The 57671-nt window shown below is 51.5% G+C and carries 51 protein-coding genes and 1 riboswitch (1 of these 52 running past the window's edge); of the genes, 17 read left to right on the top strand and 34 right to left on the bottom strand.

Features of this window, described 5'->3' with window-relative positions:
- Positions 1-584, bottom strand: partial view of a carboxypeptidase M32 gene (locus PAECUDRAFT_RS03650; protein WP_006036751.1) — the beginning only. Its footprint begins 934 nt before the window's first position; only the first 584 of its 1518 coding nucleotides appear in the window; its start codon is at positions 582-584; the stop codon falls past the left edge of the window.
- Positions 585-697: 113 nt separating this feature from the next.
- On the opposite strand from PAECUDRAFT_RS03650, the gene PAECUDRAFT_RS03645 reads away from it, so the two are divergent.
- Both PAECUDRAFT_RS03645 and PAECUDRAFT_RS03640 read left to right on the top strand, forming a co-directional pair.
- Positions 698-1018 carry an iron-sulfur cluster biosynthesis family protein gene (locus tag PAECUDRAFT_RS03645; RefSeq protein ID WP_006036750.1) on the top strand — a complete coding sequence of 107 codons (321 nt, stop codon included), beginning with the start codon at positions 698-700 and terminating at the stop codon, positions 1016-1018.
- Positions 1019-1084: 66 nt separating this feature from the next.
- The gene (locus tag PAECUDRAFT_RS03640; protein ID WP_006036749.1) at positions 1085-1660 is read left to right on the top strand and encodes a beta-class carbonic anhydrase; all 576 of its coding nucleotides are present in this window, start codon (positions 1085-1087) and stop codon (positions 1658-1660) included.
- An 83-nt stretch (positions 1661-1743) separates the two neighbouring features.
- Here PAECUDRAFT_RS03640 and PAECUDRAFT_RS03635 read toward each other — a convergent pair whose 3' ends face one another.
- Positions 1744-2283: a DUF309 domain-containing protein gene (locus PAECUDRAFT_RS03635; protein WP_006036748.1), complete on the bottom strand. Its 540-nt coding sequence runs from the start codon at positions 2281-2283 to the stop codon at positions 1744-1746.
- A 111-nt stretch (positions 2284-2394) separates the two neighbouring features.
- Between PAECUDRAFT_RS03635 and PAECUDRAFT_RS03630 the strand changes: the two genes are divergently transcribed.
- A complete protein-coding gene (locus PAECUDRAFT_RS03630) occupies positions 2395-2817 on the top strand; it encodes a hypothetical protein (RefSeq protein ID WP_006036747.1) in 423 nt (140 codons plus the stop codon).
- Positions 2818-2819: 2 nt separating this feature from the next.
- Positions 2820-3098, top strand: a complete 279-nt coding sequence (locus tag PAECUDRAFT_RS03625; RefSeq protein ID WP_006036746.1) for a YxcD family protein — start codon at positions 2820-2822, stop codon at positions 3096-3098.
- A gap of 274 nt (positions 3099-3372) precedes the next feature.
- Here the strand turns inward: PAECUDRAFT_RS03625 and PAECUDRAFT_RS03620 are convergent, their stop codons facing one another.
- From PAECUDRAFT_RS03620 to pdxR, 3 genes are all read right to left on the bottom strand, one after another.
- The gene (locus PAECUDRAFT_RS03620) at positions 3373-3885 is read right to left on the bottom strand and encodes a DUF11 domain-containing protein (RefSeq protein WP_006036745.1); all 513 of its coding nucleotides are present in this window, start codon (positions 3883-3885) and stop codon (positions 3373-3375) included.
- Between the two features lie 115 nt (positions 3886-4000).
- On the bottom strand, positions 4001-4603 hold the full coding sequence (locus PAECUDRAFT_RS03615) for an ankyrin repeat domain-containing protein (protein ID WP_233516720.1): 603 nt from the start codon (positions 4601-4603) through the stop codon (positions 4001-4003).
- Between the two features lie 91 nt (positions 4604-4694).
- Positions 4695-6203, bottom strand: coding sequence for a MocR-like pyridoxine biosynthesis transcription factor PdxR (gene pdxR / locus PAECUDRAFT_RS03610; RefSeq protein ID WP_006036743.1), 1509 nt, complete (start codon positions 6201-6203; stop codon positions 4695-4697).
- Between the two features lie 148 nt (positions 6204-6351).
- Between pdxR and hisC the strand changes: the two genes are divergently transcribed.
- The 3 genes from hisC (at position 6352) to PAECUDRAFT_RS25860 (ending at position 9775) form a co-directional block, all read left to right on the top strand.
- On the top strand, positions 6352-7428 hold the full coding sequence (hisC, locus tag PAECUDRAFT_RS03605; RefSeq protein WP_006036742.1) for a histidinol-phosphate transaminase: 1077 nt from the start codon (positions 6352-6354) through the stop codon (positions 7426-7428).
- A gap of 98 nt (positions 7429-7526) precedes the next feature.
- On the top strand, positions 7527-9461 hold the full coding sequence (locus PAECUDRAFT_RS03600; RefSeq protein ID WP_040711578.1) for a glycosyl hydrolase family 18 protein: 1935 nt from the start codon (positions 7527-7529) through the stop codon (positions 9459-9461).
- 155 nt (positions 9462-9616) lie between these two features.
- Positions 9617-9775: a hypothetical protein gene (locus PAECUDRAFT_RS25860; RefSeq protein ID WP_006036740.1), complete on the top strand. Its 159-nt coding sequence runs from the start codon at positions 9617-9619 to the stop codon at positions 9773-9775.
- 112 nt (positions 9776-9887) lie between these two features.
- Here PAECUDRAFT_RS25860 and PAECUDRAFT_RS03595 read toward each other — a convergent pair whose 3' ends face one another.
- The 3 genes from PAECUDRAFT_RS03595 to PAECUDRAFT_RS03585 all read right to left on the bottom strand — a co-directional run bounded on the left by PAECUDRAFT_RS03595 (position 9888) and on the right by PAECUDRAFT_RS03585 (position 12381).
- A complete protein-coding gene (locus PAECUDRAFT_RS03595) occupies positions 9888-10304 on the bottom strand; it encodes a pyridoxamine 5'-phosphate oxidase family protein (protein ID WP_006036739.1) in 417 nt (138 codons plus the stop codon).
- Between the two features lie 171 nt (positions 10305-10475).
- Entirely contained in the window at positions 10476-11600 is a 1125-nt protein-coding gene (locus PAECUDRAFT_RS03590) for a hypothetical protein (RefSeq protein WP_006036738.1), read from the bottom strand.
- A 334-nt stretch (positions 11601-11934) separates the two neighbouring features.
- Positions 11935-12381, bottom strand: a complete 447-nt coding sequence (locus PAECUDRAFT_RS03585; RefSeq protein WP_006036736.1) for a hypothetical protein — start codon at positions 12379-12381, stop codon at positions 11935-11937.
- Between the two features lie 135 nt (positions 12382-12516).
- Between PAECUDRAFT_RS03585 and PAECUDRAFT_RS03580 the strand changes: the two genes are divergently transcribed.
- The 3 genes from PAECUDRAFT_RS03580 to PAECUDRAFT_RS03570 are packed head-to-tail and all read left to right on the top strand — an operon-like array spanning position 12517 to position 14564.
- The gene (locus PAECUDRAFT_RS03580; RefSeq protein ID WP_006036735.1) at positions 12517-12855 is read left to right on the top strand and encodes a hypothetical protein; all 339 of its coding nucleotides are present in this window, start codon (positions 12517-12519) and stop codon (positions 12853-12855) included.
- 7 nt (positions 12856-12862) lie between these two features.
- Positions 12863-14113 (top strand): glutathionylspermidine synthase family protein, encoded by a 1251-nt coding sequence (locus PAECUDRAFT_RS03575; protein WP_006036734.1) that lies wholly within the window; start codon positions 12863-12865, stop codon positions 14111-14113.
- Between the two features lie 19 nt (positions 14114-14132).
- Positions 14133-14564, top strand: coding sequence for a DUF350 domain-containing protein (locus PAECUDRAFT_RS03570; RefSeq protein WP_006036733.1), 432 nt, complete (start codon positions 14133-14135; stop codon positions 14562-14564).
- Between the two features lie 96 nt (positions 14565-14660).
- Here PAECUDRAFT_RS03570 and PAECUDRAFT_RS03565 read toward each other — a convergent pair whose 3' ends face one another.
- The 11 genes from PAECUDRAFT_RS03565 to PAECUDRAFT_RS03515 form a co-directional block, all read right to left on the bottom strand.
- A complete protein-coding gene (locus tag PAECUDRAFT_RS03565) occupies positions 14661-15827 on the bottom strand; it encodes a phosphoribosylaminoimidazolecarboxamide formyltransferase (RefSeq protein ID WP_006036732.1) in 1167 nt (388 codons plus the stop codon).
- Between the two features lie 51 nt (positions 15828-15878).
- Positions 15879-15958: riboswitch (ZMP/ZTP riboswitch) on the bottom strand.
- 76 nt (positions 15959-16034) lie between these two features.
- Entirely contained in the window at positions 16035-17837 is a 1803-nt protein-coding gene (locus PAECUDRAFT_RS03560) for a 4-alpha-glucanotransferase (RefSeq protein ID WP_006036731.1), read from the bottom strand.
- Positions 17834-19654, bottom strand: coding sequence for a 4-alpha-glucanotransferase (locus tag PAECUDRAFT_RS03555; protein WP_006036730.1), 1821 nt, complete (start codon positions 19652-19654; stop codon positions 17834-17836). Before PAECUDRAFT_RS03555 ends, PAECUDRAFT_RS03560 begins: the two co-directional genes overlap by 4 nt.
- Positions 19638-20972 (bottom strand): HAD-IIIA family hydrolase, encoded by a 1335-nt coding sequence (locus PAECUDRAFT_RS03550; RefSeq protein WP_006036729.1) that lies wholly within the window; start codon positions 20970-20972, stop codon positions 19638-19640. The genes PAECUDRAFT_RS03555 and PAECUDRAFT_RS03550 overlap by 17 nt, the downstream gene beginning before the upstream one ends.
- Positions 20969-22399, bottom strand: a complete 1431-nt coding sequence (locus tag PAECUDRAFT_RS03545) for a glycogen synthase (protein ID WP_006036728.1) — start codon at positions 22397-22399, stop codon at positions 20969-20971. The genes PAECUDRAFT_RS03550 and PAECUDRAFT_RS03545 overlap by 4 nt, the downstream gene beginning before the upstream one ends.
- Positions 22396-23892, bottom strand: coding sequence for a glycogen synthase (locus PAECUDRAFT_RS03540; protein ID WP_199558715.1), 1497 nt, complete (start codon positions 23890-23892; stop codon positions 22396-22398). Before PAECUDRAFT_RS03540 ends, PAECUDRAFT_RS03545 begins: the two co-directional genes overlap by 4 nt.
- 8 nt (positions 23893-23900) lie before the next feature.
- On the bottom strand, positions 23901-25667 hold the full coding sequence (locus PAECUDRAFT_RS03535; protein WP_006036726.1) for an ABC transporter ATP-binding protein: 1767 nt from the start codon (positions 25665-25667) through the stop codon (positions 23901-23903).
- Entirely contained in the window at positions 25664-27421 is a 1758-nt protein-coding gene (locus tag PAECUDRAFT_RS03530) for an ABC transporter ATP-binding protein (protein WP_158306228.1), read from the bottom strand. Before PAECUDRAFT_RS03530 ends, PAECUDRAFT_RS03535 begins: the two co-directional genes overlap by 4 nt.
- Positions 27422-27535: 114 nt before the next feature.
- Positions 27536-28564 carry a GHMP family kinase ATP-binding protein gene (locus PAECUDRAFT_RS03525; RefSeq protein ID WP_006036724.1) on the bottom strand — a complete coding sequence of 343 codons (1029 nt, stop codon included), beginning with the start codon at positions 28562-28564 and terminating at the stop codon, positions 27536-27538.
- Positions 28561-29166, bottom strand: a complete 606-nt coding sequence (locus tag PAECUDRAFT_RS03520; RefSeq protein WP_006036723.1) for an SIS domain-containing protein — start codon at positions 29164-29166, stop codon at positions 28561-28563. Before PAECUDRAFT_RS03520 ends, PAECUDRAFT_RS03525 begins: the two co-directional genes overlap by 4 nt.
- 346 nt (positions 29167-29512) lie before the next feature.
- A complete protein-coding gene (locus PAECUDRAFT_RS03515; protein ID WP_006036722.1) occupies positions 29513-30424 on the bottom strand; it encodes an alpha/beta hydrolase in 912 nt (303 codons plus the stop codon).
- Between the two features lie 221 nt (positions 30425-30645).
- On the opposite strand from PAECUDRAFT_RS03515, the gene PAECUDRAFT_RS03510 reads away from it, so the two are divergent.
- On the top strand, positions 30646-31890 hold the full coding sequence (locus PAECUDRAFT_RS03510) for an alkaline phosphatase (protein WP_040711563.1): 1245 nt from the start codon (positions 30646-30648) through the stop codon (positions 31888-31890).
- Between the two features lie 70 nt (positions 31891-31960).
- On the opposite strand, the gene PAECUDRAFT_RS03505 is transcribed toward PAECUDRAFT_RS03510, so the two are convergent.
- Positions 31961-32848: an AraC family transcriptional regulator gene (locus PAECUDRAFT_RS03505; RefSeq protein ID WP_006036720.1), complete on the bottom strand. Its 888-nt coding sequence runs from the start codon at positions 32846-32848 to the stop codon at positions 31961-31963.
- 162 nt (positions 32849-33010) lie between these two features.
- Positions 33011-33589, bottom strand: coding sequence for a hypothetical protein (locus PAECUDRAFT_RS03500; protein WP_040711474.1), 579 nt, complete (start codon positions 33587-33589; stop codon positions 33011-33013).
- A gap of 304 nt (positions 33590-33893) precedes the next feature.
- Between PAECUDRAFT_RS03500 and PAECUDRAFT_RS03495 the strand changes: the two genes are divergently transcribed.
- Complete coding sequence (locus PAECUDRAFT_RS03495; RefSeq protein WP_006036718.1) at positions 33894-34310, top strand: VOC family protein; 417 nt, start codon at positions 33894-33896, stop codon at positions 34308-34310.
- Between the two features lie 75 nt (positions 34311-34385).
- Here PAECUDRAFT_RS03495 and map read toward each other — a convergent pair whose 3' ends face one another.
- Positions 34386-35147 carry a type I methionyl aminopeptidase gene (gene map / locus PAECUDRAFT_RS03490; RefSeq protein WP_006036717.1) on the bottom strand — a complete coding sequence of 254 codons (762 nt, stop codon included), beginning with the start codon at positions 35145-35147 and terminating at the stop codon, positions 34386-34388.
- A gap of 230 nt (positions 35148-35377) precedes the next feature.
- Between map and PAECUDRAFT_RS03485 the strand changes: the two genes are divergently transcribed.
- Complete coding sequence (locus PAECUDRAFT_RS03485) at positions 35378-35707, top strand: helix-turn-helix transcriptional regulator (RefSeq protein WP_006036716.1); 330 nt, start codon at positions 35378-35380, stop codon at positions 35705-35707.
- 51 nt (positions 35708-35758) lie between these two features.
- Here the strand turns inward: PAECUDRAFT_RS03485 and PAECUDRAFT_RS03480 are convergent, their stop codons facing one another.
- Entirely contained in the window at positions 35759-36397 is a 639-nt protein-coding gene (locus PAECUDRAFT_RS03480; RefSeq protein WP_006036715.1) for a phosphatase PAP2 family protein, read from the bottom strand.
- A 38-nt stretch (positions 36398-36435) separates the two neighbouring features.
- Complete coding sequence (locus PAECUDRAFT_RS03475) at positions 36436-38535, bottom strand: ATP-binding protein (RefSeq protein WP_006036714.1); 2100 nt, start codon at positions 38533-38535, stop codon at positions 36436-36438.
- 139 nt (positions 38536-38674) lie between these two features.
- Here PAECUDRAFT_RS03475 and PAECUDRAFT_RS03470 point away from each other — a divergent pair, with 139 nt between their 5' ends.
- Genes PAECUDRAFT_RS03470 through PAECUDRAFT_RS03460 form a run of 3 tightly spaced genes read left to right on the top strand, consistent with a single transcriptional unit; the run spans position 38675 to position 41035 of the window.
- Positions 38675-39406 (top strand): response regulator transcription factor, encoded by a 732-nt coding sequence (locus PAECUDRAFT_RS03470; RefSeq protein ID WP_006036713.1) that lies wholly within the window; start codon positions 38675-38677, stop codon positions 39404-39406.
- Positions 39393-40262 (top strand): class I SAM-dependent methyltransferase, encoded by an 870-nt coding sequence (locus tag PAECUDRAFT_RS03465; RefSeq protein ID WP_040711463.1) that lies wholly within the window; start codon positions 39393-39395, stop codon positions 40260-40262. Before PAECUDRAFT_RS03470 ends, PAECUDRAFT_RS03465 begins: the two co-directional genes overlap by 14 nt.
- Positions 40259-41035, top strand: a complete 777-nt coding sequence (locus PAECUDRAFT_RS03460; RefSeq protein WP_006036711.1) for an RluA family pseudouridine synthase — start codon at positions 40259-40261, stop codon at positions 41033-41035. Before PAECUDRAFT_RS03465 ends, PAECUDRAFT_RS03460 begins: the two co-directional genes overlap by 4 nt.
- Before the next feature lie 405 nt (positions 41036-41440).
- On the opposite strand, the gene PAECUDRAFT_RS03455 is transcribed toward PAECUDRAFT_RS03460, so the two are convergent.
- Positions 41441-41872 (bottom strand): MarR family winged helix-turn-helix transcriptional regulator, encoded by a 432-nt coding sequence (locus PAECUDRAFT_RS03455; RefSeq protein ID WP_006036710.1) that lies wholly within the window; start codon positions 41870-41872, stop codon positions 41441-41443.
- Positions 41873-42137: 265 nt separating this feature from the next.
- Here PAECUDRAFT_RS03455 and PAECUDRAFT_RS26070 point away from each other — a divergent pair, with 265 nt between their 5' ends.
- Positions 42138-42305, top strand: a complete 168-nt coding sequence (locus PAECUDRAFT_RS26070) for a hypothetical protein (RefSeq protein WP_006036709.1) — start codon at positions 42138-42140, stop codon at positions 42303-42305.
- 1 nt (position 42306) lies between these two features.
- Here the strand turns inward: PAECUDRAFT_RS26070 and gyrA are convergent, their stop codons facing one another.
- The 9 genes from gyrA to PAECUDRAFT_RS03410 all read right to left on the bottom strand — a co-directional run.
- A complete protein-coding gene (gene gyrA, locus PAECUDRAFT_RS03450; RefSeq protein WP_006036708.1) occupies positions 42307-44751 on the bottom strand; it encodes a DNA gyrase subunit A in 2445 nt (814 codons plus the stop codon).
- A 12-nt stretch (positions 44752-44763) separates the two neighbouring features.
- Positions 44764-46737, bottom strand: a complete 1974-nt coding sequence (gene parE / locus PAECUDRAFT_RS03445; RefSeq protein WP_006036707.1) for a DNA topoisomerase IV subunit B — start codon at positions 46735-46737, stop codon at positions 44764-44766.
- 122 nt (positions 46738-46859) lie between these two features.
- On the bottom strand, positions 46860-47846 hold the full coding sequence (locus tag PAECUDRAFT_RS03440) for an ABC transporter permease (protein ID WP_006036706.1): 987 nt from the start codon (positions 47844-47846) through the stop codon (positions 46860-46862).
- Complete coding sequence (locus tag PAECUDRAFT_RS03435; protein WP_006036705.1) at positions 47839-48870, bottom strand: ABC transporter ATP-binding protein; 1032 nt, start codon at positions 48868-48870, stop codon at positions 47839-47841. The genes PAECUDRAFT_RS03440 and PAECUDRAFT_RS03435 overlap by 8 nt, the downstream gene beginning before the upstream one ends.
- 35 nt (positions 48871-48905) lie before the next feature.
- Entirely contained in the window at positions 48906-49724 is an 819-nt protein-coding gene (locus PAECUDRAFT_RS03430) for a GDSL-type esterase/lipase family protein (protein ID WP_144266432.1), read from the bottom strand.
- 156 nt (positions 49725-49880) lie between these two features.
- Complete coding sequence (gene purT, locus PAECUDRAFT_RS03425; RefSeq protein ID WP_006036703.1) at positions 49881-51068, bottom strand: formate-dependent phosphoribosylglycinamide formyltransferase; 1188 nt, start codon at positions 51066-51068, stop codon at positions 49881-49883.
- 125 nt (positions 51069-51193) lie between these two features.
- Positions 51194-53035, bottom strand: coding sequence for an ABC transporter ATP-binding protein (locus PAECUDRAFT_RS03420; RefSeq protein WP_006036702.1), 1842 nt, complete (start codon positions 53033-53035; stop codon positions 51194-51196).
- The gene (locus tag PAECUDRAFT_RS03415; protein WP_006036701.1) at positions 53032-54870 is read right to left on the bottom strand and encodes an ABC transporter ATP-binding protein; all 1839 of its coding nucleotides are present in this window, start codon (positions 54868-54870) and stop codon (positions 53032-53034) included. The genes PAECUDRAFT_RS03420 and PAECUDRAFT_RS03415 overlap by 4 nt, the downstream gene beginning before the upstream one ends.
- Positions 54871-55672: 802 nt before the next feature.
- On the bottom strand, positions 55673-57671 hold a 1999-nt coding region (locus PAECUDRAFT_RS03410), incomplete at its 5' end, for a dynamin family protein (RefSeq protein ID WP_006036699.1).

Genomic DNA, 57671 nt, shown 5'->3' with positions numbered 1-57671 from the left:
GATGCGGCAATGGCCGACGCCAGCGGAACCAGCTTGTCGCGCAGCCCGCTGAATACTCGGTCCAGCTCGGCAACGGTCATGCCCGGTTCGTACTGGTCGAGCAGCGTGTCATAACGCGTCGCTTTGGTACCCCACAGATCGATGAATTGATTCGTATAGTTAATGATTTTATCCAAATAAGGACGGAACTCTTCGTAATCGCCCTTCTCCTTCGCCTCTTCCCACGCCGACTCCGATTGCGAAGTCAGCACCACATATTCCTGATATAGCTGCGGTGGAATTAGAACGCTTCGGTCGTAATCCTTGCGCGTCTCCGCCACAAGGCGACGGTCGATATCGCTGAGCTGCTCGCTTGCTGCCGAGTCCTCCAGCTGGGAAAGCAGCTCGCCCATCTCCTTCGACGTTGACAGCTTGAACATTTCCGTCGATAACACGCCGATTGCCTCCGAACGGGTGTTGACGCCTTTGCGCGGCGCTCCCGTGCGCAGATCCCAATACAGCACGCCTAGCGCCTCATCATAGCTCTTGATTTGCTTGATTTTTTCTTTGAACGTATGTAATGCCTGCTCGTAGGTTGTCGTCATTCGTTCTCTCCACCTTTCATTTCTGATTGCATTCTACTTGATCATACTTTTTGAACCACTTATAATCAACTTTAATGCACATACTAGAGATAGATAGAGTGGAGGAGATCCTAATGCATATTACGTTTACCCCTTCGGCACAAGCCGCGCTTAAGCCGTATCTTGCAGACGGAAGTCGCCAGATCAAGCTTTTGTACGATACCGAAGGGTGCGGTTGTGTCGTTAGCGGCGTTCCCGCGCTGCAAATGATCGAGACTGGCGGGCCAGACGAAGCGCTCGGCAACGGCGATCCGTTTTCATTCTGGTACGAACCCCGCTTCGAAGTTTTTTTCGAGCCGAAGCTTCGCGTCGACTTCGACGAATCGCGCCATGCCTTCAGCCTGAAAAGCGACGGGCAAATTTATACGAACAACCTGCGGCTGCTGAAGTCGTGATCTCATACTCTCCATTTATCCGTCATTTTAAAAATATATGAACCCAAAACCAAGGAGGACTTTCCCATGACTCAATTAGATCAAATTATCGCGTACAACGAGCAATTCGTGCAAGACAAGCAGTATGAGCCTTACAAAACGGATAAATTCCCAAATCGCAAAATGGTCATTGTTACGTGTATGGACACGCGCCTGACTGAGCTTCTGCCTAAAGCTATGAACATCCATAACGGCGATGTCAAAATCATCAAAAATGCCGGCGCAATCGTCACGCAGCCGTTCGGCAACATTATGCGGAGCGTACTCGTAGCCATCTATGAGCTCGGCGCAGACGAAGTCGTCGTTATCGGCCACCATGACTGCGGCATGACCGGCATCAACCCCGAGAAAAGCGTTAGCAAAATGGTCGACCGCGGCGTATCCGGCGACACGATCAAGACGCTGAAAAACTCCGGCCTCGACCTGATGCGCTGGCTGCGCGGCTTCGAGAACGTTCATCAGAGCGTTGAGAACTCCGTTAATATCATTCGCAATCACCCGCTGCTGCCGCCAGGCACGCCGGTACACGGCCTGATCGTTCACCCAGAGACGGGCAAGCTGGAAGTCGTGACCGAAGGCTATCAAGCGCTTCTAGCCGAGTAAACCTTAAATCTACCGTAACAAATCAGGACACCTCCCATGCATCGCATGGTCAGGTGTCCTTGTTCTATCCATATGTAATTGGTTCATTCCGAATGACGCGCTTGCCGCTTCTGCTCCGCCGACAACGCCCTTGCCGCAACAACCTCGCTGCGATCCCTTGTCAGATGGCGATGAATGACCGACTCATCCGCCTCCGAGCTCGGCATTCCCCAGACCCATCCGTTTTCCTCACATTGCTGCAAGCATGCCGCCTTCAGCTGCGCATCTTGGATTGATAGCGTCATATCGGTGTAGCCGTACGTTGCATCCAGCTCCAGCAGCTTCCTGCGTTCAGCTAGCTCGCTCAACAATGCTCTTCCGTCCAACCCAAGCTGCTCCAGCTTGTCTGCATGAAGGCGTATAAGCGCCTGCGCCCACATTTTGAGCGCGCCTGCCCGATTGCCCCTGCGATGATGGTACAATCCGACTGCCAACTGAATGAGGCCGTGCCACGTATCGGTTAACGGCTCGTTCGGATGCTCTTTCCAATACTCTTCCAGCAATTCATGGCATTCAAAAAAATCGCGTGTTGCATGAAATTCGGACAAATAGGATATATATGATAGCGGATAACGTTGTTCCATCTCGGCCGCATCCCCCAGATCGTCTTATTTTTGAAACCAACGTTCATTGTAGCCGTAATAGGACTAGAGTGCAACGACAGCCTAACATCGAAATAACTGGAGGAGATTCACTTGTTCAAAAAAGCACTAGCCTTATTTATGGTCTTCACCCTGCTATTCGTCGTAGTGACGGAATCAGCTGACGCTAAGCCGCGCAGGTCCGTTAAATCGCCTAAGCAAAGCTACACGCAAACGCCTAAAAAGGATACCAACAACGTAAGCCAATCGAATCCGGGCTCCAAATCAGGATCGACAGCGAATACGACTGCCAAACGAGGATTTTTCAGCGGCGGCAGCTTCATGAAAGGCCTTATGATCGGCGGACTCGCAGGACTGCTGTTCGGCGGTATTTTCTCCAACATGGGATTTTTCGGAAACCTGATCGGTTTGCTGCTTAACGTATTCGCGATCTTCGCCTTGTTCGCGCTTATCCGGGCGGCCATTCAGTACTTCCGCCGAAACCGAACGAATCATGACAATCGGAGACGCTACTAAAGATGCGAATCCTAACCGATGAAATCATTAATGCCGTCTGTCTGCACATCGGAAGCCGAAGGGGCATCTCGCCTACCGAGGTTGAAGTGCAGCTGTCGTGGGATGAGGAATACGGCTTTACCGCCGAGGTTTGGGTGGAAGGCCGAAGCCAATATCTCGTGGAAGCGAACCTGCTTGAGGCAATCGAACGTTACATGCTGGAGCAGTACAACACACGCGTGTATCGCTCCCAGATTACGCTGGATGCCGACGAAGAGTTTTGGGCCGACATCACGATTTGAACATGATGGCTTAATGATGAATAGAGGGTGTCCCATAAGCGTAGCTTGGGGGCACCCTTTTTCAATATGGGAAACAAACCATCCGAAACGACCCGACCATTGATGAAAAGCCTGTAGTTCGGCGTCAATGGTTGGCGAGGCGCTCTAACGGACTCATGAGCCCTTATTGGGGCAGAATACGTCGCTTATTTTCTGTAACGGACCGAGCGGCCGCTATTTGACCCAATTCGTCCCCAAAGGCGATAAAACAGCTAAATAAAGGCTGTGGAGTCCGTTACATTTGTAACTGACGCGATTGGAGAAATATAGTGGCTCTGGAGTCCGTTAAAAAAGGAGCGCCCAATACCATTCTCCCCTTCACAAACCGGGTACCGGCAGGCAACGCATCGCTCAGCGTGACGTCGGTCAGATCCGTTCCCCCGCCATTTTCCATAGCAATGAGATAATCAATCGCAGAGCCTATGAACGAGAGCGAGACACCGGCTTTTTTGACAATACGCACCTGATTATCGAGAATCGGAACAGAGACGATGTTGGACGGAATTTCGATTGGTATAGGCAGGCTGCCAGGAGGCGCCAAATCGCCCTCGATAAACGCTTGGTTCAGCACAACAGCATTCGTCGGGAGGCTATCGACCAACGCGGAATACGTGATCAGAATACGCTGGGCGGACGCTATGCTGCCAATCGGAATTCCCTCTAACAAGCCGAATGGAATCGCGATAGACTGACCGTCTATACGTACGCTTGCCCGATCAATCCATATACCGAATTCATAAAAAGCCACCGAGTAGATTCATGTATTTACATACATCAATCTACTCGGTGGCTTAAGATTTAGAGACGTCTATTGGCTAAGTAGACAACACTCAAGGATAAATCGACTTTTAGATGAGATTAATTTACTTAGCCCCGGCTTTTACTAGAATGCGTTCAATCTCCGCAAAACCATTCCGTCTGGCATGCTGCAAAGAAGTCACGCCGTCTCGATCGGCAATATTTAAATCCGCGCCATGATCGACGAGCAGCTGCGCAATTTGCTGGTGACGCTGCCCGCCATTGCCCAGAATCGCAACCTCAAGCAGCGCAGTCCAACCCAAGTTGTTGATATGGTCGATGTTGACATCCGTGCTCGTCAGCAGCACTCTCACATTTTCTACATGACCTTTCTCAGCCGCGGGAATGAGGGCAGATCCCCCAAACCGGTTTGTTAGCTTTGTATCCGCTCCAGCCTCAATAAGGAGCTTCAAAATTTCCAAGCGGCCCTGTGCTCCGGCATATAGAAACGGATTATCCTTTATGTTGTCTTGCAGGTTCATATCCGCCCCGGCATCGATAAGAATGCGGACAATCTCCGGCTTATTCGCATGGGTTGCAGCTAACATTGCAGTCCGTCCCTTATGATCTCTTCCGTTCTTGTCGGCTCCTTGTTCCAACAGCTGTACAAGTTTCTGTACGTCCCCACGCTGAGCAGCTGCAATTAGCTCGTTTCCCAATTTCCCCACGTCCTATTCTGTCGATTTTCATCAGCCACGGGATTATTATACCAAATGGCCCCGCGATAGCTTTTACGCCACCGATATCCTCGGTATCCGATTACTCCGCTCGCCAAGCAATCGCTAACCGTGCAATTCCCTCCCGAATCGCCTCCTCTGTCAACCCGCCGAAGCCAATTAACACGGTAGACGAGTAATCCTGCGCATCGCTCGCTTGGAGCCAGTACCCGGAAATCGGGTACACGCTAACTCCGGCTGCTGCTGCTCTGGCAATCATCTCTTGCTCCGATAACCCATTGTGGAGCCGTATCAGCATATGGAGACCGGACTGTTCGCCGATGACTTGAACTTTACCTCCGCTTCCTTCTTCGGGTTCCACTTGAAAAATGCTGCGAATCGTATGAAGCGCCGTGTCTCGCTTGCGCTGATACAAAGCACGCATCGTGCGCATATGGCGTCCGAAACCGCCTGACGACATGAATAAACGCATCGCATGCTGAAAAACCGTAGAAGCGAACTGGTCATAGCTGTGTCTCCGCTCCTGAAACCGCGCAAGCAGCGCCGGCGGAAGTACGGCATAGCTTAATCGAAACGAAGGCGTCACTGCTTGCGAGAAGGTTCCGATATAAACGACGGAGCCCTGCTCGTCCAGCCCCTGAAGCGCTGGAATCGGACGTCCCGCGTACCGAAACTCGCCGTCATAATCATTTTCGATGATGTAAGCGCCTGTGTCCGCTGCCCATTGCAAGAGCTTTAATCGCTTGGCGACCGCTAACGTCATACCTAGCGGATATTGATGCGAGGGCGTGACATAAGCGGCCCGTGCTGACGATGGACAACTATTCCGCAGTTCATCTACGTTTATCCCATCCGCTTCGAGCACGAATGGTTGAACCTGCAGCCGATGGCGCTCAAACAATCGCTGAACCCCCTCATTCACTGCTGCCTCTGAAGCGATAAGCTTCTCCGAATCCTCGTCATAGATAAGCATTAGCGCCAGGTCTAAGGAATGATACGTACCTGCTCCGACTACAATCGACTCCGGCGTACAACGCACGCCTCGCGTTCGATGCAAATAGGCTGCGATTTCTTCCCGCAGCTCCCGCTCCCCTTGCAGCTCGCCATGCTGATACAACCGACCATTGTCCAGATGCAAGCATTCATTCATCCATTTGCGCCACGCCGCTGCAGGAAACCTCGACCAATCGATAGCGCCAACGCCGAAATCGATCACTGGATCGATAAGACGGTTCCCGCCAGACGACACCTCGCTGGAAGCCGTGATCGGCTGATCATGGTCTCGACCCTCTCGCCGCTTCTGTCCTGCGCCTCTCATTCCGCTAGCTGATTCCGCCGCTTCTGGCAGCGCTTCTGCGAAAATCCCGCTGCGCGGCCTTGTCCGCACATACCCTTCCGCTTGCAGCTGATCATACGCCAGCGCGACTGGCGTCCGGCTAATGCGCAGCCGCTGTGCCAGCTCTCTAACGGAAGGCAGCTTCGTGCCGGCTACGATCCGCCCCTCCACCATCTCCTTGCGAACATACCGGTACAGCTGGATATAGATCGGCTCTCCCGAATGCTCATCGATAAAAGGCGTCAGCTCCGCCATAAACAATCCCCTTCTTTTCCTATCTGTCACTTTCAATTCTCTGAATCTGCACCTTTATCATATGACAGATGCATCGTAAGATCATCCTATCATCGACACAGCCAAAAGAAAAGAAGTCGTCATCACCCAATCAAGAGGAGGAACTAACATGACCTACGCACTCCCCCACGTTAGCCAATTGAAGCCTTACAGCAGCGTGCCCTCGGCACAGGAAAGACCAGAAGCAGCAGCGACGATCAAGCTGGATCAAAATGAGAGTCCCTACCCGCCTTCCCCGTTCGTTCGCGAGCAAATGAAGGCGCTGTTGGAGCAAGCCGTCAGCCGTTATCCTTCTGCCGATTACGGAAAGCTCAAGTCCGCTATCGCTGAGCATCACGCCGTAAGTCCTGCGCAGATCATCTGCGGCAACGGCTCAAGCGAGCTGATCACGATGCTTTTCCATACGTTCATCGGCCTTGGCGGCACGATCGCAATGCCTTATCCCTCGTTCAACTTTTATGAAACGGCGGCTAACGCTGCACAGGCTAAGCTCATTCGCGTTGAAACGCGCGCAGATTTCACGATTGACGTCGATGCGCTCCTTGCTGCTCAAGCAGCGGCAATTGCGCTCGTCAATCCGAATGCGCCGACTGGTCGGCTGCTCGCCCTTGGCGAGGTGGAGCGACTTGTCCGCTTGTCAAAAGGGCTGGTCGTGATCGACGAAGCGTATATCGATTTTGCCGGGCTGCCGCATACCGCGATCCCGCTCGTTGAGAAGTATCCGAATCTCCTCGTGCTGCGGACGTTTTCCAAAGCGCATGGACTCGCCGGAACGCGAGTCGGTTATGGCCTCGGACATCCGTCCATCATCGATGCGCTCCATTTGACCAAAACAATCTACAACATCAGCGCCACGAGCGAATCGCTGGCGATTGCCGCACTTGCGGATCAAGCGTACACTAAGCAAATCGCGGCCAACATTCGCACAACGCGTATTCAGACAGAAGCAGCGCTTCGAAAGCTCGGGTTCGACGTCGTCCCTTCCGATACGAACTTCCTCCTCTGCACGCCGCCGGATCGTGACGCCACACCTGATGCTCCTGCGCTCAAGCGCAGGTTGGCCGAGCATGGCGTGGCTGTAAGATATTTTGACGCGCCTCGCTTGCAGGACAAGATTCGGATCTCGATCGGAACCGAGGAGGAAATGAAAGGCGTAATGGCACTCATCCAACAATGGTACCAGTGAAAACGCTCTATTAATTAATGATAGTAATTACCAAGAAACCTCTCTCGGAAACTTGCGTCTAATAGAGTAGACCAATCAGAGGGAGTGTGAACAGCAGCTTGCAACTTAAACATTGGATTGCGGCGGGCGCGCTTGTAATGGCCCTTCAGGCTGGAGCAACATCATGGGCATCCGCCGCTGAATCTACGAAAATGACACAGTACAGAGTCTATCAGAACGACAGCGCATTAAAGGAATTCGCCGACTATAATCGAGCGGTAGCTTATGCAAAGTCATTTGCCTACAGCCACGTCGAGAAAATTTCGGGACGCTACTGGAAATGGGACAACATCCCCCGCTACGCGGTTTACCAGAGCGGCGTGACCAAATCAAGCTGGCAATTTAAATCGTATAACGACGCCTTGAGACTCGCCAAGACGATGCGTAATGTGTACATACGCGATTTGCAGCAACCGGGATGGGCTTACAGCCAGATCGGCTCCTTCCAGCTTTATCAAGGAGACAGCACAAAGCCGAATTGGACGTTCCCTACGCTCGCAGCGGCCAAGCAGGAAGCGGCCAAATGGTCCAATGCGCATGTGATCGATTTGGCGACCAACCTATGGGTGTGGAGCAATCTAACCGCCGCTCAGAAGCAGCAGCAGCAGGCTGGCCCGACCAATTATACCGTGACATCGGAGGTTGGTTCGGAGGATGGCGCTGCTTATGCGTTCCTTTACGATGCGATCCAAGCGGCGTCCAAAATCCCGAATAGCCAAGTCATCAATTCGGCGACCAACACGGTCGTCCATTCCAATATTCCCGCATTCGAGGTTCGTCAGAATGGTCGGAAAATTGGCGTTTACACCGGGCTGTTGGCAGCTGTGAATGCAGCGAAGCCCTTTGCGAATGCGCAAGTTATGCAAGGAGACAAAGAGCTATGGACGAACATCCCTTATCTCGGCGTCTACCAAGGCGAAACTAAAATCGGCGCGTTCCATACAGTGAGCGGTGCAGTGGCGTATGCAGCCAAATTCGCCCGTTCAACGGTGACGACCTCGGATGGACATTCCATTTGGTCCAATGTGCAGTCGTTGGCCTACTTAGGCTGGAACGGAACCGCTGCCGTCGGCACGATTCAGAGCCAGCTGGCGAATACGCAAGGGCTCGACATTACGTCGCCGACCTGGTTCTCGCTTAAGGACGGTTCCGGCACATTAACTGACCTGTCCAACAATGAATTGGCCGCGTCCCTGCACGCGCGCGGGTTGCGAATTTGGCCGCTTGTCCATAATGATTTTGATGCGAAAAGGACGAACCAATTCCTCTCGAATCCGCAGGCTAGACAGCAGTTCGTCCAGAAGCTGGTCAGCAGACTGAAGGCGCTTGGCGCCGAGGGCGTCAATCTTGATTTTGAAGGCGTTTCGTACGCGAATCGCGCTGCACTTACGTCCTTCGTCTCGCAACTAACGTCTGCTGCGCATGCGCAAGGTCTCAAAGTGTCGATCGACCTGCTTCGCGGCGACATCGCATGGAACAACAGAACCGCTTATGATATCGAAGCTATCGGCAAAATCGTCGATACCGTCATCATTATGGCTTATGATCAATATTGGCAAGGCAGCGACACGCCCGGCTCCGTCGCTGGACTCGACTGGGTGAAGGAAGGCGTGCAGCAGTACCTCGATTACGGTATTCCACGCTCGAAGCTCATGCTCGGCGTCCCGTTCTATGTACGGGAATGGAAGCTGGATGCGAATGGGCAAATCGTGAAGGATAGCAACGGCGAATATGTTTCTCGCGCAGTTATCATGAGCCAAGTGCCGAAATTGATTGCGGACAAAGGCGCTGTTGGCACCTATGATCCAGAGTTTGGCCAGACCAAATACAAATATTACGAGAACGGCTACACCTACGTGTTCTGGTCCGAAACCGCGAATACGATTCTGGAGCGAATTTCGATTGCGCAGCAATATGATCTCGCAGGCGTTGCATTCTGGCGGCTGGGGTATGAGAGCACGGATTTGTGGACGTCGATGCTGCGGGAGAAGTGACGGAGTGAACTGATTTGTTCCTTGTTTCAGGATGCGATTGAAAATTGCAAGATTCAGGCATCGTAATTAGGGGTTAGCCTGCCGTATATTTCCTCACTTTGCAGACAGAATTGGGATGCATGCTTGTATCTGTTTGTGGAAGAGGAGGTCATTCGATGGATAGTGCAGCAAGAGAACAATCGGGGGAGCTCGGCATTTACGAGTCCTTCCCCTTCCCTGTCGCTCAAATCAATGATGACGACGTGCTGAGAATTCAGCAGCTGGAGCAGGATTTGGGCGTGGTGTTGGTGGCTTATGAGGGTGGCGAGGGTTAATGTTAATCCGCGCTAGTCAGTTTATGTAGACCGGGAATGATGCAAAAAGAAGGCTTTCACACGAGTCCTTTCCTTCATGAGGGGCGTGTTGATAGCCTTCTTTTTCGTTCCTTTAATACAATTGGCTCTTATAGCCTTCATTCAAGTCTATAGCCAATTGCTCTTCCATCACATTCAAAAACCTCGCATGGTCAATCAGCATGCGGGGAAAGGTAGGAAGTTGTTCTTTGGGGAACCACGATTCCGGAGTCCATAGCCCCGATCGGATGAACGCCCTCGCACAATGCGTGTAACACTCCTCCACCTCTACGCCGATTCCGAATAAAGGACTACGTCCGTTTGCAACGCATTGTTCGAGAAGCTCCGGATCCCGACTTACGAACGCTTTCCCATTCACCCGCAGCGTCTCTCCAAAGCCCGGAATAAAAAACTGAATACCGATATGCGGGTTTGTCAAAATATTTTGAACCGAGTCCATCCTCCGATTGCCTGGACGTTCGGGAATAAATAGATCCTGTTCGTCGAGCACAAGTTTCCTCATGCATCATCGTATGATGGGGAAATACCCGAAAGGTTATAGGTGCAGACATGAACGCTAGATTTCGTGAACTACTGCAAAAACCTTTTCGCCCGCCACTAGCTCAGACGTTATCGCCTAGATGCGCATGTTCGCATGGTCAGTAGACAATTTGAGTATAAACTATACTTTACATATTAAACGATTTTCGAGATTTCTTATTTCATTTTGTATGACAATAATTTCAGAACGGCTTATGGAAATTATTTCTGGTTTAGAGTAAGGTGTAAGGTCACAATCCTTGAAATACCTTTTAAGGTTTTCTTGAATCTTTTTAGCATAATTTCTTTCAGCAAAAATCGAGGCGTTTGAATTAAACTCACTAGATTCATATAAATTACTTATTGCTTTTTGTACATAAAAGAAATCATTTAAATAAAATTGTATCCATTCTATATACCATAAAGGATAGTTAAAAATCCCGGTATGTATATACGAATTAACCCACTTATTGATTAATTCTAAAATATTTATATCTACCGATAACGCAATCCTCTTATTACTTATTTCTTTTTTTATATATTTAATTAATTGAGTTATTGGAACATCTGCTAAAGAACCATTTGATTTATTACGTTTTAAATATAAAATTCCCAATCCTCTTTTAATTTGAACTTCAATGGCCTGTCTTATAAGAAATACAGCTGATTCTACAACTGGATATTGATATGTGAAATTATATTCGATCATTTGTCTTGAAAGAGGAAAAATCTCCATGCTTACAAGTCGCGATTGCCTCCTACTTGAGAAACCTCCTAAACATTCTGCATCGAACAGCATATTACCATATGTATTTATTAATCCTTCGAAAGTATCAGAATAAAACAAACTAGTAGATGTATAATCTATTATCTTTTTATGTAGTCGGTTTAGCGAACAAATAGCAGCAATACTTTGTACCTCTAGGTCATTACAAGTCTCATCATTTAATAAAACTCTCAAAATCCCTGAAATAGTATACTTATTTTTGGTTACTTTACTTTTTAAATTCTGTATTTCTTCATTATGTATTAATTCAAATGTCTTTAAAAATTCTTCTCTATTTAAATGGTATGAATGTAAAAGAGCAAGTGTTTTGGGTGGGTAATTATTAGCGTATTGAGGGTACGTTTCATTCGCTTTCATCTCGAAGTACTCTTCAAACATCTTCGTTACTTCGTCTAACTGGAGATTCTGTTTATTATTTTTCTCAAGGAAACTACTTATTAGTTCCGAAATATCGTTTGGATCAAGATTATAATACCCCATACGATCAAGACTCCTTTAGATAAAATTAAAATATTTCAAATATGTCTATAAATATGATTAACAATCTTACTAGCCAAATCACTACTGCATCCGTCTAATTTGTAGAGTGCCAAGGCATAAAAACGGATCGGCGATAGGTATTACTCGGGTCGATGAGATTAGAATTACCCTCTCTTATTCACTTTAGATTCATTCAAAATAAAATTATAAATATTCACTAGATACATTTTATAATTTCCTGTTGAACTCTCATGTTGATCGCATAAATATTTAAGTTTTTTATCTCTTTGATCTTCGTTCATCCTTAATTCCTCTCTTTAAACTTTCCCCCCACCTACTCCTCCAACCCCTTCACATAAACCACATAACACCCACGATCCTCGTCTACTTCCGTCGACGTCGTATACATCTGCCCAAACCCCGGCACGTCCACAACATCCTTCAATAAGTATCGCATCACGGAGTAATGGTCCGAGCAATGCCGCTCCGCCAGTCTTCTTCCACCCTCGCTTGGCTTTCTGAATTCAACAAATATGCCTTGACCGCGATAATTCACTTCATCCATGTATCTTTCATTAGGCCCGAGTTCTTTTATAATTAACGCTTCTTCTTCATACTGCATTTCGTTCGAAAGAAGCTCATATTGTCTGCCGTTGGCGACCAGATAAGTGCAAAGCTGGCGCGCATACATTTCGTCGATGCCGACATTACCCGAATAATAGGACATAAACGTCTGGTATTGGTCGTATCCTGTTTTGATATAATAAGTGAGTTTATTCATGGTCGATCACTCCAAGTTCCATTTTTTAAAATGATACCATTTTTTTGAGAAATATTTCGTTTTTTGCTCTATTCTTTTTCTATGTGTTTTATAATGAAAGACGATTTGAATTTTTAATTGGAGGGTCTTTTGTTCATGAAGAGCAGTTTAACCAAAAAAGTGATGCTGGGCATTTCAACGGTAGCCGTGGCGTCGGCGATGTCGGGATGCGGCCAGACGACCTATCCGGAGCCATCTCCGCCAAGGCCGCCGAACGATATCAGTTGCAACGATTGGGAATGGAACAGCACGCAAGGCGTCTATGAGTGTGACGATTCAAGCTCATCCCACTATCGGTCTTATTATCATAATAATCGTTATTATTCTTCCAGTTCCTCCTTGCACAAAGATAGTTCTTACAAATCGTACAAGTCGACGTTAACGCCGAAGAAGAGCTCCGGATTTGGCAAAGGCAGCTTCAGCAGCGGAGGCTAAGTCGCCAATGGATACGGAACACGCTGAACGACGCAAACGATTTTACGACGCTATTCCCGACTATTGGGCTGATCTGTATGGGCAAGAATACTCGCTATTCGACGTCTACGAAGTAGCGAAGGAAGATGTATTAAGGATTCGAGAAGCGACGCAGCGCATCGGGCATATTTTTTTCAAAACCGCCCAACTGCTTCGTGCCGTCGACGACAAGACGCTGCTCGATCTCGGCTTCCCGCCCGAAACGCTCCCCTACATTCGACTGAATCACCTATCCGTCGAGAGCGTAATTGCAAGGCTGGACCTCGTGCAGCAGAACGATACGTTCAAATGCTTGGAAATCAACGCGGACACGCCGACATTCATTAAGGAGCTTCATGCGATTAATAGCCTCGTGTGTGAAGCGTTTGACTTGCCCAATCCGAATGCTGGCTATGAGCGCCAGCTCGCTTTAGCGGTCGAAAGGGCGATCGTCGAAAGCCTCGACCGGCTGCAAGTGGACTTCGATCTTTCGAGTCCGAATGTCGTGTTTACTGCGCATCAGGATAATGTCGAGGATGCCAATACAGCTGCTTACTTAATGGGCTTGTCGAATATTCCAGCACGGTTTGTCCCGCTGGATCAGCTGCAAATCGTGCAGCATGACGGACTTTATGATGACAACGGTGACCGGGTTGACATACTCTATCGGCAAACGTTCCCCATCGAAAATCTGATCGAGGATCACGATGAGGAAGGCAATCCGATCGGCTTGTGGCTGCTGGAGCTGATCCAGCAAGACAAGGTTGCGGTCGTGAATCCTCCCTCCGCCTTCTTATTGCAGTCCAAGGCGGTGCAGGCCGTCATCTGGGGATTGTATGAGGAACGAAATCCGTTTTTCGACGAGACCGAGCTTGGATGGATTGAAGCTTATTTTTTGCCGACCTATTTAGAGCCGGATTCGTTCTTGAGCAGCAATACGCCCTACGTTAGCAAGCCTTCCTTCGGCAGAGAAGGCGATACGGTGACGATTTTCAACGGGCAAGGCGAGCTGGAATTGAAGGATGCGAATGATTCGTATACGCACTTCCTGCCTGTCTATCAGCAGTACATTGAACTGCCGACGACGAATTTCCATACGGAATCAGGCATCAAGCATGGCTCTGTCATGTTCGGCAGCTTCCTCATTGGCGGTCAGGCTGGAGCGATCGGCATCCGAGTCGGCAATCGCATCACGGACAATTTATCCTATTTTTTACCGATAGGCATTACTAAAACATAAACAAAGGGAGTTATAAGCAATGAGCGATAATTTGTATGTGGATTTCATTTCTTATGCATTGGTAGGGTTCGCGATTCTGATCGTAGGTCTGTTCCTATTCGAAATTACGACGAAAAATAAAGAGTTTGCATTAATTTTCAAAGGAAATGTATCGGCGGCGCTTTCGTTGGGCGGAAGGCTGATTGGGCTTGCCATCGTCGTACGCGCAGCGGCGGAAAACTCGGTGTCCCTGTCGGATATGCTGATCTGGGGCTTAATCGGAATCGTGGCGCTCATCGTCCTCTTCTATATTGCGGAGGGCATTTCGATTCTGGTTGGTAAAATGACGCACGTCAAGGTGACGATCGTGTCTGCCGTTGATAACAACAATATCGCGGTTGGTCTGCTGATTCTCGTCATTTCTGTCGCGGTCGGCATGGTTATCGCGGGCTGTCTGTCGTATGAAGGTTAGGTTGCTAATCAGAACATAATAACATAGTATTCCATTGAAAAAAGGCAGTCAGATCATCTGGCTGCCCTTTCTGATTATCCGGTGAATCAACATGTTTTAATGATGAAATAACCGAATATTCGAATAAGCCATTACCATTCCATATTCGTTAGCGGCCTCTATCACCTGCTCATCTCGGAGCGAATTTCCGGCTTGCACGACATACCGAACGCCGCTCTGCGCAGCTCGATCAATATTATCGCGGAAAGGCAGAAAAGCGTCGGAAGCATACGAAACCTCTCTCAGCCCTGCCAGCCAATGTTGTTTCTCCTCTTTCGTCAGCCTCTCTGGCACCACCTCAAAATATCGTCTCCATTGCTTTTCTTCAGCAAGCGTAAAATCCTCATTCGTCCAGCCATCAATCGCATTGTTTATTTCCGCACGAGATAATCCAGAACGGAACATCATTCGCTGAACAATGGGATGCTGGCGCAACCGCCAATTGTCCGCTTTGCCGGCGGCAAGGCGAGTGCAGTGAATCCGTGATTGCTGCCCTGCGCCAATCCCAATCGTTTGACCGTCCAGCGCAAAACAAACGGAGTTGGATTGCGTGTATTTGAGCGTAATCATCGCAACCAGCAGATCCCTCTTCGCGTTATCAGGCAATGCTCGTTGTTCCGTTACAAGAGTAGCAAAAATATCGTCCGTGATTTCCGCTGCATTTCGTTCTTGCTCCATCGTAATGCCGAACACGGATCTTTGTTCAATTGGGTTTGGCCGATAGGCAGGGTCGATTTCTATAATCAGATAATTGCCGTTCTTTTTCTGCTTTAGAAGGAGCAGTGCATCCTCGTCGTAGCCTGGCGCAACAATGAGGTCGGACACTTCTTTTTTCAGCAAATTCGCTACCGATACATCCACCTTGTCGCTAAAAGCCGCGCAGTCGCCGAAGGAGGACATTCGGTCCGCGCCTCTCGCCCTCGCGTAAGCGGTAGCCAGTGGAGATAACGATAAGCCTTCCACAAAATAAGCTTTCGTAAGCGAGTCGCACAACGGAGAATATACCGCTGCTCCAGCTGGGCTTACATGCTTGAAAGAGGCCGCTGCCGGTTGACCCGTGCTTGTCCTCAGCTCTCGCACAAGCTGGAACGCATTTAATGCATCCAGCAGGTTAATGTAACTGGCGTCGCCATTTAGAATCTTAATGGGCAGACTTTCTCCGGCGTACATCTTCGCGTTTTTTTGATGTGGATTCATGCCATAGCGCAATTTCACTTCTTCCATCTCAAAAACCCCTCTCCGAAAATAAAAAAAGTATTCAGACTGAAAGTCCGAATACTTTGCCCAGGCGTACGGCTGTTATCCTGTGCGCTCCCTCATGGTTCACCATGTTCGCGCCAGTAACACACAGGTTCATTCTGATGAAGATTTTACACAATGGTTTGATTATTTACAAGTTATTTCTAAATAATGTAATAGCCTAGATAGCGACTAGCTCACGCTCTCCACTTGGCTTACTCGCCCCGCCTCTACAATCCGCCTCGCTTCCGCGACTACCGCATCCTCCAGCAGCTTCTCAATCGGAATCGGGATCGTCAGCGACCAATCCTTCACATCCGCGATGCCCGGGCGGCTAATGCGCATCTCGGCTGCCGCCTCCTTCTCGACTAAGCCGAGCACAGCCAACCAGTCGATGATCGAATGGGCACAAAATACAGCGTTCGACCGCATCGCGCCGATCATCGCCGCTTGCAGCATTCGCCGGCTATCCGTTTCCGCTGGATCGGCGATTCCCGCCAGCACTTGGCTGGCTAGCTGCTCTCGTTCTTGAAATGTGCAGTGATAACGATGGATCAGCCCCGCCACTTGGAAGGCATGCCGCTGAATACGTTCAAGCATAATGTCCACCGTATCGACATCATCCCGCCATCGCAGCTTGCCGCTTGCGGACTGCTCCAGATTAAATAGCTTGTCCCGAACGGTCTCATAGTGCAGCTCAAGATAACCGCAATATTCCCGGAACCAGCTGTCCTCGACCGTCCCCGCCTCGTTTTCCCACCAATCGGTCCAGCAGGAGGTGTCATGATTGGACAAGGTAATCATCGTCAATTCGTCGTAGTCTTGCAGCGCTTTAAATTTGCAGGTCCCGTCATAATCCTTCTCCCAGCGCTGGAAGTTAATGATCGGAATGCCTAGGTCGCGAACGACTGGCGTGAAGAACGTCGTGAATGGACCGAGATTTTCCGCACAAAACATCATGGATGTCCCCTGCCGCATCGCTTCGAGCATCGCTCTCCCTTGCTCTTCCCATTCCGAATAGGTGGAAGGCTCATATCGCCCGTTCAGGCCAAGCGTTTCCCACGGCTCGTTCGCTGGAATGCTCCACACGCGGAAGAAGGACGATATATGATCAATTCGCAGAATGTGGAAGAAATTTTCCTGATACGTGACCCGCCGGGTTAGAAACCGGTAGCCATCCTCCTGCATCCGCTTCCAGTTATACACCGGCTGGTCATCCCATCGCTGCCCTCGCGGACTGCCCGGCTCCGGCGGCAAGCCCGGACAGCGATCCAATTGGAACATCTCGCGGCTTGCCCACGTATCGACGCTATCGCTCATGACGATGTAGAAAAAATCGCCCATTAAGCTGACGCCGCGTGACTCGGCGTACGCTCTCGCTTCACGGAACTGCTCAAACAACTGCCATTGCAGCCACTTGAAAAATTGAAGACGCTTCTCATGCTTCCGCTCGAACGCCGCGAGCGCTTCGGGATGCCGATCTCTGAGCGGCTCATCCCAATACTCCCAGCGATCCTCGGAATGCTCGCGCTTGATCGTCTTGTACAGCGCGTAATCATGAAGCCATTCCCTTTGCTCATGGATGAATGCAAAATACGCCTCGGGCAGCGGCTCTTCAATCGCAGCGAACAGCTCGTAAAGCCACTTGAGCTTCTCGCCTTTTACCGCATAATCTACGTAGCCTTGACCCGCCGGATATTGCCGCCTAACTGCCGCTGCCGCGAATTCAGCGACATGCTGATCAACGCCGATAAGTCGCTCCATCGCCATATATTGCGGCTCCAACGCGAATAAGCTGGATGGCGCATAAACCGATGTCAAACGATCGTTCATCGGCAGCAGCTGAATAATCGACTGGCCGGTTAAGGCGCACCAGTCGACAACGCGCTTCAGATCCTCGAAGTCGCCTACGCCGGCGCTTCGTGAGGAATGAACGGAAAACAAAGGCGCGAACACGCCTGTTTTTCTCTCTAACTGCTTAATTGCTCTGTTCATGACACAGCCACCGCCCCGATCATTTGCCTTATCGAACTGCAATGCTTTTCTTCTAATAAAGCTTCAAGCGGAACAGGAAGCGCCAGCGTCCAGTTACGGCCTCGCTCCGTCCCAGGCCGATTCAGCCGATACTGATCGTAATCGCCGTCGATGATCGCAAGCATGCAGAGGTAATCCAGCATAGAGACGATCGACCAAACCGCGTTGGAGGAGAAGATGAGTTCAATTGCGCTCTGTATGATTTCGCGATCCGCCTTCTCGCGCATCGGCCCTTGGAGTTTCATCTGTGCCCAAAGCTTTTCTTTCTCGCCGTAGCTATTGCGGTAATCGTGAATGAACGCGCCGATATGCTCCATCGGCAAACCGACTAACTCAGCAAGCTTTTTCGGGGTGGACACGGTATCTCGCCAACGCAATTTGCCTGCCGAGGAACGCGTCGCGTCGAACAATCGACGCTGAATACGAGCGGCGTCCAGCTGATGCTGCTCGCAAAAGCTCTCGAGCTTCGAAGCGTCAATCGTACCGGCTTCCCGCTCCCACCAATCGGCCCATAACGATGTATCATGATTGGATAACGTGAAGATCGTGACCGGATGCAGCTCATTCGGCGGAATGAAATCATGTCTGACATCCCAATCCTTGTCCCAGCGCTGGAAATTAATCGGCGGCACGCCGAGCTCTCGAATGACTGGCGTATAGACCAGGCATGCGGGAGACAGGTTTTCTGCACAAAGCAGCATGCTGGTGAAGCTCTGCAGTTTAGTAAGCGCATCCCGTCCACGCTGCGAGAAGTCGCCGCACGAATCCGGATAATAGAAGCCCGGAACGCCCTGCAGTTCATCCGGCGCCGATCGCGGGATGTACCACATTTTGAATAAGGCGGATACCGTGTCTAACCGGGCAATGTTATAAAAATGCTCGCAATATTGCAGGCGCCGTTCCATCAGCCCGCCCGCTTCCGTCACCGTATCCCAGTGATAAACCGGCTGGTCGCCCCACCTTTGGCCTTGCATATGCGCAGGCTCCGGAGGCAGGCCTGGCACGAGATCGAGCCAGAAGCATTCTCTTCGTTTCCATACGTCTGCGCTATCGCGGGAAACGATATAGAACAGATCGCCCATGAGCTGTACATCGATCGCATTCGCATGCTGCTTGGCAGCTTTCAACTGCTCATATAACTGCCATTGCAGCCATTTCACGAAACGGATTCTCACATCATTCGCCGCTGTAAACGCCAGCATCGTCGATGGCTCCGCATCGCGATATTCCGGTTCCCACTGCTCCCAGCTGAAAGGGGAATAATCGTATTTCAACGCCGTATACAGGGCATAATCGTCGAGCCAATCACGGTTTTCCGCTGCGAAGTCCTGGTAAGCCATGTGATCTTCAGCATTGTCCAGCCTCGTGAAAACGGCATACAGCGCATCGAGCTTCGCCTGCTTGACGTCATAATCGATGCAGCCTAGCCCGGTTGGAAATCGTTCGCGAATCGCTTCGATCTCAGGCGCTATCTCGCTTGGCGGCACGCCAATCAGCCGATCAAGCGCCGTATACATCGGGTCAAGCGCGAACAAGCTGAAGGTTGAATAAGGCGAATGGTAATAATCGTTAAGCGGCAGCAGCTGCAAAATGGTATGGCCCGTTCGTGCGCACCAATCCGCTGCCAGCTTCAAATCTTCAAAATCGCCAACGCCTGCGCTGCGGCTCGAATAAAGGCTGGAAAGCGGCATTAGAACGCCGACTCTGCGCTCCGTTCCGATTCGCTTCCACTGCTCCGCGGCATTCGTTTGCAATAATAGCTCAGCTATGCTCGACATATTTTCTTTCGCTCCTTGGTTGGAAGGCGCCCGACAAAATGCCGTCCACTGCCTCCAGCAGATGCTGGGCCGTATAATCCGGCCCGATCGCATACTTATCGTCCGAGCCGCCTAGACCCGTGCCGACCAGAATCGTCGTCGTTTGCGCATTGTAGCCGGTTTGGATATCCACGGTCGTATCGCCTATGAAATAGGAAGCGGACAGATCGATGTTATATCGGCCTGCGGCCTCCAAGACCATGCCGATGCCAGGCTTGCGGCAACTGCATGCGATTTTATACGCTTTATTTTCCTCCGGATAGCCTCTGTCTGGATGATGGGGACAATATAAAATATCGTCCACATACGCGCCTTCATTGCCCAGCAGCGTCTCCATCCGATCGTGAATGCGGTCGACCTCTTCCTCCGTGCATAGATTCCGTGCTACGACCGGCTGGTTCGTAACGACAATGCAAAGGAACGACGAATCATTGATTCGCTTCAGCGCATCGATGACGAAAGTTTCCAGCTCCAGCGCATCCGGATTCGTCACGAGCCCGACATACCGGTTAATCGTGCCGTCGCGGTCAAGGAATATCGCCTTTTGCTTCTGGGATAAGTTTTTGGCATGCACGACGCCCTGCTCCATATGCGCCTGCACCTTGTCGAACCGATCAGGCGTCCCCATATCCTTCATATATTCCGTCGTTTTGTAAGCGCCGATCGCTCCCTCCGCGATGAGATGCGTCAGTACATCCTTCTCTAGATCCTGCTTCGCATCCGGCGCAATAGCAGCAATCAGGCTGCTTCGCAGCACGAATAATCCGGCATTGACGCAGTTGCGATAATCGAAATCGCGCTTTTCGTTTTTGGGATAGATCGCTTGCACAGTGCCGTCGACCCCGACCTTCAGCACATCGCTGTCGTAAGGATGGTTGTTCGGATGCACGGCGAGCGTTCCCAGCCAATGATGCGCGAGATGATAGTCGATCATTTGGCCCAAATTCACATCAAATACAACATCGCCATACGCAAGCACGAACGATTCGCCAAGCGTCTCCTGCATGCCATGCAGCGCACCCGCCGTCCCGAGCGGCCGATCCTCGCGTATGTATCGGATGCTCACGCCATATTGCGAGCCATCCCCCAAATGCTGCTCGATCTGCTCCCCAAGATGCCCGATAACAACCCAAATCTCCGTGATTCCGTATCGGGCAAAGTTATCGATTTGATGCTCCAGCACGGGCTTCCCGTTAACTGGGACGAGCGGCTTCGGCAAATCCAGGGTACGTTGTCCCAGACGGGTCCCTTTGCCCCCTGCCATAATGACAGCTTTCATCGATTCAACACCCTCTCATAGACGTCTGCATATTGCTTCGTATACTTATTCCAGCTGTGATCTTCCCGCATCCCGTTCTGGACGACGGTCCGCCAGCTGTCCGGTCGGTGAAAGGCTTCAATCGCTTTGCGAATCGTATACAGCATCACTTTGGCAAAATAGGGCTTGAACACGAACCCGTTGCCCTCGCCCGTCTGCTCGTCGAACGGTTGGATGCTGTCGCTCAATCCCCCGACTTGCCGCACGATTGGAACAGCCCCGTACCGCAGCGCAATTAATTGCCCAATGCCGCATGGCTCATAGCCGGAGGGCATCAGGAACATGTCGGAGCCAGCGTACGCTTGGTAGGCAAAATCGTTATCATAAAGCACGAATGCAAACCGATCCGGATACCGCAATGCCGCTTCGCGGAAAAAATCCTCGTAAATATCATCGCCGTTCGACACGATGACGAACTGGACATCCATTCGCATGAGATCGTCCATCGCATTGACGACCAGGTCAAGCCCCTTCTCCGTTTTGAGCCGGGAAAACAACGACAGCACCGGAATTTCCGCCCGAATCGGAAATCCGAGCGCCTGCTGCAAAGCCGCTTTATTCATTGCCTTGCGTTCTAAGGTATCCGCATCGTACGTCACGTGAAGGCGTGAATCGGTCGAAGGATCGTTAATTTGCAAATCAAGCCCGCATAAGACGCCGAATAGATGCTCGCTTCGCGACTGAATCGCCTCCTCCAGCGTCGAGCCGTATTGCTTGGTCGCGATTTCCTTAGCATAGGAAGGGCTGACCGTCGTAATTGCATCGGCGTGCAAAATGCCCGCTTTCATAAAATTGATTTGGTCATAATAGGCTGCGCCGCTATCTACCCAATCCTCCCATTGAAGGTCAAGCAGCGCCGCATAATCGCGGTCGAATATGCCTTGGTAGCCAAGGTTATGGATCGTTAATAGCGTTTGAATGTCCTCGTAAAACGGATCGCCGGCATGCTTCGTTTCCATCAGCATCGGGATGAGTCCCGTATGCCAATCCTGCAAATGAAGCAGCTGCGGCTTAAAAGCCAATAAAGGCAGCGCAGCCAGCACCGCTTTGCAGAACAGGCCGAAACGCTCCGCCTCATCCTCGTAACCATACAGATTAGGCCGATCAAAATAATCAGGTGCGTCGATTAAATAGACCGTAACGCTATCGACCAAGCATGATACGACTCGGCATGCAATCAGCCGCTCTCCCATCGGAAGAAAGAGCTGGGCGACCTCCTCGGTTATCTCGGGATAATCGCGATGGACGTTGCGAATGCGCGGGACGATAACCCGAGCATCCCAGCCGAGCTCTGCGAGCTTTTTGGGCAGCGAATAATTGAAAATACCCATCGTACCTGTGACGAATGGATACATTTGTGAAGTAACGAACAAGATATTGCGACTCATCGTTGATAACCCTCGTTTCCATGCGAAGATGCTGCCATGCCTATAGAGTCACCGATCAGCTTGCGATAGACGTTCCAATAAGCATCGACTGTATCGTCAATGCTGTAGTGGCGCTTCATCCCGTTGCGGATGAGCTTCTCCCATTGCTCTTTGCTGTTGTAGAGCCCGATCGCTTGGCGAACCGCATGAAGCATCACCTTCTCATTGGCATAATGGAAGGCAAAGCCTGTTGCATCAGCTGGATTTTCACTATATGGAATAACCGTATCTGCCAGCCCACCGACAGACCGTACAATCGGCACGGTCCCGTAGCGCATCGCAAGCTGCTGCTCGAACCCGCATGGCTCGGAAGCAGACGGCATCAAGAGCATATCCGCGCCAGCGAACAATCGGCGCTTCCGCTTGGCATCATACGGGTGAAACCGGAACTTTGACTCATTCGATTGCGCAGCCTCCGCGAAGAAGCGTGCGAATGGCGCCTCCTCGAAGCCACAGCTATCAGGCCCGGCATGCAGGACAATGAGCTGCAAATCGCTTTTCAGCAAATCAGGCAGGCCATATCGCAGCATATCCGCTCCCTTCTCGCTGCTGAAAGCAGAATGGAACAGTAGAACGGGGACGTCAGCCCGCTGCGGCAAGCCGAGCTCCAGCTGAAGCGCCGCTTTATTCATGCTCTTGCCGGCTAGATGGTCAACCTTATAGTTCGCTGCGATTTGCTGATCCGTCGCCGGGTCAAACGTTTCATGGTCGATCCCGTTGACGATTCCGTATAGCTGCTCCTGCTTATCGGCAATCAACTGCTCCATCGTCATCCCGCACATTTCTGTAGCGATCTCCCGGGCATATTGCGGGCTGACCGTCGTAATCGCGTCCGCATACCGTAAGCCTGCCTGCATAAAATTCAATTGCTCGTAATAATCCAGTCCGAATTCCTGCAGCTCCTCAATGAACAACCCGGCATTCCAGCAATTTTCCTGATCGAAGATGCCTTGATTGCCAATGGAATGGAACGTATACATCGTGCGTATCGCTTTATAAGCGGTAATCGAACGATACCGATGTGCCAGCAAAAACGGAATAAACGCGGATGGCCAGTCCTGGCAATGGATCAAATCCGGCATCATATCGAGAGCTGGCAGCGCTTGTACTACCGCTTTGCACCAAAAGAGATAACGCTCGGCATCATCCAGCTCGCCGAATCGATTCGGCCGATCGAAATACGTCGGCGCATCGATCCAATAAAATGGAATGCCGGACCGTTCCGTTCGGCGAATGACGGTTTGAACGGTGCGATAAGGCATCGCCACCTCGATGACCGCCAAAATGCGTCCATTCGCCCCTTCGGATGCGTCGCCGTTCAATCGGTGCAAAGGCACGATTGCGCCGACCGTTAGCCCTTTGTCTTGCATCTTGCTCATGAACTGCGTATTGCATGTTTCGATGCCGTTTGGATCTACATAGCCCGCAGCAAATAAAATAGCCTTGCTCATCATGCTCCCCCTTAACCTGCCGCAGCTTGACATTGAAGCCGGTATAATTGCTCGTACAATCCTCGTTGCTGCATGAGCTCGTTATGATCCCCCTCTTCAATGACCTGTCCGTGCTCCATCACGAAGATGCGGTCCGCATGCTCAATTGTTGAAAGCCGATGCGCAATGATGATAACCGTCTGCTCCTTGCGCGTTTCTCTCAGCTCGCGAAGCGCCTCCTCGATCTGTCTTTCCGAGTCCGCATCCAACGCGGAGGTTGGCTCGTCCATGAGCAAAATCGGCGCATCCGCCAACAGCGCCCGCGCAATCGACACCCGCTGCTTCTGCCCGCCTGACAATCGCGCCCCAGCTTCGCCGATTTCCGTCGCGTAGCCGTCCGGCTCTTTCGAAATAAAAGCATGCGCATTCGCCGCAGCTGCCGCCCCCATGATCCGATCCCGCTTGTTCTTGTCCTTAACAAGATTGCCGTAGCCGATATTTTCCTCGATCGTACCGTCAAACAAATAGGCATCCTGCGGCACATATGCTATCATCTCTCTGATTTGGGTTAAGCTGTAGACCGAGGCATCCCTTCCCCAGTAGCGAACCGAGCCTTCCGCAGATGGATACAAGCCAAGCAGCAGCTTGGCGATCGTGCTTTTGCCGCTACCGCTCGGGCCAACGAGCGCTACAGTCTGTCCGCTGCGGATTTGAAGATTGAGCCCATTCAAGACGGGCAGCCCAGCTGCGTATTCGAACCGCATATTGTTTAATTCGATTGCATAAAGCCCGTTTTCCGGCAGGCGCTCCGAATGGCTTTCTTGCTCCGTATCCGTATCCAGCAGCTCGAACACCCTGCTTGCGCCCGATAGCACGCGCTGCACATCATTCATGAGATTGCCTGCTTGCATGAATAGAAATCCGATATTGCCCTGCAGCTTTACAAACGCCATGACGGTGCCGAAATCCGTGCCTTTGTTGAGCGCCATCACGCCACCGATAATGACGATGCCGACGAAGCTGAGGCTGCCCATTATGGAATTGACGATATCGAGCACCGCGTATTTGCGTACGCGCTTGATGCTCAGATTCGCTACATTCGCATTGGTGTCATCGTATTTGCGGATGATGATGCGGTCGAGCGCGAACATTTTGACGATCGGCATGCCAGCCAGCACATCAGACAACGCCTGCGTCATCTTGCCAGCGCCACGCTGAATATCATCGTTTATCCTTCGGAACGAGCCCGCGAAAGCCGTGTTCAACAAAAACGTTACGATGCCGAGCCCGATAGCGAACAGCGCGATCGGCACATTCAAGGCGAACATGGCGATCATCGCCCCCACGCCGACAACGACGGCATAAACTAATCCGCCGAGCGAATCCGCATACAAATGCTCGACGGTATTCAGATCGTTCGTCAGTCTGGACAGAAGCTCGCCGCTATGCGTTTTCTCGAACCGGCTTAATGGCAGCTTCTCGACATGCCGAAACGCCTGCTGCCGAATGTCGGTCATCGTATACCGGATGCACGTGTTGTATCGATAGGTCAAGAACGTGCAGGCGAAGCTCGATACCGCTAATATGCCGACTGCCGAAGCAACCGACCGAATTAGCATCGCGCCATCCCCTTGAACAGCCGCGTTCACGATGTCTTTATACATAAATGCCATCAAAATATTGAGTCCAATTGCTGCAATTGCGTTATTGCCAACGATTCCGATCCCGTAATCCCATGCGCGAGGCTTCATATAGGCCATCACGCGCACGAATTCCTTCCAATATTGCGTAATGATCATACCGCCTCTCCCACCTCGGTCCCTGCTTGCTGCCTCCTGCACATATCGCGATACCAAACGTTGCGCGCCATCAGCTCCAGATGGGTTCCCCGATCCGCCACTTTCCCTTCCGCCATGACGATAATTTCATCCGCTTCTCGGATCGTAGACAGTCGATGCGCAATGACAAGCACGGTTCGGCTTCGCACGAGCTGCTCCAGCACAGCTTGAACCTCCGCTTCGGCTTGGGCATCCAAGGCTGAGGTTGGCTCATCCAACACGAGAATAGGCGCGTTCTTCAGCAATGCCCGAGCAATCGCAATCCGCTGTCGCTGCCCGCCCGACAATGAGGCGCCGCGTTCGCCCACAATCGTCTCATACCCATCGGGCCAAGCTTGAATAAAGCCGTCGGCGTTCGCCATTCGGGCGGCTTCGACCACTTCTTCTCTGGTCGCGCTTAAATTGCCGTAAGCGATATTGTCATGGACAGAAGCCGGAAACAAATAGGAAAACTGCGAAACGATCGCAATTTGCGCCCGCGCTTCCTTCATATCCCAACGCTTAAGCTCTCCGCCAAACAAGGAAATCGAGCCCTCGTACCGTTCATCGAAGCCGCATAACAGCTTGACAACGGTGCTCTTGCCGCAGCCGCTCGGTCCTACGATGGCCGTCATCGCATTCGCCTTTAGCTCCGCTTCAAAATCATGCAGGACCAGCTCGCGATCCTCATAAGCGAAGCGAACGCCGTCGAAACGGACGGGCGCAGCCCCATCCTGGAGCACATAAACGTCGCCCCCGCTTCGCTCTTCAGGTTCATCGACCAGCTCAACGACCCGCTTCGCTGATTCCAACGTAACTCTGACGTTCACGATTAGACTCGGCAAGCCGGATAACGGTCCCGTTACAAATCCGAGCAAATACGTAAAGGTCAGCAGCTCCCCCGGCGTCAGCTGGCCCGTCGTCGTCAAATATCCGCCGTACAGCACGCAGCTCATTTGCGGCGCGACTTGCAGGACCATCGATACCGGCGCAATGAAAAGGCATCGCCAATCCGTCTTCCGTTGAAGATCGCGTATACGTTCCGTCACGCGCTGCATTTTGGCAAATAAGACAGGCTCCAGCCGAAACGCTTTGACGGTTACGATACCCGCGGTTGCGTCTTGAATAACGGCGTTATAGTCTGCAAAGCTTCTCTGCAGCTGGATCGCATATTTACTGATGGCCTTGCCCAGCTTTCGCGAAGCGAACATCGCTGCGGGCAGCAGGATCATGCTGGCAAGCAGCAGCTTCCAATTAAAAATAAGCAGATAGGACATGACGCCAATAATAACGAGCGGCGAATAAATCAAATTCACCAGCTGCCACTCGGCAAACCCCGCGATCGAGCCAACGTCATTGTTCAAACGGGCAACGATATCGCCGGAATGCGCGTTATCCAGATACGAAGACGGAAGCCGCCCAATCCGGTAGGCCAGCTGGCGCCGAATATCCTGCACGATCCGAATGCCGAGATGCCCCGAAAAATATTTGATGGCATACCGGAACGCGCAGCCTGCCAGCAAAATAACGACGATGGCGGCAACCGCCATCTGGAAACCGCGTCTGTCGCCTGCAAGCGCCTGATCCACGACATCCTTCAAATATCGGGCTTGGATCAGATCGAAAAACGTGCCGCATACCGCTCCCAGAAAACATATCCCAATCTCAAACGGGTAAGGCTTGCATAGGGAGAGGATGTAGGCCAGTACGCGTCTCGTTTTAACTACACTTTTCACCTCATCATCCATTTCGCTGTCCTTTCCGCAGCAACTGTCCCACAGTCATGTGTATAAACGAACATCCGGCGACGGGCATAGCTGCCTGCTGCCGGATGGCCGATGCTGCGATTGTTAACCGACTGTTGCAAGCGCGTCCGCTTCCTGATACTGCAAAAAACCGCTAGTGTCGGTCATGCTAAGAATAATGCGGCTGCCGTACGCATCGAACGTGACCGGCAATTCCTTATAGTCCCGAAGCGCCTTGCGGACGTCCTGCTGCTTGTCCGGCGGACACACGAACAAGAAAAACCCGCCTCCGCCAGCGCCAAGCAGCTTTCCGCCGTACGCGCCGGCTTGTTTGCCCAGATCGTAAATCCGGTTGATTTCCTCATTGTGAATCTTATCGGACAGCTGCTTCTTGCTTTCCCAGTTCCGGTCGAGCAGCTCTCCAATCAACGGAATGTCGCAGCTTGCCAAGCTGCCTTTGCCTTGCTCGGACAGCCCCTTCAGCGCATGCAGATGATTCAAATTGCCGCCGGTATTTGCCTTCTGATCACCTAGTACAGCCGACGCTCTGCGCGTGATGCCCGTGTAGAACATCAATACGTTGCGCTGCAGCAGCCGAGCTTGCTCTAGCGACAAGCCTAGCGATTCGACATCGACCGTGCCATCCGGCTGAAACACATATTGCTTGAAGCCGCCGAAAGCGGCAGCATATTGGTCCTGCTTACCTATCGGCTCTCTCAGCAGCTCGATCTCGATATGGCAGGCCAGCTCTGCCAGCTCATGTGCGTTTTTTAATTGTCCTTGATACGCGAATAAAGCGTTAAGCAACCCGACCGTGAACGTGCTGGAGGAGCCAAGCCCGCTGCCTTGCGAAGGGATGTCTGCAACGCTCGTAATTTCGACTCCCTTCGCAATGCCGGCGATACGAAGCGCCTCCCGAAAAATCGGATGCTGAATGTCGCTGACATTGCTTACCTGCTCCCGTTCGGCGTAGTTCAGCACGATTTCGTCGTCGCAGCGGCGTTTTACGGTCACATAGACGTACTTATCTATCGTCACGCTAGTGACTGCTCCGCCGTGCAGCTCGTAATAGTCCTTCAAATCCGTCCCGCCGCCGAAGAAGCTGACGCGCAGCGGCGTCTGGCTAATAATCATGCCTGGCACCTCTCCAGATACTCTTTCAAAATGCCCATCATGAGATGATCCATAATCATATGGACATCCTCTACCTTTTGCATATCGTGAATCGGTACGTGGATCGAGCAGTCGGCCAGCTGTTTGACTTTGCCGCCGTCATAGCCGACCAATCCAATCGTTTCCGCTCCGACTGAATTCGCATATTCGATTGCTGCCACGACGTTTTTCGAATTGCCGCTGCCCGAGATGCCGATGACAATGTCATTAGGCGTCAACAGGTTTTCGAGCTGCATTTTGAAAATATGCTCATAGCCTACGTCGTTGGCAATGGCCATCACCGTTGAAACACTATCGTTCAAGCAGTAAAAACGGAATTTAGTACGTAAGTTCTCGCTTGTGCCTTTGTTAAAATCGTTTACGAAATGGGACGCCGTTGAAGCGCTTCCACCATTGCCAAAAATATAAATAAAGCCCTGTCTTCGGTTGGCCTCCACCAGCTTGCTCATGACCGTATTGATTTCGTCCAAATCCATTTGGTCGAGCACTGCCTTCAAGCCGTCCAAATACCCGTTAATATCTGCTCGAAAATCCAATACCGTTTTTTCTGCCAATTCACTCATCTCTAAACGCCCCTCTCGATAGTGGTCATGCTTATCTTTCGTATGTTTCTAGCTTGCTTCGTTTACGAATGGATTCATTGGGTCTACGAATTCGCGCAAACGTTTGCACAAACACCTCCTCGAACCGCTTAATTCGAGCAATCAGACAATTGCTGCGAATAATCGATGCATTGCGATCAGTTTATCGTTATTTCGATTCGGATTCTATCATCGCGCTCCATCTTTTGTCAAAGAAAATAAAATAATAGATAATTGACTAACGTTATCTAATAAGGGACTTTTATCCTATCTGAATCTTATGAAAAATGTCGAATCGAGCTTATTCAAAACTTGCACATAGGCTGGTTCACCGTTTTTTCGCATAGAATAAAAGGTAGTTGTCCAGCTGGCTCGACCAATAATTAATGTCATGTCCGCCTTCCGATAAATGCCATTCCACCTTATAACCGCCCGCTTTCAGCGCGTCATACAGCTTCTCGTCCTTCTCAGCCAATTCATCGGATTCCCCTGCGTCCAAATACATCTCCAGCCCTTGCTGAGGTTTAGCCTTGTAGCTTGCCATCCAGATCGGATCGCGAAGCCTGCGTAGTTCTTCAGTCGGATACAACCAATCCCTCTGCCCCGTATACAAATCCGTGTCCGTATAATCCCACAAGGCTGCGCTATGCCCGCCAGCTTTGCTATAATCCTCGACATGCGTCATTGCCAAGTACAACGCTGCGTAACCGCCCATGGAAAATCCGCCGATATAACGGCTTTCGCGTGATGCGAGGGTCCGGTAATGGCTGTCCATGTAGGCAACGAGCTCCTCGTTCAAATACGTTTCATATAGCCCTTCATCCACGTCGCCCTGATTCACGCCTTGTCCCGGAATGGAATTGATGCCGAAGCTTCGCGCGATATCCGGACTGACGATGATGATTGGTTGAAGCTTTCCTTCATGAATCAACCGGTCGGCAGCCCCGTCCAAGTCCAGCCAATCGAACCACGTGCTCGCATTTCCACCGTATCCATGCAGCATGTACAGAACCGGATATTGCTGTTGATCGGAATACCCTGGCGGCAAATAGACGTCAACCGCCATATCCCGGCCAAGCACCTGGCTGCCAACTTGAATGTGCTGGATGTGGGAACCCGCTTTATTCGCTGTCCCAGCCGTTGATTGCTCAGATGAACCGTTCAACGTTTCCTCGCTCGCCGATGAACACCCTGCACATAACACGCTAAGCAATAATGAACCTACGAATGCCTTCCTCATCCATCCATCCCTCCCAAAGGTTTTTGCAAGCATAATGTGGATACTATACCCAAATGAGGGGAATGTAAAGGCTTTCAGTCACAATTAACCCCCATTGAGCCCTCCGAACGCCTTAACATTATCTCGATATCACGAAAACAATCCCCTAATACTCGTAAACTATGATCGATTCGAAACCTAATAGAGGAGGAATCATAGTGAAACTCGTTAAAAAACATGGTATGAAGGCTGCCATTCTCGGGACGGCGGCAACTGCGCTGATCGTTACGGCAAGCATCGGTGGACAAGCCCCAGAGCAAGCGAACGCAGCTACCAAGCAAACGAAAAATGTTATCCTGTTCGTCGGCGACGGCATGGGCATGGCACAGCGTGATGCCATTCGCCTGGCAACGGTAGGCGAGAAAGGCAGCCTTGCAATGGATTCCATGCCTTACGCTGGACTGATACATACAAGCTCGACTGTGCCTGTAACGGACTCGGCTGCTTCTGCGACGGCTTATGCTAGCGGCGTGAAAACATACAATGGCGCTATCGGCATGGACGCTGATAAGAAATCAGTAAAAACGATCATGGAATATGCCAAGGATGCAGGCAAATCGACTGGCGTTGTGACAACGAGCCAAGTGACGGATGCGACTGGCGCGGCATTCGGCGCGCATGTGGAAGACCGTTCGAAGCAAAGCGATATCGCCCTGCAATTCCTGACGCAAAGCAAAATCGACGTCATCCTCGGCGGCGGCGAAGACTTCTGGTACCCTGCTGGCACGCCGGGCAAATTCCAGGATCAGCCGGCTGAAGATCCGTCCGAGAAAAGCAAAGGCACGCAAGGCAATCTGGTCGACAAAGCTAAAAAATTAGGTTACAGCTTCGTATCGAGCAAAAGCGAGCTGCAAAAAGCAAAAGGCGGCAAGCTGCTTGGCCTCTTCGCGAACGAGGAGATGTTCCAACAGCGTGCTGAAGGCGAAGGCGACATTTACAATCCGGTCGTTTCCCTCCCGGAGATGACGAAGAAAGCGATCGAAACGCTCTCCGCTAACAAAAAAGGCTTCTTCCTGATGGTCGAGGAAGAAGGCACGGATGAATTCGCACATCATAACAACGCGAAAATGACGATTAAATCCGGTCAAGAGCTGGATAAATCCGTTCAAGTTGCGAAAGACTTTGCCAAAAAGAACCCCGATACGCTCGTGCTTGTGCTCGCTGACCATGAAACCGGCGGCTTCTCGATCGAGGAAGTGAACGCGGACGACGAATCCGGCGACGGCATCTCCAAGGAAGACGGTCCATTCGCAATCGCGAACTCCAAGCTGAACTTCGTCGTTGATTGGACGACTTCCGGTCATACGGCTGTAGACATTCCAATTACGGCAATGGGCCAAAACGCTGAGCTGTTCACTGGCATTTATGAGAACACGCAAGTGTTGGATAAGCTCGCGCAAGCGCTCGGATTCAAAATCAAGAAATAAACAATCGTTTTGAAATTGCAAGAGGCAGCCTGCGTGACAGGCTGCCTCTGCTATTTCTCTTTTAAACCGTTTAGGCATCCATTGGTTTCGCCTTCGATACCGGAATCCAAATCTCGCTTCTATACGTAGGCGACGTCATATCCTTGCTTTCATTCCAGAGCATCTCGGGCCCGTCAGCTTGCTCATAGTTGGAAGAAGGGAACCATTCCGAATAGATCCGGCCCCATACATTTTGGAGCGTTGCCGGAAAAGGCCCTACTGCTTCAAAAATAGCCCATGTCGACGCCTTCACCTCAAGATGGGCGTAATGCGCGGGACATTCCTCCGTGGTAGCTACGCCGATATAGTGATCGAGCTCTCCCTTCTCCTCCATCCGCCCTTCCGAAAAATTCGTAGAAGCGCTGATCAGACCTGCAGGCGATCCGTTGGAAAGCTGCTTGAGCTCCTGGATCATTTGCTCATTCAGGCTCTGCCACATGGCAGCAATATCAGGATTAACGCCATGAAAAACAATAGGCACCCTCTTCATCAAGCCTACGATTCGAAACGCTTCTTTGTCCTCGATACGATAGTTCATTTCGCTTCCTCCTTGAATCGTTAATTGAAACGTCATTGGAGGGAAGGCTTTCAACAATTGACCTGCATGTCTAGCCTCTGACGGCGTGACGCCGTGCAGCGTTTGGAAAGCTCTGGCGAAAGAATCCGGTGAATCATAGCCATACTTGATCGCTACGTCGATGACCCGCGCAGAGCTGTTCCGCAAGTCGAATGCCGCCAGCGTTAGCCTTCTGCGGCGTACGTATTCGGACAACGAAACACCCGCCAGGAACGAAAACATCCGTTTAAAATGAAATTCCGAGCAAACCGCCAGCTTCGCTGCTTCACTGTACGCGATGTCATTTGCCAGATTGGCTTCAATATAGGCCATTGCTTTGTTCATATTCTCAAGCATATTCATGCAAGCAGCCTCCCTCATTCGTAGAATAACAGAGGCAACGAGTCGTTATCCGACATTCGGTGCACCGTTTCGAAGGGCATACAGCATCTCTCTTGTATACACAAACAGCGCATCGATTAACCATCGATACGCTGTTGTTATTTTATGCAGGTGCGGCAGCCGTTAGCCTTGCTTCCCTTCGATTGCAAGCAGCAGAACCGCTGCCGCAATGCCTAAGCGACGATCGAGCTGTTTCGATGCATCCAACGAAAAATCGACATTAAGCTTGCTAACGAACGGGTTGAAATTTTGATAAAATAAGGCAACGTTTCTCCCTTGCAGCTCAACGTTGAACTTTTGCGGAATCAGGTTTGTCAGGAACCTTCTCAGCATCGCCATCAGAGCGCTGTCCTCTTTAATCAGCCCAACCTCCGTTTCATTCGGGCTGAGAATGACCCATTCGTCCTTGAGGATCGACTTCATGCCTTTGCGGCGAAGGGAGCCGAGATTTTCTCCGGTTACGGCGTCGATCACATCATATGTTGCAGAGAAGTCGATCACGCTGCGCGCTTGGATGGTGATCAGCTCTTCTTTCATCGATTCGTCGCCGTACAAGCGAATATCCTCCTTCAGCTTAAAAGCCTTCAGCTGCGAGAACATGACTAATTGCTCGTTGTTATCATAGATATGAAATTTTGCTCCAACTAGAGAGAGCACTTTTTTTCTAATTAGATAATTTGTATGGCTAAATTTAGGATTCACTGTAAAGCCCCTTTTCTCTGTTAATTCGACATTTTGCACTTGTAAACCTATATTTCGACAACATTAAGTAATATCCTTCCTTTGCAAAATATCTCATATTCCGCACTTGATTAACGCGAACAAATGTTCTATGATAATAATGCCATCGGACGACTTCCTCACCTATGGGACCGATCTCTCGAATTACATACCTCATGTTGATTTTTGTTGAAATTAACAATTTATGCTTATGGAAAGGTATGAGATCGTATACAATGGTGAGGTGGGTAAAGCTTGTCCGAATCTAAACCAAGGAGTGATTCTGTTGTCTATCAATGCTTACTTGAACTTTAACGGAAATACGCGTGAGGTTGTCGAGTTCTATGCCGAGGTATTCGGCGTTGAGGTTTCACAAATCCATACGTTCGGTGAGTCCCCATCAGACCCTTCCTTCCCACTGCCAGAGGAAGCGAAAAACCTGGTTATGCACGCAAACCTCGTAATCGGCGGCAGCATCTTGATGTTCTCCGACGTATTCCCAGGCATGCCATATACGCAGGGCACGAACATTAGCTTGTCCTACCAAAGCAACAGTATTGAGGAAACTCAACATGTATTCAATAAGCTGAAAGTTGGCGGCACGGTTCAAATGGAACTCCAAAAAACGTTTTGGAGTGAATGTTATGGCAGCCTCACCGACAAATTCGGCATTCAATGGCAAGTGAACTACAACGCCTTGTAATTCAACCTAACGAATAGCACAATAAAAGAGCATCTGGTTTCCCCTTAACGGCGAACACCCGATGCTCTTTATTTGTTAATCCAATTGACCGCCAAGCGTCAAAATGACGGCCTTATCCTTCGTCACGACAACGGTATGCTCGAATTGCGCAACAAGGCTGCCGTCGGTCGTCTGCAGCGCCCAACCGTCCGTCCCCTGCACAACATGATCTGCACCCGTCGATACGAACGACTCCAATGCGATAACATGACCTTCTTCCAAAACCGTCGTATCGTCAGGATCGTAGTAGCTGACGATATGCTCAGGCTCCTCGTGAAGGGAACGACCGATCCCGTGTCCGGTCAGGTTCTGAACGATATGGAAGCCGCGCTTGCGCGCTTCTCTGTATACAGCAGCGCCTAGCGAGTTCAGCTTCGCACCCGCCCGCGCTTTCTTAATCGACACATCGACAACAAGCTCTGCCGTTTCAAGCAGCCGCTGTTTTAATGGAGAAACGTCCGATCCTGCGACCGTCGTAGCACCCGTATCGGCATAAAAACCATTCTTGTAGGCGGACACGTCGACGTTGACGATATCGCCTTCCTTGATGACATAGTCGCCTGGAATGCCATGCGCTACCGTTTCATTCACGCTAATGCACGTGAAGCCTGGGAACTCATACATTTTGATCGGAGCCGATTCTGCTCCGTGTTTGGCAAGCAGCTCCCCGCCTAGCTTATCCAGCTCGAGCGTCGTAACGCCTACTCGAACCTGCGCGATCAATGCATCACGTACATGCGCGACGATCGCTCCGATTTCTCGCAATCCCTGCCATTCTTCCTCTGTCTTTACAATCATGACTGTCCTAACTTCCTTTCCTATCCCACCCGAAGCATTCCTGCGGGTAAATGTCTATTGCTAAAGTATACTCCATTGGCGACTGCCTTGCCATCGTTTCGGCTTCCGTGCATCAGATTTGCATTTTTGCGTGAAAAATTGTCCAAAAACTTGACAATGATACAATTTGTATCATAAATTAAATAGTAGTACAGAATGCGAGTTGCAGTTTAACCGTAAGGAGTAATGACATGACGATGACGATGGGAGATCGATTGAGAGAGCTTCGATTGCGAAAAAATTTATCTCAGGAGGAGGTGGCGAAACAGATCGGTATTACACGCTCCGCGTACAGTCATTACGAGATTAACAATCGGCAGCCTGTGTATGACACCTTAATCAAGCTTTCATCCTACTTCGAGGTTTCATTGGATTATATTATCGGAGGGGAATTCAGCAAGTCAGAAGCGGGGTTATCTCCGGAGACGGTTGAGATCTTCCGATTGCTCAACACGATGGATCAGGATAAACGTAAACAGTCGATCACCAAAATGATGGACGTCATCCGGCAGTCGGATTGACCTGCCAGACGACCACAAGAATAGTTGCTTCTGCCATCAATACCAAGGTTGTTAGTATCGCTTAACCCGGCTTAGCGCCATGTTCAACAAATGGAGCGCCGCGAGCATGACACAGGCGCCAGCTGCATAGCCAGCCAAGATGTCCGTGAAATAATGCACACTAAAGTATAGCCGGCTAAAGCCTACAGCGATGATAATGATGAAGCCGACCGCACCGACTGTTGCCTTCACGACTCGGCTGGCTGCAGCATACAAAACAAACGAAGCCGCAATCGTTCCATAAACAGCAGCTGCGAGCATCGCATTGCCGCTTGGAAAGCTTGCGCCGTCGGTTTCTATGCCCCAAGCGCCTGCTGGACGCGGACGATCTACCATCATTTTCAATACTTGATTTACGCCATACGCGGCTATTCCTGCAAGCGGTATCCATAATGCGCCAAATGTGCGATTCCGCCAGCCGAACCATGCCGCATACGCTAGCGACACGACGACGATTGCCACGGATGACCCGAGCTGGGTCACCGCTTTCCACCATCCCTCCCCGCTGTCGCCAGCTAAAGAATGAACGGCTTGAGCAACTCGCTCATCGAAACGCGCTGGCCCTGCCTCGGGCAATGTGAATGCTATGATGACGAATACGATGATACAAAGGGCGAAAGCCGCCCCTGCGATCAATTGCTGCTTCTTCACTTTTTCTCTCTCCCTTGCCGATGCTTTCCTTGCCAACCCTATGACCTCGCGATAGGCAAATGAATGATAAATAATGCCCCTTTATTTTTCTCGCTGCGCGCCTCGATCCCGCCGCCATGCTGCTGCACAATCTCTTTGACAATGGCTAACCCCAGACCGCTTCCTCCTTCAGAGGAATTGCGCGACTTGTCTTTCTTGTAAAATCGATCGAATATATGAGGTAAATCCTCTGGATCGATGCCGCTTCCCGTATCCCTTACCTCAATAATTGCAACCTCCCCCGACTCATAAGCGTCAATGTAAATCCGCTGATCAGGTTCGCCATCCGGCAAATAACGAAGCGCATTATAGATCAGATTCGAAATGACCTGCTCCATACGCGCTAGATCAATGCGTACTGCCCGATGATCCGGGGAAGCTTCCGAAGCGACGACTTCATCCATGCTTTCATCTCCAGCGAGAAGCTCGCCATTGTAACGGCACTCCAGTATCCCTCCGTCTTTGGCAACATCCATCTCGAATGATAGATACAGCGATTCCAGCCAGTCCTTAAGACCAACTGTTTCATAATGGAATCGAACCTGACCCGCTTCTAGTTTGGACAGCTCGAATAAATCATCGATGAGCCCGTTTAAACGCGACAGCTTGCCGAGCATCATCTGGATATAACGCCGCTGCTGCTCTTTATCGTCGACGACGCCATCCCGCATCGCTTCCAAATAGCCTTGGACAAGCGTTATCGGAGTCCGTAGATCATGCGAAATATTCGAGAGCAAGTGGCGCCTTGATTTCTCTTGCCGCTCCAGCTCTCCAGTCGACTGCTCAAGGGAGGCATACGAGCGCTGCAGCTCGTCTGTCCGCTCGACGACGCGCTTCTCCAGGTGCATGTTGAGCTCGCGGAGCTCTTCGGACACGAGTTCGACTTTGCGAAGCGCGAACGTAAACCGATTGGATAAGATCAATGATTGCATCAAAATAAAGCAGGTCACACCGATCGGCACAAGCTGTACGGAGACAAGCTGCTCGCCATAAAACAAAATATCGTTGATGACCGTCGCTATAAAGATCGATAAGCCGGTGAGCACAAGGGTCGAGCCCTCTCGCTTTCGCAGCCTCGCCTTAACGACAACATAGAAGCAATACGCGCAAACCGTAATAATAAACAGCTGATAGACGACGAGCCATCGCGTGAAGACGATGGTCGGCAAACCCAGCGTCGCAATCGAAAGTCCGATGCCAATTCCATACGCAAGCCTATAAAAGCGCTTGGAGCCATCCATCGGGAACATTCGGAAGATGTAAGCATACCCGGCAACGCCAGTAAGCGCGAAGGCTATGTATTCAATTCGCATGCCGACTTCCCAAGGCAGCTCCGGGAATCGCTGGAACAGCATCGTTTCGCCAGTAACGCCCATCCGAAGCGCAACGAGCAAGCATAATAAGCCAAATGGCAGCGTAAATCGCTCTCTTCGCCTGAACGCATAGAGACCAAGATGATAGGTGCCGATAATAAACAAGCTGCCGATGATCAGCATCTGCTCCGCTACTGCAATAATTTCTTGCCTCGCAATCTGCTGGCTCGTCCCCATCGTAAAGCCGGACCATATGCCCCCCTTGCGATGCTCGTAATTGGATACTTGAATGATCAGATCCGCCGTTCCGCTGTCCGCATTGAAAGTAATGATCCGCGGGTACTGCTCGGCTTCAGAATGCTTCTTGTCTGTCGCCACATGGCCTGCTTCAGCTAGCAGTCGGCCATTAATCCACAGCTTGTATGCGCTGAAAATGTTCGGGACGCGGATCGCGAGCGCGCCCAAATCCGGCTCTGTTCGGATCGTAAGCCGATAGGTCGCAAAGCCTTGTCCGCTTGCTACGCCTTTGTCACTGGAATAGCTGTTCCATGAGGAGGGCACGGGAACATAATCCGCCTTATGCGTTTGATCCCAATGCGATGAAGGCTCTAACAATTGCCCGTCGTAGAAGCTCCATTTGCCATCCAGCTTGGCAATTCCGTCGTTCTCTATGTCCCATTGGGACAGGTCTAGCATGCCATTCGCTGCGAGCGGCTGCTTAGGCCCGTTGTTCGCATCATATTGATTAAAGAGGCTTACGTTTAAGATGACAACCGCGATCAGCACGATAACGGTTATCCAGGCAGGTTTGCGAATAGCCTATCACTCCCTAGAGGGTATATGTTGCGCGGCATTCCCTATGAACATCGTTGCTTCAAATACAGCGCTTCGATTATAATAAGCGAGAAAGCAAGGAGGATGGAAGATGAATGTGAGCAAAATTTTGGTCGTGGACGACGAACCTGAAATCATAGAGCTCATGACCCTCTATCTCCAGCGGGAAGGTTACGCCGTATATGCGGCTGACAACGGAACCGATGCGCTGCGATTGGTGGACGAGGTTCGCCCTGATCTAATTGTACTGGACGTCCTATTGAAGCAATTAAACGGACTTGATGTATGCCAGCAAATCCGTGAAATAACGGCTGTTCCTGTACTCTTCGTCAGCGCCAAGAGCGACGATAACGACATTATACACGGTTTGTCTGTTGGCGGCGATGACTATATGACTAAGCCGTTCAGCCCAGGACAGTTAGTTGCTAGAGTCAAAGCGCATTTGCGCCGGCAATCGCTGCAAAGCGAACAGCGCGACAAGCCAGTGCGGGACCAGCTTGTATTTGACGGCCTCATCATTGATTTGACCGCTCGTACCGTTCGGGTCGGCGATCAGTATGTTTCCTTGTCCGTCAAAGAGTTTGAGCTGCTTGCCCTGCTGGCCACGCAGCCGAATCGCGCTTTCCAATTGGCCAATTTGTACGAGGCGGTCTGGGGCGTGAACAGTATCGGAGATACGAGGACGCTTATGGTACATATGAGCAATTTGCGCAAAAAAATCGAGCCGGATCCTACGAACCCGCGCTGGATCGTGACCTTGCGCGGCGTCGGCTATAAATTTAACGTTGAGGAAGGAAATGAATTACCGCATGTACATCGCTAACAACTGGAATGACTACGAACTTTTAGACACAGGGGACGGCGATAAGCTGGAACGCTGGGGCAAATATATTTTGCGCCGGCCTGATCCCCAAATCATTTGGCCGATCGCCAAAGAAACGCAGCAATGGAAAACAGCAGACGGACATTACCACCGGAGCAGCTCCGGCGGCGGACAATGGGAATATCGCACGAAGCTTCCTGACCGGTGGACCGTCTCGTACGGTCCCCTTTCATTTCATATTCGCCCAACGAACTTCAAGCATACGGGACTGTTCCCTGAGCAAGCGGTCAACTGGCAGTGGATGATGGACCGAATCAAAAGCGCGAATCGTCCGATCCGCGTGCTTAATCTGTTCGGTTATACGGGCGGAGCTACTGTCGCTTGTGCAGCAGCAGGCGCTGATGTCGTACACGTCGACGCCGCCAAAGGCATGGTGCAGTGGTGCAAAGAAAATGCCGAGCTGTCTGGCCTGCAGGATGCTCCAATCCGTTATATCACGGACGATGTGTTCAAATTCGTACAGCGCGAGCAGCGCCGTGAACGCCAATATGAGGCGATCATTATGGACCCGCCTTCCTACGGCCGCGGCACCAACGGAGAAACCTGGAAGCTGGAAGAAAACCTGTATCCGTTCCTCGAGCTTTGTATGACAATATTGTCGGACAAGCCTTTGTTCGTCTTGATTAACTCCTACACGACAGGCATCTCGCCTTCTGTCCTGCATAACATTTTGCAAATGACGGTAGGGCGTAAATTCGGCGGCCAAATCCATTGCGGCGAAATCGGATTGCCGATTTCCGGATCGGGACTGAATCTGCCTTGCGGCATTCTGGGCCGCTGGGAATCCGGCGAATGATCGACGGCAACCAGCCGGAATCGCGAGCAGCGTCTGTTGGCTCGCGCATTCCGGTCCTCTTCGAGGACAATCATTTGCTAGTCGTTGTTAAGCCGCCCGGCGTTCCTTCACAAGAGGACGATTCAGGCGACCCGGACATGCTGACGCTGTTGAAGGAAGATCTCAAGGAGCGGCATAACAAGCCTGGCAACGTGTTTCTCGGGCTTGTTCACCGTCTTGATCGGCCGGTTGGCGGCGCGATGGTATTCGCCAAGACGTCCAAGGCGGCCTCCAGGCTATCTGAGACGGTGCGAAGCCGCGTGTTTGGTAAAACCTACATGGCGATCGTTCACGGCACGCCAGCACAGCCTTACGGGACGCTGAAGCACTATATGCGCAAGGATAACAAACGCAATGTATCGGAGACGTTCGATCGTCCAGTAGCCGATGCGAAGGAAGCCGTGCTTGATTATGCTGTGATGGACCGAATCGGCAATCTCTCGCTTGTAGCCGTCAAGCTGCATACAGGGCGTTCCCATCAAATCCGTGCGCAAATGGCTGCCATCGGCTGCCCGCTCTACGGCGACGCAAAATATGGCGCACCGGCTGCCTCCGGCAATGACAAACGCCACGCTTCGCATGGCACCGTCCTGCTGTGGTCGACATCGGTTACGATCCCCCATCCAGTCACCAAGGAAATGTTGACGTTTCGTTCCATTCCGGATCCCAACCTAACAGGCTGGTCTCGCTGGAACGCAGACGATTTGGAACGTGCGGGTACACGCTTTTTATAACGGCAAGCGCATTTTAACGGACCACAGTGACGCTAATCCACTCCGTACGCGCCATTTAAAACTGTAACGGACCCGAAAGACGTTATTTGAGCCTTTTAATGCTTAGTCGGGTCGTTATTGGTCAAATAGCGGCTGTACGGTCCGTTACAACCAAAATAGGGCTGATTCCGGTCATATAAGGGCCCCTGAGTCCGTTAGATGCCTCAGAATTAAAGACGCTTCGCGCTAAAGAAACCGTTCCTCAAGTAAATGGCTGAGTAAGCTCCCATTTACCAAGGAACGGTTTCTTTTTGGATCATTAATGAAAGAAGGATGTCCTCAAGTTTACGCTCTCGGGACATCCTTTTCGTCTACTCCATATATGCGTTAATCAGTCTGATTGAACGTGTGTATGAATGGCAGCGTCTAGGATGTGCGGCTGATAGGCTCAGGCGCGTTCGTCACTTTACCCAACAAGTAGACAAGATGCTGCTGGTTATGGGACGATAGTCGATTTAGCGCAGTGCTAATAAACGCTGAACGTGCTTCGACCCCTCTACTGCATTCCTGTTCACCTTTGGTCGTCATCGTCACCCATACGATACGCCGATCGGCGTCGTCGCGATTTCGGATGATTAGTCCATTACGCTCCATTCGATCAAGCAGCGTCGTAATGGCTGCCGGCGTCGTTTCCAAATATTGCAGCAAATCTGACGGCTTCATCGGCTGATATTGCTGGAGCAGCTCCAGCACATTAAGTTGCCCTTCCGTTAAGCTCGGTGCCAACGCTTCTTCCAAATGCAACTTCCACTCTCTCGTTAATTTCATCCACAATCGAGCAAAATCTTCAGAAATCATCGTCTTACCCCGCTTCCTGACTGTATTCCTGCTATTCCTCATTATACCAGTTCAAAATGTCGAATAAAAGGTTAATCAACTTAATAATTTGAGTCATTAATCGACGAAAGTCGAGAACGCAATGACAGGATTAGACATACAATGATTCGTGGCAAGGCAGATGCGGCTTCGTTGCGGAAATTTGTTGCGTCTACGACAAAATAACTTGTACGTTCTTGTAGGAAGACGCCAGCAGCTTAGCAGCTCGAAGGAGGTTGACTACGCAATGGATGATCGGAAAGCGGAAATCATGAGGAAAGTTCGCGCGTACGGCATAATGAAAGACCCACAATGGTTAAATAACCCGGACGATCCGGTGCCATTGTGGGTCCTTCTGGAAGCGCTAGTAGAAGTGATGGAGCGTATTGAACCGCCTCATCTGCCTTATGATTAAATTAAATTGAGACGAGACGAGTGAAGCATTCTGTGATGAGATCGTTCTTATCCAGTGTGACGAGCGGCTTGCCTATCGAACGACGTTCGTCGATTGGTGTTTTATCCGTTGGAAGTGTCCATGTGGCGCCGCTCGCCGCAATAAGAATCAATGACTTCTCTTCTTTGCAATAAACAGCACCCGTTAAGCCATTCCCGTTAGGTTTAACACGCTTGCCTTCTTTAAACTCGAATGTCGCGATTCCTTTGCCGCCACGGCCCTGGATCGGATATTCAGCCAACAAGGAGCGTTTGCCATAGCCCAGATCGGACAGGACAAGCACCTCCCCTTCATCGTTCGCAACAAGCGCGCAGCCAACGATTTCATCATCGTCCTTCAGCTGCATCCCTCTCACGCCAGCCGCAACACGGCCCATCGGGTTGACCTCTGTCTCAGGGAAGCGAATCGCCATCCCTTGCCGGCTGACTAGCAGCAATTCCTGATTGCTATTGCTCTCCAGCACAGCAATCACTTCATCGCCATCGCCGACCTTGCAAGCTGCAATTGCCGTCGAACGATTCGACTTGTATTCCTTAAGCTCCGTTCGTTTCACCTGCCCACGCTTCGTAATGAACAATAAAGAAGCGCTAGCCTGATCAAAGTCGCGAATCGGCACGATGCCAATGACGCTATCCTCCTTGGACAGCGGAATGACATTAACGAGCGCCGTGCCGTTGTCTTTCCATTTGAACTCTGGAACTTGATGGACAGGCAGCACGAAATACTGGCCTTTCTTCGTGAAGAGCAGCAAGCTGTCGATCGTGTTGACGCTCAAAAGATGTCGGACGACATCGCCGTCCTTCACGCCTGCGCTTTCCAATTCGCCGCCTGAGCGGGTATAGGACAGCATCGTCGTCCGTTTGATATAGCCCTCTCGGCTCACCGTCAAGAGCACGTCCTCGGACTGCACCATGACTTCGAGGTTCACCTTCAGCTCTTCGACCTCGCCGCGGATATCCGAACGGCGATCGATCCCGAACTTCGTCCGGATTTCGAGCATTTCCTCGCGAATGACGCTCAGCAGCTTCTTCTCGCTTGCGAGAATGCTTTGCAAATAAGCGATACGCTTCTGCGTCTCCAGCAGTTCTTTCTCAAGCTGCGTAATTTCGAGATTCGTTAAACGATAAAGCTGGAGCGTCAAAATCGCATCCGCTTGCCTTTCCGTAAAGCCGAACTTCGAAACGAGGTTGTTTTGCGCATCTTGGCGGTTTTTAGACGCTTTAATCGTTGCGATAATCTCATCCAACAAGTTAAGCGCCTTCACGAGTCCCTCTAACACATGGGCACGGTCTTCCGCTTTCTCCAAGTCGAACCGCGTTCGATTGGTCACAACTTCTTTCTGGTGATCGATATAAGCTGCGAGCATTTCCTTCAAGCCAAGCTGCCTAGGCGCTTTATTAACGATCGCGACCATATTGAAGTTAAACGTCACTTGCAGATCCGTCTTCTTGAACAGATAAGCAAGAATGCCTTGCGCGTCAGCGTCCTTCTTCAGCTCGACGACAATGCGCAATCCGTTGCGCCCGCTCTCGTCTCGCACTTCGGCAATGCCCTCGACGCGCTTCTCTAGGCGTATCGTCTCCATCGCCGTAACCAGGCGCGACTTGACCACTTGGTATGGAATCTCGGTAATGACAATTTGCTGCTTGCCGCCGCGAACGTCCTCAATCTCAGCTTTGGAACGAATATAGATTCTGCCTTTGCCCGAAGCGTAGGCTTCCCGGATTCCTTCCTCGCCCATGATCGTACCGCCCGTAGGGAAATCCGGCCCTCTAACGATCGTCATCAGCTCAGCAACAGTCATCGAAGGGTTCGCCATTAACGCGAAGCATGCATCAATGATTTCACGAAGGTTATGCGGAGGAATTTCCGTCGCAAAACCAGCGGAAATGCCGCTGACGCCGTTCACGAGCAAGTTCGGATAACGCGACGGCAGGACGACTGGCTCCTTCGTCGTGTTGTCGAAGTTGTCCTTGAACGGCACCGTCCGCTTATCGATATCACGGAGCAGCTCCATCGCGATCGTTGACAGCCTTGCCTCTGTATACCGCATCGCAGCTGGCGGATCATCATCCTGCGAGCCCCAGTTGCCATGGCCGTCGACGAGCATATGGCCCATTTTCCAAGGCTGCGCCATCCGGACCATGCCCTCATAAATCGAGGAATCGCCATGCGGATGGTAGTTACCCATGACGTCGCCGACGGTTTTAGCCGATTTGCGGTATGGCTTGTCCGGCGTATTGCCCGAATCGTACATGGCATACAGGATGCGCCGTTGGACCGGCTTTAATCCGTCGCGAACATCAGGGATCGCGCGATCTTGAATAATATATTTAGAATACCGCCCGAATCGGTCGCCTACGACCTCTTCGAGAAAAGCCGGTAAAAACTGTTCCAGCATACCCATTGATCTGTCCTCCTACTCCTCGTATTCGGTGAAATCGACATTGTCGATAATCCACCGCTTCCGCGGATCGACCTTATCGCCCATCAGCGTCGACACACGACGTTCCGCCTTCGCTGCGTCTTCAATCTGAACCTGCAGCAGCGTGCGTGTTTCCGGATTCATTGTCGTTTCCCACAGCTGGTCCGGGTTCATCTCGCCGAGGCCTTTGTACCGCTGCAGCTCATAGTTTTTCCCGAATTCCTTCAAATAGTTCTGAAGCTGTTCGTCCGTCCAGGCATACCGAACCGTCTCCAGCTTGCCTGACTTGCGTGTCAGCTTGTAAAGCGGAGGCTGCGCGATATATACCTTGCCAGCATCGATTAACGGCTTCATATACCGGTAGAAGAACGTCAGGAGCAGCACTTGAATGTGCGCGCCGTCCGTATCGGCATCGGTCATAATAATAATTTTGTTATAGTTGCACTCCTCGCCATCAAACTCAGGACCTACGCCTGCGCCAATAGCAGCAATGATCGCTTTGTACTCATCATTCTTAAGAATGTCCAGCAGCTTCGCTTTCTCCGGATTCATCGGCTTGCCCTTCAACGGCAAAATAGCCTGATGCTTGGAATCGCGGCCTTGCTTCGCCGATCCGCCTGCCGAGTCGCCTTCCACGATGAACAATTCGTTGCGTGCAATATCCTTGGATTGGGCAGGCGTCAGCTTTCCGCCAAGGTTCGAGCTTTCGCTCTTTTTCTTGCCCGAGCGAATTTCCTCTCGCGCTTTGCGAGCCGCTTCGCGCGCTTTGGACGCTTGAATCGCTTTCTTCATCAGCATTTGTGCGGCCTGCGGATTTTCCTCCAGGAATACCGCCATTTTGTCCGTTACAACAGCGTCTACCGCACTGCGCGCTGATGCGCTGCCAAGCTGATCCTTCGTTTGGCCGACGAATTCGACCTCGGACATTTTGATATTAATGACAACCATCATGCCTTCGCGCAGATCGTTGCCCTCAAGGTTCTTATCTTTCTCCTTAAGCAGCGCGTTCTTGCGGGCATAATCATTCATGATACGAGTGTAGGCTGTCTTAAAACCCGTCTCATGCGTACCGCCGCCGCGCGTCGGGATGGAGTTTACGAAGGAAGCAATCGTCTCTGTATAGCCGTCATTGTACTGAAGGGCGATTTCTACCTCAATCTCGTCTTTCTCTGCTGCGAAGTGCACAACCTCATGCAAAACCGTCTTGTCTTCATTCAAAAATTGCACGAACTGCTTCGCGCCGCCTTCATAATGAAACACGACTTCGTTGCCGCTCCGCTCGTCCTTCAACGTGACCTTCAATCCCGAATTCAAGAATGCGATCTCCTGAAGCCGCTCGGAGAGCGAGTCGAAATTAATCGTTGTTCCGCTTTGGAACACGCGACCATCCGGCTTGAAGGTAACCTTCGTGCCGGTGCGATTGGTATTGCCAATGATGGTCAGACCAGTTACCGGCTCGCCGACATGCTCCTTGCCGTCTGCGTCCGTCCAATATTCAAACCGCTGCTTATGAACTTTGCCGTCGCGATAAATCTCAACTTCAAGCCATTCGGAAAGTGCATTCGTTACCGAAGCGCCTACGCCGTGAAGGCCGCCCGACTTCTTGTAGCCTCCGCCGCCAAACTTGCCGCCTGCATGCAGCATCGTAAAGACGACCTGAGGCGTTGGGATTCCGCTCTTATGCATGCCTGTCGGAATGCCGCGACCGTTGTCCTTAACGGAAACCGAGTTGTCCTTGTGTATCGTCACATCGATCGCAGAGCAATGCTTTGCCAGATGCTCATCGACCGCATTATCTACAATTTCCCAAACGAGGTGATGAAGACCGGAGCTGCTCGTGCTCCCGATGTACATGCCCGGCCGTTTGCGAACGGCGGTCAGCCCCTCGAGTATTTGTATATCGTCCGCGTCGTACTTCCGTTCGGCGGATGGTGATTCCTTCGCGAACAGATCCACTTGCTCGGCCATACGCGCCCCCCTAAATGTGTGTTGCCTCTGCCCTGATGCCTCGGGTCAGTAGCCTGTTGGACATCTATGTCCGCTTATTATGGATTGATTTATTATAAAAAAGTTGTCGTCAGAGGTCTATTTTAATTCAACATATCCTGTTTCGTAAAGACGCTGAACGAAACGATCAACGAAAGAAGCGTCCAAACGCCTAGTACGGCTAACGAAAATGATAAGCTCATGCCTTCGATTGGCGGCGGCGAGCCTGCCAAATAATTGCTTAATTCCAAGTTAACCGAAAAAATATATTTCGCGCTATGCCACGAGGATGCCATCGTCGCAAGGATCGATCCCGCAATGATCGCAGCCATCATCGTAACGATGCTTGCGGCCGTGCTGCGCACCAGAACGGATACCATTAACGCCAAGCAAGCAACCGTCATCGCTGAAACCCAGACGAGTCCGGACATCATAAGCAGGTACAGCCAATGCGGCACGGCATGGACAGCCGAGCTGTCCAGCTCTGCGCCATGAATAACGAAGCCGGTAAATACGGGCAATGTCCATCCCCCGTAACCGAAAACAAGCCCTGCGATCAGGTAGGATAACACCACGGTTGCAAGCAGCGTTAAGGATACGTATAAGGTTAACGCGATCAGCTTGCTGAGCAATATTTTCCATCGCCGCACAGGCCTCGTCAGCAGCATCTTCATCGTGCCGGTCGAACGCTCGCCCGAGACGAGGTCCGATGCAATCGCCAATACGAGCAGCGGAATAAACATCGTTACCGAAGCGTCAAGAAACCCTCTTGTAAATGTAACGGCATTCGGCGCGTCAGGATTAACATCATGATCCAAATAATATTGCAGCTGCTGTACGGCTACGCGGCGATACCGCTTCCACTCCTCCGGAATCCGATCGCTCGACAGCTGATTCTGATAATCGGTTATTTTTTGCTGAAGCTGAAACCGCCAATCTTCGAATTTCTCCCGATTGTTGACTGCCATTTTCATTTGCGCATAGGTGAACACGGGGATAAGCACGAGCAAAATCAACACGACGACGAGAAACCGTTTTTTCTTCCACACCTTCATCGTCTCGTTGCGCACTAGCGGCAGCAGATTACTCAACCTCATCGCCCTCCGTCATGTTCAAGAATAGTTCCTCCAGCGTAGGCGCAACCTGCTGAACAGCGCCGATCCGCAATCCTTCACGCGCTAATTTCTCAATAACCGTCGGGATTCGTTCGACTGGCATCGCTGTCACGATTGCGCCAGGAAGCATGGCAAGAATCGTCTCATCGACCCGCGGCTGATCTTCAGGCAAAATCGCAATGTCCGCTTCGTTTTGCAGTCCAAGCAGTCCGGCAGCTCGATCCTCGAATTGCCATACCACATAGGCTCCCGCATTTGAAATCAGCTCGTCCACTTCGCCAACCGCAAGCACTTGGCCCTTGCTAATGATCGCCACCCGATCGCACATGAGCTGGATTTCACTGAGCAAATGGCTTGATATAAACAAGCTGAGCCCTTGCTCAGCTAAGGATCGGATAAATACGCGCAGCTCCTTGATCCCTTTAGGGTCCAGACCGTTCGTCGGCTCATCCAAAATAAGCAGCCTCGGGTTGCCGAGCAGCGCTTGCGCTATGCCGAGCCGCTGGCGCATGCCAAGCGAATAGGTTTTGACTTTATCATGAATCCGGCCGTCCATTCCTACGATCTCTACAACTTCGCGAATGCGATTTTCATCAATGCCAGCCTGCATTCTCGCGAAATGCTCAAGGTTTTCCCAGCCTGTCAAATAGCTGTACATTTCCGGATTTTCTACGATGCAGCCGACATGGCGAAGCGCATTTTCCGGATCGCGCTGGACATTAAAGCCGCAAATCTCGATTTCGCCTGAAGTAGGCCGAATCAGATCAACGAGCATACGGATAGTTGTCGTTTTGCCAGAGCCGTTCGGACCGAGAAAGCCGAAAATTTCGCCCGCTTTCACTTCAAAGCTAACGCCGCGTATGATCTCGCGACCGCGAATTTTTTTCGTCACGCCGCGAACAGCCAGTACGGTTTCAGCCGATGCAGCATCTCGTGTTTGCCGGTTGGCATTGGAGCCGGATTCAGCAGCGTGCCTTGTCTCTCTATCGATTAGCGCCATCCCTCATTCTCCTCTCTATTTGCCCCGCGGCTATGCTAATTAATGGCTTGTGCGATGCGCGCTGCAATCGCAGCATAGCCTTCGTGATTGGGATGAAAATGGTCTGACGACAAATATTTCGACAAATTCGCTTCAAAAAGATCAAACGTAGGGACGAGCCTCATGTTCGGATAACGATAAATGATCGCATAAACCTCTTTGTTCCATGCCTGCACCTGCAAGCTGCCTTCCCGCAGATCCTTCACATCGTAGAACGGGTTGTACAGTCCGACATATACGATTTTGGCGTTCGGATTCAGCTCATTCAATCGTTTAAGCGTTTGCTCGAGTCGCTTCGTTCCGACCGCTAGGTTTGCATTCAGTTCTTCCATCGACAGCTGGCCTTGATTGGCTGCAACGCCCTTCTCATTCCCCGCAGCGAAAGCAAACAAGTCATTGCCGCCGATCGTCATGAGAATGACATCCGACTCGCGAATCGCTAGCTGGAATCCTTTGTCCGTCCCAAGCTTCTCGTTCAATTGATCGGCTCGAAGCCCATTGATCGCCAAATTGTTCAACAGCTTTACCGGCTTGCCGTATTTCTCTTCCAAATGCTTCATGGCCGGCTTCACGTAACCTTCGCCCGTCGAGTCGCCGGTTCCTTTGGTCAACGAATCGCCTAGTGCTGTTACGCGAATGACTGGTTGATCTGCAAGGCTTGGCGAAGCTCGTTCATCATCAACGATTGGGCTGATGGCTTGTCCGGGACGCAGCATATCCTTCACGGCATAGCCAAACCCGGCAAGCAGCAAAACGGTTGCTAGAACAGCGACGATTCCGATTAGCCGCCATAGGATTGTGCCTCGATTCATCATGACAAGCTCCCTTCCGTAACCGGTGGATAATTTATCCCTTCTACCATAAATCTAACGAATAAAGAATGCAAATCATGCGCAAAAAAACCGTAACGCACGCTAATTCAGCGGCATTACGGTTGATGTTGCCATTATCATTCAAAAAGAAATAACAAGTTACGCTTCGTAATCGATATGAAGCGCTTGTGCTGCACGGCGAGCCATGTCGCGCGCTTGCTCGACATCGTCGGCGCTGCTCATCGCAACCGCCATTCGGCGGCCCTTCTTCGTCTCCGGCTTGCCAAATACGCGCACTTGCGTGTTCGGAATCGACAGCGCTTCTTCAAGCCCTCCGATCTGGAACGTCGCGCAGTCGCGGTCTGCCTTCAACGTATGCGTCGCCCCTGGCGTCAGCAAACGAATCGTTGGAAGCGGCAAACCAAGAATCGCACGCGCATGCAGAGCGAATTCAGACAAATCCTGCGTGACCATCGTAACCATGCCCGTGTCGTGCGGGCGAGGCGAAACCTCGCTGAACAACACGCCGTCTTTGGTCAGGAACAGCTCAACGCCATACAGCCCGTAGCCGCCAAGCGAATCGGTAACCTTGCGAGCAATATGCTCCGCTTCCTGAATCTGCTCTGGCGTCATCTGGTGCGGCTGCCACGATTCGATGTAGTCGCCATCCTTCTGAACATGGCCAATTGGTGCGCAGAACGAAGTGCCCGATACGGAACGGATTGTAAGCAGCGTAATTTCCGAATCAAAATGAATAAAGCCCTCAACAATGACACGCTGCTTCTTCGCGCGTCCGCCTTCCATCGCGTATTCCCAACACGCTTCAATGTCGGCGTCTGTTCGGCACACGCTTTGACCTTTGCCCGAAGAGCTCATGATTGGCTTAATCACGCAAGGCGTACCGATTTCTGCAACGGCTTGGCGAAGCTCGTCCAACGAATCGGCAAAACGATACGGAGCTGTCGGCAGCTCCAGCGTCTCCGCAGCAAGTCGGCGAATGCCCTCACGGTCCATCGTCAAGCGCGCTGCGCGTGCCGTCGGAACGACCGTGCGGCCTTCCTTCTCCAGCTCAACGAGCGTCTCTGTCGCAATTGCTTCAATTTCCGGTACGATGAGATCCGGCTGCTCCAGCTCGATAATGCGGCGAAGCGCTTCACCGTCAAGCATATCAATGACATGGGAGCGGTGCGCAACCTGCATCGCTGGCGCATTCGCATAACGGTCCACGGCAACCGTCTCAATGCCGAGCCGCTGCGCTTCGATAATGACTTCCTTGCCGAGCTCGCCTGAACCGAGCAATACGATCCGGCGGGCTTGCTTCGATAACGGTGAACCATACTTAGACATGTGGGGCCTCCTGAAATCATGCGGACGGCGGCAAACCTGGCACTCGCATCACCAGATTTGCCGCCGTTTTGCGTTTTCTTTCCATTTTGGACGGAATTTCGTCAAAAATCAAGCCTGTCCTGCCGTTATGCGGACAAAAAACGATATTGCGCTTCAATGAGTCCATGATACGTGCCACGCAACGCTATCAATTCCTGATGCGACCCTTGCTCGACGATGGAGCCATGATCCAATACGACAATCGAGTCGGCATGGCGGATTGTCGACAAGCGGTGCGCAACGATAAACGAGGTGCGCCCTTGGAGCAGCGTCTGCAGCGCTTTCTGAATTTTGAGCTCCGTCTCCGTATCGATGCTTGCCGTCGCTTCATCCAGGATGAGAATGCGCGGGTTCGCCAACAGCGCACGTGCGAACGAAAGCAGCTGCCTTTGTCCCATCGACAATACGTTGCCGCGCTCCTGCACCTCGGTATCGTACCCGTCCGGCAAATTCATAATAAACTCATGGGCATGAACGGCTTTGGCTGCCTCTACAATCTCGTCGTTGGTCGCGTTCAGGCGGCCGAATCGAAGATTATCGCGGATCGTTCCGGAGAAGATGAAGGTGTCCTGCAGCACGATGCCGATCTGTGAACGCAAGCTCTCGATCGAGACGTCGCGAATATCGGTGCCATCTATCAAGACGCGTCCCTCTACCGGATCGTAGAACCGGCATAGCAGGTTCATAATCGTACTTTTGCCAGAGCCCGTATGCCCCACCAGCGCAATTGATTGTCCCGCCTTCACGTCAATCGTTACACCTTTGAGCGCAGGACGGCCCGCTTCATATTCGAACACGATGCGATCAAACAACACATCGCCCTTCACATCCGGCAGCTCGTTCGCAGCTGGAAGCTCGCCTACCGCTGGACGTTCATCCAAATATTCAAAAATCCGCTCCGAGGAAGCCATGGCGATCAGCAGCTGGGAGTACATTTGGCCTAGTCGGTTAATCGGTTCCCAGAAATTCCCGATATAGTTCGCGAATCCGACGAGCAAGCCGACCGTTAATTCATCCTGTTGGATCAAATAAGAGCCGTACCAGAACAAAATAAGGGTACCAACCGCACTTGTCAGCTCAATAATAGGCCCAAAGGATTGGTTCAATGCGGATGCTTTGTTCCAAGACTTAATGTTGCTCATATTCATCCGCTCGAAAAAGCGAATATTGTCCTTCTCTTGCGCGTATGCCTGCGTTACTTTAATGCCTTGAATCGATTCGTTCAAATGCGAATTGATGCGGGATTGCTTGATACGCACATCCTGCCATGCAAATCGTATCCGTTTGCGTAGCGCACTCGACACGAGGAACATGAGCGGGACGGTCAGCATCACGGCTAAGCCCAGCTTAAAGTTCCATGCAAGCAGAATAATGACGATGCCGACCAGCTGTACGCAGTCCATGAGCAAATTGACGACGCCGTTCGTAAACAGGTCCTGCAAGGCGTTCACATCATTCGTGACCCTTACAAGAACGGAGCCTGCCGGGCGCTTGTCATAGAACTTGAAGGAGAGCGTCTGAATATGAGAAAACAAATGGCTTCGCAAATCATGGATAACCCGTTGGCCAATGATGTTCGTATGCTTGATTCGATATTTGTTAGAGCCCCATTGGACGAGATAAAGGACGAACATGAGACCCGCATATAATAGAAGCTTCGAAACGCTTGAGTCGCCTGTTTTCGGGTTAATCGCTTCATCAATTGCCATAATGACGATTGCAGGAATCGCCAAGCGAGTAAGCGTTCCTAATATCATGCCGACGAGAATGACCGGCAGCAGCTGTTTGCGATACGGCTTCAAATAGGTGAATAATCGGCCCAGCTGGCTCCAGTTAAACGGCTTCTCGATCAATTCATCGTCTTGGTAGACGAATCGATCACGGCGTGCCGACGTTGATATCTTCTTCTGCTCTTGTCCGGTAGTCAATGGAGCACCCTCCCTTCCGTATTCGCCTGAACGCGTTGGCCTGCGGACGGCTCTGGCTCGCCAGGCACCCATGCGTCGGTTCCCGCTTCTTCATTGGCGGAATCCGGGCGATCCGCATATTGAATCCGATAGACGTCGCGATACGGCCCCGGCTCAGCCAACAGCTGCTCGTGCGTGCCGCGTTGTACGGTTTTCCCTTGATCCAGCACAATAATTTCATCCGCATGACGGAGCGATGAGATACGATGCGCGATAATAAACGTCGTTCGGCCTGCCATCAATTCACGGAAGCCCGATTGAATTTCATGCTCGGTTTCCATATCGACAGCGCTGGTCGCGTCATCCATAACAAGAATTCGCGGATTGCGAATCAACGCGCGCGCAATGGCGATACGCTGCTTTTGCCCACCGGATAGACCCATGCCCCGTTCGCCGACGACCGTATCATAGCCTAGAGGAAGCTCCATAATAAAATCATGCGCTTTGGCCAGCTTCGCCGCGCGGATAATGTCGTCCATCGTGGCATCCAATGCGCCATATGCGATATTGTCTCGAATTGACGCTGAGAACAGGAACGTCTCTTGGAACACCGGAGAGATGGCGCCGCGCAGCGATTCAATCTCCAGCTCGCGTACATCGATGCCATCGATCGTGATGCGTCCAGACTTCACATCGTAAGCGCGCATCAGCAGCTGAATCGCCGTCGATTTACCCGATCCCGTGCCGCCTAGCAGGCCAATGACCTTGCCTGGCGCCGCATCGAGCGTAAATGCGTTTAGCGCAGGAGCGCCGCTGCCATATCCGAAGGTCACATTGTCGAAGCGGACATGACCTCTCATCGTATCGTGATCCAATGCGACAGGATGCTCGGCATTTTTGACATGCACATATTCGTTCAACAGCTCCAGCATCCGTTCGCCGGAAGCTTTGGATTGCGTATAGTTGTTCAGGTGGAAGCCAATCCCCCACATCGGACCGATAATGTACCAGGTTAAGCTGAAGAAGGCAACAAACTCCCCGATCGTAAGCGAATCGTGAATGACAAGCAGCCCGCCTGCTACGAGCAGGATGACAGCGCTAAGGTTGGCAAGCAGCTCCATCATCGGGAAGAACCGTCCCCAAATCTGGGAAACGCCGATCTGATTCGTCTGGTAATCCTGACTTTTCTCCGAAAACTTGTTGACCTCAAACGACTCGCGGGCAAACGATTTAACAGTCCGAACGCCCGTAATATTTTCCTGCACCGCCGTCGTTAACCGGCTCATCGCAAGCCGCATCTCCCGGAATGCGGGATGGATGTTTTTCTCTAGACGGATCGCCGTGAACGCAAGCAGCGGAATCGTGACGAATGTCATCAGCGTCAGCTGCCAATGGATCGTCAGCATCATAATTCCGCCGAATACGATCATGAGCACCATGTTCAAAATTTGCGCAAAGCCGAAGGCGATAAAGTTGCGGATGGCTTCCAGATCCGCAGTAAGGCGGGACATCAAATCGCCTGTTTTAGCCGTATCATAATATTTGAACGATAAATATTGCAGCTTATCATAGCATGCGTTGCGCAGTCGGTATGCGACTCGGTTGCCCAGCCTTCCTCCGAAGAAGCCATGTAAAAACTGCAAGCTGCTTTTCACTGCAATAACGCCAACGACGGTCAATGACAACGTTGGAACCATACTGAATTTTTGTTTCATAATCACATCGTCAATCAGTACCCGAAGCAGGTTTGGATACACGAGGCCAAGCCCCGTCGCTGCCATTAAACAGAGAATCGAAGTGATCAAATACTTTTTCTCGCTCCAATAAAACGATTTCAACTGCCTGAAGACGTCCACAACGAACCCCTCTCTCCCGTTAACCCTGATGAATTGGAAATACGAATGAATCGTAACAGCAACCTATGGAATGTTCAAACAGAGTATGCGAACGTATGACTCCCTCAGTGACGCTTCGCCACGCTGAGCGCAACTTATCGGGGGGTATGCTCCTAAATCGTCTGCCATCCAGTCGATATGCTCACAAATCCTCCATTTTTGCATGAATCCACCTCCGTTTTTGCACATATTGCCATAGCATTTTTTTGATTATCCTGTAGAGAAAAATGACTTCGATTCATCGAATGCGTTTTCGACTTTTTCTTTGTGCCAAATGGACCTCACTTATCAGATGGCCATGGCATGGCATGCCGCGCCGTGCCATGCCGCGCATGCCGTGACATTGCACTTTGTACAACGAGAAAGAAGGAAGAGACCCGTCTTACAGGTTCTCGTTGCAGTTCATGCAACGAAAATATGATTAGGAAGTGACTACCTCGCCGAAAACCTAATAAAGCATCTTTTTCGTTGCGCATAATGCAAGGATATCTTCTGGCTTTCCCGTTCAGGTTAATTTGATTGTACAAGCTGCAATGAGCAAGCCGCTGCAACGCAAAAAAGGGGGGTATCCCTCAGCCGTCATGGCTAAAAGGACACCCCCTGTTGAGGTGAAAAGAGACAAGATTCGTTGGCTCGTTAGATAGAGCAAAAGTAGCAAAAGATAATGGAATGCGGTTTGACAGGCGACGTAAGACCGAACACCTCGTGCCGCGATGGCCCCGCGCGCCGTGATGCACGCGCGGGGCGGAAACGTAATGCGAGGCTACTTCCGGCGAATAGCGATCAGCTTCGTGTGAAGCTCGGTTAACTGAGCCAGATCGCTGCCATCCTGAAGCGAGGCTAGCTTGCCTTCTGCATACGCGCGCACTTCGTCAGCCAGCTTCTCGCCATTCGCGCCCGCCGACTCCCGCAGCCGAACCGCATAGATTCCGTTCCACGCGCCAGCCGCCTGCTCCGACCAACGTTTAAGCGGCTCCGCCAGCAGCTCCTCAATTGCCGTGCGCATTGCTGCTTTGCCGTCCCCTTCGAAAAATTGGCGAGGCGACTTAAACCGGCTCCAGAACCATTTGGCATCAACTGGCCCAACGCTCCATAATTGCCCGACATCGTGCGCATCCCAATCCGCGCGTACGTAGCCAGCCGCTTCAAAGCCAGCCAGTTGCTCAGCAGCCTCTGCTGACACACGCTCGTAACGCTCCTTCAACAAAGCATGCAGCGCATTGTCCATACGCAGCGTCGTCGCGTCCAGCTCTTGCGCGAGCTCAACGCCAAGCTGGCGATCCAGCTCCAGCCAAGACGTCCATAACGCTTTGCGTAGATCCCGTCCATCATCGCGAAGGGTGGAAGGATTAAACGCCAGGTTATAAAATTCGCTAAACCGAAGCCCTACGCGCTGAATGACGTAGAACAGCAGCTCTTCCAGCTCTCGAGCCAAACGGTCATATTGCAAATCAGCGAGTTCGCTGATCGATTGTACGGTACGAACCGCTGCATCTGCGCTTGCGGCAAGCTTCGTACGCTCTTCCGCCCGTTCAGCCGCGCTTCCTTGTGCAGCTTGAATCCAGCCGCCCACTACGGTTTCCGTTCGCACCAAATCGCGATCGGCCGACTCAATTGCCATACGTCCCAAATCATCCCGAATAAACGTTGTAAACGACGTCTCGAATGCTTCTACGCCGGATTGCGCAAGCGCGTCGCGGTTGCCATCCATTTTCGCATCCAACGCTTGCAGGCTGGATACCGGATAGAGGCGAGGGAATCGGATTCCATGCTGCAGCAGATTATCGGATACATGCTTCAGGACGCCGTCCAATTCCTCTTGCGATGCCGCCAAATCGGCTGCATTGACAAGGAAAAACATTTTATCAAGCTCGAATTGATCCTTCACGCGGCCAAGCTGCATAAGAAACTGGCGGTCGGCTTGCGAGAAAGCATGGTTATAATAGGTGACGAACAATACCGCATCCGCGTTCTTGATATAGTTAAACGCAACGCCCGTATGCCGCGCATTGACGGAGTCAGCGCCCGGCGTGTCGACGAGGACGATGCCTGCATCGGTCAGCGGACAGCCGTAATGGAGCTCAATCTCGGCAACGAAGCATGAACGGGATTCCTCCGCAACGAACAAACGGTATTCCGTCTCGTCCACGGACAGCACGCTGCTCAAATGCGATGCAAATTTGCTCCAGCCTTGCTCGGCTGCCTTAAGGAAACTGTAATGCGGCCGTCCTCCAGCTTGAACCGCATCCGGGCTGAGCGCCGCGATCCGGCGAAGCAGCGCATCTTCATTGGATGGCACATCCGTCTCGCCAAGCAGCGTCAACGAATATTGCAAATCGCTGAGCATGCCTTCCTTCGATTTCATGACAACGCGCGCGCTGCCATGCGGCTGCGTCTCAGTCGGCGGCACGATCCGATTGATGGCCGCCGTCGTCGGATTCGGCGAAACCGGCAGCGCCGGCGCGCCAATCAGCGCATTGGCAAGCGAGGATTTGCCCGCGCTGAACGCGCCGAACAGCGCAATCGTGAACCGGCTGCTTTGCAGGCGGTCCGCTTTCTCGCGCATCGCGCGCGCTGCTGCGCCAAGCGCTGCGTGCGGCGCCAGCAGCTCGGCGGCGCTGCGCAGCCGAGCTGCCGCTTGGCGCTGCGGCGCGAAGGCGTCGCCGCCCGCGAGCTGCGCAGCAGCCGCCGCTGCGCCTTGCGCCGAAGGCGCAGCGGCCTGCGCAGGCGATGCCGCCGCGCGGCTGCCGGCTTCGCCGGCT

It is taken from the genome of Paenibacillus curdlanolyticus YK9 (assembly GCF_000179615.1).
GTDB classification, from domain to species: Bacteria; Bacillota; Bacilli; order Paenibacillales; family Paenibacillaceae; genus Paenibacillus_T; species Paenibacillus_T curdlanolyticus.
Note: the sequence above shows the minus strand (reverse complement) of the source record. Positions and strands in the feature narration are given on the sequence as shown.

Coding starts and splice junctions, on each gene's coding strand:
- PAECUDRAFT_RS03645 (WP_006036750.1), top strand. CDS start 698: ATGCATATTACGTTTACCCCTTCGGCACAAGCCGCGCTTAAGCCGTAT.
- PAECUDRAFT_RS03640 (WP_006036749.1), top strand. CDS start 1,085: ATGACTCAATTAGATCAAATTATCGCGTACAACGAGCAATTCGTGCAA.
- PAECUDRAFT_RS03635 (WP_006036748.1), bottom strand. CDS start 2,283: ATGGAACAACGTTATCCGCTATCATATATATCCTATTTGTCCGAATTT.
- PAECUDRAFT_RS03625 (WP_006036746.1), top strand. CDS start 2,820: ATGCGAATCCTAACCGATGAAATCATTAATGCCGTCTGTCTGCACATC.
- pdxR (WP_006036743.1), bottom strand. CDS start 6,203: ATGGCGGAGCTGACGCCTTTTATCGATGAGCATTCGGGAGAGCCGATC.
- hisC (WP_006036742.1), top strand. CDS start 6,352: ATGACCTACGCACTCCCCCACGTTAGCCAATTGAAGCCTTACAGCAGC.
- PAECUDRAFT_RS25860 (WP_006036740.1), top strand. CDS start 9,617: ATGGATAGTGCAGCAAGAGAACAATCGGGGGAGCTCGGCATTTACGAG.
- PAECUDRAFT_RS03590 (WP_006036738.1), bottom strand. CDS start 11,600: ATGGGGTATTATAATCTTGATCCAAACGATATTTCGGAACTAATAAGT.
- PAECUDRAFT_RS03585 (WP_006036736.1), bottom strand. CDS start 12,381: ATGAATAAACTCACTTATTATATCAAAACAGGATACGACCAATACCAG.
- PAECUDRAFT_RS03580 (WP_006036735.1), top strand. CDS start 12,517: ATGAAGAGCAGTTTAACCAAAAAAGTGATGCTGGGCATTTCAACGGTA.
- PAECUDRAFT_RS03575 (WP_006036734.1), top strand. CDS start 12,863: ATGGATACGGAACACGCTGAACGACGCAAACGATTTTACGACGCTATT.
- PAECUDRAFT_RS03570 (WP_006036733.1), top strand. CDS start 14,133: ATGAGCGATAATTTGTATGTGGATTTCATTTCTTATGCATTGGTAGGG.
- PAECUDRAFT_RS03565 (WP_006036732.1), bottom strand. CDS start 15,827: ATGGAAGAAGTGAAATTGCGCTATGGCATGAATCCACATCAAAAAAAC.
- PAECUDRAFT_RS03560 (WP_006036731.1), bottom strand. CDS start 17,837: ATGAACAGAGCAATTAAGCAGTTAGAGAGAAAAACAGGCGTGTTCGCG.
- PAECUDRAFT_RS03555 (WP_006036730.1), bottom strand. CDS start 19,654: ATGTCGAGCATAGCTGAGCTATTATTGCAAACGAATGCCGCGGAGCAG.
- PAECUDRAFT_RS03550 (WP_006036729.1), bottom strand. CDS start 20,972: ATGAAAGCTGTCATTATGGCAGGGGGCAAAGGGACCCGTCTGGGACAA.
- PAECUDRAFT_RS03545 (WP_006036728.1), bottom strand. CDS start 22,399: ATGAGTCGCAATATCTTGTTCGTTACTTCACAAATGTATCCATTCGTC.
- PAECUDRAFT_RS03540 (WP_199558715.1), bottom strand. CDS start 23,892: ATGATGAGCAAGGCTATTTTATTTGCTGCGGGCTATGTAGATCCAAAC.
- PAECUDRAFT_RS03535 (WP_006036726.1), bottom strand. CDS start 25,667: ATGATCATTACGCAATATTGGAAGGAATTCGTGCGCGTGATGGCCTAT.
- PAECUDRAFT_RS03525 (WP_006036724.1), bottom strand. CDS start 28,564: ATGATTATTAGCCAGACGCCGCTGCGCGTCAGCTTCTTCGGCGGCGGG.
- PAECUDRAFT_RS03520 (WP_006036723.1), bottom strand. CDS start 29,166: ATGAGTGAATTGGCAGAAAAAACGGTATTGGATTTTCGAGCAGATATT.
- PAECUDRAFT_RS03515 (WP_006036722.1), bottom strand. CDS start 30,424: ATGAGGAAGGCATTCGTAGGTTCATTATTGCTTAGCGTGTTATGTGCA.
- PAECUDRAFT_RS03510 (WP_040711563.1), top strand. CDS start 30,646: ATGAAGGCTGCCATTCTCGGGACGGCGGCAACTGCGCTGATCGTTACG.
- PAECUDRAFT_RS03505 (WP_006036720.1), bottom strand. CDS start 32,848: ATGAATATGCTTGAGAATATGAACAAAGCAATGGCCTATATTGAAGCC.
- map (WP_006036717.1), bottom strand. CDS start 35,147: ATGATTGTAAAGACAGAGGAAGAATGGCAGGGATTGCGAGAAATCGGA.
- PAECUDRAFT_RS03485 (WP_006036716.1), top strand. CDS start 35,378: ATGACGATGACGATGGGAGATCGATTGAGAGAGCTTCGATTGCGAAAA.
- PAECUDRAFT_RS03470 (WP_006036713.1), top strand. CDS start 38,675: ATGAATGTGAGCAAAATTTTGGTCGTGGACGACGAACCTGAAATCATA.
- PAECUDRAFT_RS03465 (WP_040711463.1), top strand. CDS start 39,393: ATGTACATCGCTAACAACTGGAATGACTACGAACTTTTAGACACAGGG.
- PAECUDRAFT_RS03460 (WP_006036711.1), top strand. CDS start 40,259: ATGATCGACGGCAACCAGCCGGAATCGCGAGCAGCGTCTGTTGGCTCG.
- PAECUDRAFT_RS03455 (WP_006036710.1), bottom strand. CDS start 41,872: ATGATTTCTGAAGATTTTGCTCGATTGTGGATGAAATTAACGAGAGAG.
- PAECUDRAFT_RS26070 (WP_006036709.1), top strand. CDS start 42,138: ATGGATGATCGGAAAGCGGAAATCATGAGGAAAGTTCGCGCGTACGGC.
- gyrA (WP_006036708.1), bottom strand. CDS start 44,751: ATGGGTATGCTGGAACAGTTTTTACCGGCTTTTCTCGAAGAGGTCGTA.
- parE (WP_006036707.1), bottom strand. CDS start 46,737: ATGGCCGAGCAAGTGGATCTGTTCGCGAAGGAATCACCATCCGCCGAA.
- PAECUDRAFT_RS03435 (WP_006036705.1), bottom strand. CDS start 48,870: ATGGCGCTAATCGATAGAGAGACAAGGCACGCTGCTGAATCCGGCTCC.
- PAECUDRAFT_RS03430 (WP_144266432.1), bottom strand. CDS start 49,724: ATGATGAATCGAGGCACAATCCTATGGCGGCTAATCGGAATCGTCGCT.
- purT (WP_006036703.1), bottom strand. CDS start 51,068: ATGTCTAAGTATGGTTCACCGTTATCGAAGCAAGCCCGCCGGATCGTA.